General features: G+C 54.0%; 57 protein-coding genes (2 of these 57 only partly in view). 38 read left to right on the top strand and 19 right to left on the bottom strand.

Annotation, left to right across the window (positions count from 1 at the left end):
• A protein-coding gene (glnA, locus tag AAFJ72_RS12285; protein WP_432774179.1) for a type I glutamate--ammonia ligase crosses the window boundary here: on the top strand, nucleotides 1-576 show its end. It extends 759 nt beyond the left edge of the window; only the last 576 of its 1335 coding nucleotides appear in the window; the start codon falls outside the window, past its left edge; it ends in the stop codon at nucleotides 574-576.
• Nucleotides 577-721: 145 nt separating this feature from the next.
• Here the strand turns inward: glnA and AAFJ72_RS12280 are convergent, their stop codons facing one another.
• From AAFJ72_RS12280 to AAFJ72_RS12270, 3 genes are all read right to left on the bottom strand, one after another.
• A complete protein-coding gene (locus tag AAFJ72_RS12280; protein WP_432774178.1) occupies nucleotides 722-1360 on the bottom strand; it encodes a FusB/FusC family EF-G-binding protein in 639 nt (212 codons plus the stop codon).
• Nucleotides 1361-1527: 167 nt separating this feature from the next.
• Nucleotides 1528-1791 (bottom strand): CD3324 family protein, encoded by a 264-nt coding sequence (locus AAFJ72_RS12275; RefSeq protein ID WP_122903481.1) that lies wholly within the window; start codon nucleotides 1789-1791, stop codon nucleotides 1528-1530.
• Nucleotides 1792-2138: 347 nt separating this feature from the next.
• A complete protein-coding gene (locus AAFJ72_RS12270; RefSeq protein WP_432774177.1) occupies nucleotides 2139-2705 on the bottom strand; it encodes a DUF4269 domain-containing protein in 567 nt (188 codons plus the stop codon).
• A 127-nt stretch (nucleotides 2706-2832) separates the two neighbouring features.
• Here AAFJ72_RS12270 and AAFJ72_RS12265 point away from each other — a divergent pair, with 127 nt between their 5' ends.
• Nucleotides 2833-3318 carry a DUF456 domain-containing protein gene (locus tag AAFJ72_RS12265; RefSeq protein WP_432774176.1) on the top strand — a complete coding sequence of 162 codons (486 nt, stop codon included), beginning with the start codon at nucleotides 2833-2835 and terminating at the stop codon, nucleotides 3316-3318.
• 60 nt (nucleotides 3319-3378) lie between these two features.
• Here AAFJ72_RS12265 and lexA read toward each other — a convergent pair whose 3' ends face one another.
• Nucleotides 3379-4002, bottom strand: coding sequence for a transcriptional repressor LexA (gene lexA, locus AAFJ72_RS12260; RefSeq protein ID WP_122903483.1), 624 nt, complete (start codon nucleotides 4000-4002; stop codon nucleotides 3379-3381).
• A gap of 383 nt (nucleotides 4003-4385) precedes the next feature.
• Here lexA and AAFJ72_RS12255 point away from each other — a divergent pair, with 383 nt between their 5' ends.
• The 4 genes from AAFJ72_RS12255 (at nucleotide 4386) to AAFJ72_RS12240 (ending at nucleotide 7774) form a co-directional block, all read left to right on the top strand.
• On the top strand, nucleotides 4386-4733 hold the full coding sequence (locus AAFJ72_RS12255; protein ID WP_432774175.1) for a LysM peptidoglycan-binding domain-containing protein: 348 nt from the start codon (nucleotides 4386-4388) through the stop codon (nucleotides 4731-4733).
• Between the two features lie 91 nt (nucleotides 4734-4824).
• Nucleotides 4825-5022 carry a DUF896 domain-containing protein gene (locus tag AAFJ72_RS12250; RefSeq protein ID WP_122903485.1) on the top strand — a complete coding sequence of 66 codons (198 nt, stop codon included), beginning with the start codon at nucleotides 4825-4827 and terminating at the stop codon, nucleotides 5020-5022.
• A gap of 110 nt (nucleotides 5023-5132) precedes the next feature.
• On the top strand, nucleotides 5133-5489 hold the full coding sequence (gene crcB, locus AAFJ72_RS12245) for a fluoride efflux transporter CrcB (protein WP_432777187.1): 357 nt from the start codon (nucleotides 5133-5135) through the stop codon (nucleotides 5487-5489).
• A gap of 32 nt (nucleotides 5490-5521) precedes the next feature.
• Entirely contained in the window at nucleotides 5522-7774 is a 2253-nt protein-coding gene (locus AAFJ72_RS12240; RefSeq protein WP_432774174.1) for a HelD family protein, read from the top strand.
• Between the two features lie 59 nt (nucleotides 7775-7833).
• Here AAFJ72_RS12240 and AAFJ72_RS12235 read toward each other — a convergent pair whose 3' ends face one another.
• Entirely contained in the window at nucleotides 7834-8136 is a 303-nt protein-coding gene (locus tag AAFJ72_RS12235) for a HesB/IscA family protein (protein WP_432774173.1), read from the bottom strand.
• Between the two features lie 271 nt (nucleotides 8137-8407).
• On the opposite strand from AAFJ72_RS12235, the gene AAFJ72_RS12230 reads away from it, so the two are divergent.
• Nucleotides 8408-8608, top strand: a complete 201-nt coding sequence (locus AAFJ72_RS12230) for a hypothetical protein (protein WP_432774172.1) — start codon at nucleotides 8408-8410, stop codon at nucleotides 8606-8608.
• Nucleotides 8609-8640: 32 nt separating this feature from the next.
• Here the strand turns inward: AAFJ72_RS12230 and AAFJ72_RS12225 are convergent, their stop codons facing one another.
• The gene (locus tag AAFJ72_RS12225; protein ID WP_432774171.1) at nucleotides 8641-9375 is read right to left on the bottom strand and encodes an alpha/beta hydrolase; all 735 of its coding nucleotides are present in this window, start codon (nucleotides 9373-9375) and stop codon (nucleotides 8641-8643) included.
• A gap of 332 nt (nucleotides 9376-9707) precedes the next feature.
• Here AAFJ72_RS12225 and pdhA point away from each other — a divergent pair, with 332 nt between their 5' ends.
• The 5 genes from pdhA (at nucleotide 9708) to AAFJ72_RS12200 (ending at nucleotide 14979) form a co-directional block, all read left to right on the top strand.
• Nucleotides 9708-10793 carry a pyruvate dehydrogenase (acetyl-transferring) E1 component subunit alpha gene (gene pdhA / locus AAFJ72_RS12220; RefSeq protein WP_432774170.1) on the top strand — a complete coding sequence of 362 codons (1086 nt, stop codon included), beginning with the start codon at nucleotides 9708-9710 and terminating at the stop codon, nucleotides 10791-10793.
• Between the two features lie 3 nt (nucleotides 10794-10796).
• Complete coding sequence (locus tag AAFJ72_RS12215; protein WP_122903491.1) at nucleotides 10797-11777, top strand: alpha-ketoacid dehydrogenase subunit beta; 981 nt, start codon at nucleotides 10797-10799, stop codon at nucleotides 11775-11777.
• Between the two features lie 102 nt (nucleotides 11778-11879).
• Nucleotides 11880-13271: a dihydrolipoamide acetyltransferase family protein gene (locus AAFJ72_RS12210; protein WP_432774169.1), complete on the top strand. Its 1392-nt coding sequence runs from the start codon at nucleotides 11880-11882 to the stop codon at nucleotides 13269-13271.
• 6 nt (nucleotides 13272-13277) lie between these two features.
• Nucleotides 13278-14687, top strand: a complete 1410-nt coding sequence (lpdA, locus tag AAFJ72_RS12205; protein ID WP_122903493.1) for a dihydrolipoyl dehydrogenase — start codon at nucleotides 13278-13280, stop codon at nucleotides 14685-14687.
• 130 nt (nucleotides 14688-14817) lie between these two features.
• Nucleotides 14818-14979, top strand: coding sequence for an aspartyl-phosphate phosphatase Spo0E family protein (locus AAFJ72_RS12200; protein ID WP_432774168.1), 162 nt, complete (start codon nucleotides 14818-14820; stop codon nucleotides 14977-14979).
• Nucleotides 14980-15005: 26 nt separating this feature from the next.
• On the opposite strand, the gene AAFJ72_RS12195 is transcribed toward AAFJ72_RS12200, so the two are convergent.
• Both AAFJ72_RS12195 and AAFJ72_RS12190 read right to left on the bottom strand, forming a co-directional pair.
• Nucleotides 15006-15728, bottom strand: a complete 723-nt coding sequence (locus AAFJ72_RS12195) for a hypothetical protein (RefSeq protein ID WP_432774167.1) — start codon at nucleotides 15726-15728, stop codon at nucleotides 15006-15008.
• A gap of 128 nt (nucleotides 15729-15856) precedes the next feature.
• Nucleotides 15857-16006, bottom strand: coding sequence for a small acid-soluble spore protein P (locus tag AAFJ72_RS12190; protein WP_122903496.1), 150 nt, complete (start codon nucleotides 16004-16006; stop codon nucleotides 15857-15859).
• 200 nt (nucleotides 16007-16206) lie between these two features.
• On the opposite strand from AAFJ72_RS12190, the gene AAFJ72_RS12185 reads away from it, so the two are divergent.
• Nucleotides 16207-17064: a hypothetical protein gene (locus AAFJ72_RS12185; RefSeq protein WP_432774166.1), complete on the top strand. Its 858-nt coding sequence runs from the start codon at nucleotides 16207-16209 to the stop codon at nucleotides 17062-17064.
• 32 nt (nucleotides 17065-17096) lie between these two features.
• On the top strand, nucleotides 17097-18668 hold the full coding sequence (locus AAFJ72_RS12180) for an ABC-F family ATP-binding cassette domain-containing protein (protein ID WP_122903498.1): 1572 nt from the start codon (nucleotides 17097-17099) through the stop codon (nucleotides 18666-18668).
• Between the two features lie 101 nt (nucleotides 18669-18769).
• Here AAFJ72_RS12180 and AAFJ72_RS12175 read toward each other — a convergent pair whose 3' ends face one another.
• Nucleotides 18770-19834, bottom strand: a complete 1065-nt coding sequence (locus AAFJ72_RS12175; protein ID WP_432774165.1) for a phosphodiester glycosidase family protein — start codon at nucleotides 19832-19834, stop codon at nucleotides 18770-18772.
• A gap of 124 nt (nucleotides 19835-19958) precedes the next feature.
• Here AAFJ72_RS12175 and AAFJ72_RS12170 point away from each other — a divergent pair, with 124 nt between their 5' ends.
• The 3 genes from AAFJ72_RS12170 (at nucleotide 19959) to AAFJ72_RS12160 (ending at nucleotide 21728) form a co-directional block, all read left to right on the top strand.
• Nucleotides 19959-20105, top strand: a complete 147-nt coding sequence (locus tag AAFJ72_RS12170) for a hypothetical protein (protein WP_170163363.1) — start codon at nucleotides 19959-19961, stop codon at nucleotides 20103-20105.
• A gap of 159 nt (nucleotides 20106-20264) precedes the next feature.
• Entirely contained in the window at nucleotides 20265-21536 is a 1272-nt protein-coding gene (locus AAFJ72_RS12165) for a DEAD/DEAH box helicase (RefSeq protein ID WP_432774164.1), read from the top strand.
• A gap of 36 nt (nucleotides 21537-21572) precedes the next feature.
• Complete coding sequence (locus AAFJ72_RS12160) at nucleotides 21573-21728, top strand: hypothetical protein (protein ID WP_432774163.1); 156 nt, start codon at nucleotides 21573-21575, stop codon at nucleotides 21726-21728.
• A 56-nt stretch (nucleotides 21729-21784) separates the two neighbouring features.
• Here the strand turns inward: AAFJ72_RS12160 and AAFJ72_RS12155 are convergent, their stop codons facing one another.
• Complete coding sequence (locus AAFJ72_RS12155) at nucleotides 21785-23272, bottom strand: amino acid permease (protein ID WP_432774162.1); 1488 nt, start codon at nucleotides 23270-23272, stop codon at nucleotides 21785-21787.
• Nucleotides 23273-23498: 226 nt separating this feature from the next.
• Nucleotides 23499-24350, bottom strand: a complete 852-nt coding sequence (locus AAFJ72_RS12150; RefSeq protein ID WP_432774161.1) for a serine/threonine protein kinase — start codon at nucleotides 24348-24350, stop codon at nucleotides 23499-23501.
• A gap of 110 nt (nucleotides 24351-24460) precedes the next feature.
• On the opposite strand from AAFJ72_RS12150, the gene AAFJ72_RS12145 reads away from it, so the two are divergent.
• Nucleotides 24461-25579, top strand: a complete 1119-nt coding sequence (locus AAFJ72_RS12145) for a DUF3900 domain-containing protein (RefSeq protein WP_432774160.1) — start codon at nucleotides 24461-24463, stop codon at nucleotides 25577-25579.
• Nucleotides 25580-25600: 21 nt separating this feature from the next.
• Complete coding sequence (locus AAFJ72_RS12140; protein WP_432774159.1) at nucleotides 25601-26191, top strand: DUF1444 family protein; 591 nt, start codon at nucleotides 25601-25603, stop codon at nucleotides 26189-26191.
• A gap of 63 nt (nucleotides 26192-26254) precedes the next feature.
• Here AAFJ72_RS12140 and AAFJ72_RS12135 read toward each other — a convergent pair whose 3' ends face one another.
• From AAFJ72_RS12135 to AAFJ72_RS12125, 3 genes are all read right to left on the bottom strand, one after another.
• On the bottom strand, nucleotides 26255-27193 hold the full coding sequence (locus AAFJ72_RS12135) for a hypothetical protein (RefSeq protein WP_432774158.1): 939 nt from the start codon (nucleotides 27191-27193) through the stop codon (nucleotides 26255-26257).
• 19 nt (nucleotides 27194-27212) lie between these two features.
• Nucleotides 27213-28268 (bottom strand): DUF2515 family protein, encoded by a 1056-nt coding sequence (locus tag AAFJ72_RS12130; RefSeq protein ID WP_432774157.1) that lies wholly within the window; start codon nucleotides 28266-28268, stop codon nucleotides 27213-27215.
• A gap of 123 nt (nucleotides 28269-28391) precedes the next feature.
• Nucleotides 28392-28532, bottom strand: a complete 141-nt coding sequence (locus tag AAFJ72_RS12125; RefSeq protein WP_170163365.1) for a hypothetical protein — start codon at nucleotides 28530-28532, stop codon at nucleotides 28392-28394.
• 102 nt (nucleotides 28533-28634) lie between these two features.
• On the opposite strand from AAFJ72_RS12125, the gene AAFJ72_RS12120 reads away from it, so the two are divergent.
• A complete protein-coding gene (locus AAFJ72_RS12120; RefSeq protein WP_122903507.1) occupies nucleotides 28635-28943 on the top strand; it encodes an iron-sulfur cluster biosynthesis family protein in 309 nt (102 codons plus the stop codon).
• Between the two features lie 43 nt (nucleotides 28944-28986).
• Here the strand turns inward: AAFJ72_RS12120 and AAFJ72_RS12115 are convergent, their stop codons facing one another.
• A complete protein-coding gene (locus AAFJ72_RS12115; RefSeq protein WP_122903508.1) occupies nucleotides 28987-29298 on the bottom strand; it encodes a YfhH family protein in 312 nt (103 codons plus the stop codon).
• A gap of 98 nt (nucleotides 29299-29396) precedes the next feature.
• Between AAFJ72_RS12115 and AAFJ72_RS12110 the strand changes: the two genes are divergently transcribed.
• Nucleotides 29397-30161: an SDR family NAD(P)-dependent oxidoreductase gene (locus tag AAFJ72_RS12110; protein WP_122903509.1), complete on the top strand. Its 765-nt coding sequence runs from the start codon at nucleotides 29397-29399 to the stop codon at nucleotides 30159-30161.
• Between the two features lie 350 nt (nucleotides 30162-30511).
• On the opposite strand, the gene AAFJ72_RS12105 is transcribed toward AAFJ72_RS12110, so the two are convergent.
• On the bottom strand, nucleotides 30512-31135 hold the full coding sequence (locus AAFJ72_RS12105) for a cell wall hydrolase (protein WP_432777186.1): 624 nt from the start codon (nucleotides 31133-31135) through the stop codon (nucleotides 30512-30514).
• A 246-nt stretch (nucleotides 31136-31381) separates the two neighbouring features.
• Nucleotides 31382-32086, bottom strand: coding sequence for a peptidylprolyl isomerase (locus tag AAFJ72_RS12100; protein WP_432774156.1), 705 nt, complete (start codon nucleotides 32084-32086; stop codon nucleotides 31382-31384).
• Nucleotides 32087-32220: 134 nt separating this feature from the next.
• On the opposite strand from AAFJ72_RS12100, the gene AAFJ72_RS12095 reads away from it, so the two are divergent.
• The 8 genes from AAFJ72_RS12095 (at nucleotide 32221) to AAFJ72_RS12060 (ending at nucleotide 39776) form a co-directional block, all read left to right on the top strand.
• Complete coding sequence (locus AAFJ72_RS12095) at nucleotides 32221-33369, top strand: trans-sulfuration enzyme family protein (RefSeq protein ID WP_211338273.1); 1149 nt, start codon at nucleotides 32221-32223, stop codon at nucleotides 33367-33369.
• A gap of 134 nt (nucleotides 33370-33503) precedes the next feature.
• On the top strand, nucleotides 33504-34067 hold the full coding sequence (locus AAFJ72_RS12090; protein ID WP_122906240.1) for an RNA polymerase sigma factor: 564 nt from the start codon (nucleotides 33504-33506) through the stop codon (nucleotides 34065-34067).
• Nucleotides 34064-35140, top strand: a complete 1077-nt coding sequence (locus AAFJ72_RS12085; RefSeq protein WP_122906241.1) for a TolB family protein — start codon at nucleotides 34064-34066, stop codon at nucleotides 35138-35140. The genes AAFJ72_RS12090 and AAFJ72_RS12085 overlap by 4 nt, the downstream gene beginning before the upstream one ends.
• 17 nt (nucleotides 35141-35157) lie before the next feature.
• Nucleotides 35158-37395 carry a hypothetical protein gene (locus AAFJ72_RS12080; RefSeq protein WP_432774155.1) on the top strand — a complete coding sequence of 746 codons (2238 nt, stop codon included), beginning with the start codon at nucleotides 35158-35160 and terminating at the stop codon, nucleotides 37393-37395.
• Complete coding sequence (locus AAFJ72_RS12075; RefSeq protein ID WP_432774154.1) at nucleotides 37389-38321, top strand: ABC transporter ATP-binding protein; 933 nt, start codon at nucleotides 37389-37391, stop codon at nucleotides 38319-38321. Before AAFJ72_RS12080 ends, AAFJ72_RS12075 begins: the two co-directional genes overlap by 7 nt.
• On the top strand, nucleotides 38318-39184 hold the full coding sequence (locus AAFJ72_RS12070) for an ABC transporter permease (RefSeq protein ID WP_432774153.1): 867 nt from the start codon (nucleotides 38318-38320) through the stop codon (nucleotides 39182-39184). The genes AAFJ72_RS12075 and AAFJ72_RS12070 overlap by 4 nt, the downstream gene beginning before the upstream one ends.
• A gap of 30 nt (nucleotides 39185-39214) precedes the next feature.
• Nucleotides 39215-39388, top strand: coding sequence for a hypothetical protein (locus tag AAFJ72_RS12065; protein ID WP_170163475.1), 174 nt, complete (start codon nucleotides 39215-39217; stop codon nucleotides 39386-39388).
• An 82-nt stretch (nucleotides 39389-39470) separates the two neighbouring features.
• Nucleotides 39471-39776: a DUF1292 domain-containing protein gene (locus tag AAFJ72_RS12060; RefSeq protein ID WP_122906245.1), complete on the top strand. Its 306-nt coding sequence runs from the start codon at nucleotides 39471-39473 to the stop codon at nucleotides 39774-39776.
• 94 nt (nucleotides 39777-39870) lie between these two features.
• Here AAFJ72_RS12060 and AAFJ72_RS12055 read toward each other — a convergent pair whose 3' ends face one another.
• Nucleotides 39871-40248, bottom strand: a complete 378-nt coding sequence (locus AAFJ72_RS12055; RefSeq protein ID WP_122906246.1) for a general stress protein — start codon at nucleotides 40246-40248, stop codon at nucleotides 39871-39873.
• A gap of 537 nt (nucleotides 40249-40785) precedes the next feature.
• Here AAFJ72_RS12055 and AAFJ72_RS12050 point away from each other — a divergent pair.
• The 7 genes from AAFJ72_RS12050 to AAFJ72_RS12020 all read left to right on the top strand — a co-directional run bounded on the left by AAFJ72_RS12050 (nucleotide 40786) and on the right by AAFJ72_RS12020 (nucleotide 52175).
• The gene (locus AAFJ72_RS12050) at nucleotides 40786-42729 is read left to right on the top strand and encodes a DNA gyrase/topoisomerase IV subunit B (protein ID WP_432777185.1); all 1944 of its coding nucleotides are present in this window, start codon (nucleotides 40786-40788) and stop codon (nucleotides 42727-42729) included.
• A gap of 2 nt (nucleotides 42730-42731) precedes the next feature.
• The gene (parC, locus tag AAFJ72_RS12045) at nucleotides 42732-45281 is read left to right on the top strand and encodes a DNA topoisomerase IV subunit A (protein WP_432774152.1); all 2550 of its coding nucleotides are present in this window, start codon (nucleotides 42732-42734) and stop codon (nucleotides 45279-45281) included.
• Between the two features lie 6 nt (nucleotides 45282-45287).
• Entirely contained in the window at nucleotides 45288-45614 is a 327-nt protein-coding gene (locus tag AAFJ72_RS12040) for a hypothetical protein (protein WP_432774151.1), read from the top strand.
• Between the two features lie 278 nt (nucleotides 45615-45892).
• Nucleotides 45893-46933, top strand: coding sequence for a Gfo/Idh/MocA family protein (locus tag AAFJ72_RS12035; protein ID WP_432774150.1), 1041 nt, complete (start codon nucleotides 45893-45895; stop codon nucleotides 46931-46933).
• 46 nt (nucleotides 46934-46979) lie between these two features.
• A complete protein-coding gene (locus AAFJ72_RS12030) occupies nucleotides 46980-47192 on the top strand; it encodes a hypothetical protein (RefSeq protein ID WP_122906251.1) in 213 nt (70 codons plus the stop codon).
• Between the two features lie 164 nt (nucleotides 47193-47356).
• Nucleotides 47357-49765, top strand: coding sequence for an AAA family ATPase (locus tag AAFJ72_RS12025; RefSeq protein WP_432774149.1), 2409 nt, complete (start codon nucleotides 47357-47359; stop codon nucleotides 49763-49765).
• A gap of 145 nt (nucleotides 49766-49910) precedes the next feature.
• Nucleotides 49911-52175 (top strand): S8 family serine peptidase, encoded by a 2265-nt coding sequence (locus AAFJ72_RS12020; RefSeq protein WP_432777184.1) that lies wholly within the window; start codon nucleotides 49911-49913, stop codon nucleotides 52173-52175.
• Between the two features lie 86 nt (nucleotides 52176-52261).
• Here the strand turns inward: AAFJ72_RS12020 and AAFJ72_RS12015 are convergent, their stop codons facing one another.
• Nucleotides 52262-53926 (bottom strand): PucR family transcriptional regulator, encoded by a 1665-nt coding sequence (locus tag AAFJ72_RS12015; protein WP_432774148.1) that lies wholly within the window; start codon nucleotides 53924-53926, stop codon nucleotides 52262-52264.
• Between the two features lie 165 nt (nucleotides 53927-54091).
• Here AAFJ72_RS12015 and AAFJ72_RS12010 point away from each other — a divergent pair, with 165 nt between their 5' ends.
• Both AAFJ72_RS12010 and AAFJ72_RS12005 read left to right on the top strand, forming a co-directional pair.
• Nucleotides 54092-55600 (top strand): CoA-acylating methylmalonate-semialdehyde dehydrogenase, encoded by a 1509-nt coding sequence (locus AAFJ72_RS12010; protein WP_432774147.1) that lies wholly within the window; start codon nucleotides 54092-54094, stop codon nucleotides 55598-55600.
• Nucleotides 55601-55614: 14 nt separating this feature from the next.
• Nucleotides 55615-56244, top strand: partial view of an aspartate aminotransferase family protein gene (locus tag AAFJ72_RS12005; protein ID WP_432774146.1) — the 5' portion only. Its footprint extends 735 nt past the window's final position; 630 of the gene's 1365 nt are visible here — the first part of the coding sequence; the start codon lies at nucleotides 55615-55617; the stop codon falls past the right edge of the window.

Genomic DNA, 56244 nt, shown 5'->3' with positions numbered 1-56244 from the left:
AACCAAAATGCCTTCTACGACGAGACAGACGAAATGGGCCTGAGCCAAACAGCGAAGCATTACCTTGCAGGTATTTTGCAGCACGCTCGCGGCTTCACCGCGATCACGAACCCGCTCGTGAACTCCTACAAACGTCTGGTACCTGGCTATGAAGCTCCTTGCTACGTGGCATGGTCGGCGAAAAACCGCTCTCCATTGATCCGTATCCCTGCCTCCCGCGGTATGGGAACCCGTATCGAAGTGCGCAGCCCAGACCCAGCTACAAACCCGTATCTCGCTTTGGCTGTCATGCTGAAAGCAGGTCTGGACGGCATCAAAAACAAACTGGCTGTGCCGCCAGCGGTCGACCGCAACATCTACGTCATGACCGAAGAAGAGCGCGAAGCAAACGGCATCAGCAACCTGCCAGCTACGCTCAAAGAAGCAATCGAGTGCCTGAAAGCCGATCCGGTGATTTGCGAAGCGCTGGGTGAGCACGCGCTGATTCACTTCATCGAAGCAAAAGAAATCGAGTGGGATATGTTCCGCACTCGCGTCCACGACTGGGAGCGCGAGCAGTACATGAGCACTTACTAATAAGTGAAACCCCTTGTGCCTGTTGGTGCGAGGGGTTTTGCTTTTGTGGGTGTTTACAGCATACGAAAACGACTCCTTGTTCAAGCACGGAAAACAAGGAGCCGCGATCATTTTGTACGCTCGACTGCGTTCCTGCTGCTCATGCTCATTTAACCATGAGCGCAAGAAAATCGTGCAGTTTTTCCAGTGAGCGGATATTTTGATTACAGGTGATGCTGTCCTGACACAAATAGTTGCCTTTTTTCAAATACGTGCCGTCGTTGGAACTCCGCGCTTCCAGGACGAACATGCCGATTTCCGTAATTTTGTTGCAGATGGCACAAATCCCTTTTTGCGGCAGCGGGGTAAAAACGCCGTGAATGCCGATCAGCTTGTCGCCGTAGTTGGCGATGACATATTTTTTGTCTGACCCGCAGTCGAACCAGCTGACATACGTAGTTTCCGCATACGGAATCTCCGCCGTCGCAGGTGGCTTGAGCTTCTTGACTTTCGGGAACATTTTTTTGATGGCTTGCTCTGTCAACGCCGGGAACGGGATGATATACGGAGACAGCCGCAGCAGAAACTGTTTGGCTTCATTTTTTTCCTTGATGACAGAAAGCGACGCAAGCAGTTGCTTTTGTTCCTCTGTCAGCTCAGGGTAGAGCTGAAATACGGATTCCTGGGCGATTTCCTTGCGGGCCCGGATCACGTTTGGATCTGTGCTGCCCGCATAAGCATTCAACAGGCTCTGGACCTGTGCCTTGATAAAGTGGTAGTGATGGGGGAAAATAAAGGGTTCCATCTCGTCTGGTTCCTCCTTGCTGTGTACTCCGCTGATTGTCTGGAGTCGTAGTCTGTATCTACTACTCTAAAAGGAGCGGAGTGCGGAGGAAAGGGAGAGAACGATTGTAAAAAGAACTCGGCATATAAAAAGCACTGACCGTCTCGTGGACGCGCCAGTGCTTGTGTCTATTTCGCGTATACAATCTTTTTGATCGTTTCCGGCGAGAGAAAATACTGCGTGGCCAGCTGTTGAATGGAAACGCCTTCGCGAAAAGCGCTGCGGATGGCGTTGTTCCGTTCGTCCAGCTGTTTGCGAAAGCCAGTCCGGGTTCCCCATTTGTGATGGGACGTTTTTGGCTTTGGAATGTATAAAAGTTCTCCCTGCACGTACTTCTGGATTTCTGCGATCAAAGTTTCTGGCAGCATGCTCGCTGCGTTTACATATTTCATTTCCGCTCGCTCCTTATTTTTTTGAAGTGAAAAATAAGGGGCAAAGCCAGGAAATAAGAAATGAGATACGTAAGAGAAGGCGATGAATTGTCTAAACGACTGTCCACCTCATGCAAAGTATCGCCTTATTTCCGGGCTTTGCATGAGACGTTGCAGTATCTGGCAAACTGATTCCATTCACCAACCATACACCCCCTCGCTGGCGTTTGCTCTTATGCGGGCAACCAATTGCCCGCGCAGTCGTTTCCATTATAAATCATCCGTCTGCGATTTGCATCGCGTCTTTGGGGGATGAGTTCGTCAGTTTTTGCAGGACGCTCCGTGCTGTCCGATGCGACAGGTGGCCTTTATCTCCTTACCAGAGCGTGAAGCTGTTCGTCCGTCCACTTCTCCAATTCCAACAGCGCCTGGTATGGATCGTCTCCCGGGATGTGAAAATAAGAGGCGAAAGCTGGTTCCGTTTTCAAGCCGTTTTGCTTGAGCTGCCGTATGTCATGGAGGACGTTAGGGCCGCCGAGCAAAAGCAAACGGTGTTCGACGACCATATGCCGATACGCATTTTGCATTGTGACCGGACGAGGTTGGGCAAACAGCTCAAACCAGAAGCCGCAGGCAAAAAACGAAATCAGGCAGGTAGGCACGCCCTGCACGAGCAGACGAGCTTCCTTGTAGCCTTCATACGCCGCATATGAAGCGCGAACGATGGCAGCAAATCGGTCGAGATCGTAGCTTTCGCAAATGATGTCCAGGTCGCTGTCGGCGATGTCGATGTCAAGAGGGATCGTGCCCGCAAGCACAGGATCAAATTCTTTCAGTCGCTGCATGATGGCGGATTGCTCGATCGCCTGTTTCGCGGCTTTTTGCTTGCTTGTCCCATTTTGCAGGTAAGAGAGGTCGCGCCAGTTCCGCTTCATGAAAAACCTCCGTTTTGCTATCTTTTGTGCTGGTGCTCCTCCCAAACGATTTCACAGCTTCCTGAGAGAAGAGTGCAACTTGAATCGGCTGTTTCTCGTATACCTATGTGAGAGGAGTGCTTCACAGATGGATATTGTACTTTGGATATTGGTGTTGTTGCTTTTTGCACTGAGTATCGCCGGCATCTTTTTGCCAGTATTGCCCGATACGATTTTACTGTGGGCAGGCTTTTTGCTCTATCACTTTTTCATCGCCGATCCGGGAGCGGGGTTGCCAGCGTCTTTCTGGTGGGGGATGGTCGTGCTCAGTATTTTGCTGTACGGGGCGGATCTGTTGACCAACATGTTCTTCGTGAAAAAATACGGCGGTTCCAAATGGTCTTCGGTGGCTGCGGCCGTAGGGATTTTTCTCGGAATCTTCGTGTTCCCGCCTCTCGGGATGCTGATATTGCCGTTTGTGCTTGTGGTGCTGGTGGAGCTGCTCGTGCAAAAGCAACCGATGGAAAAAGCGCTCAAAGCGGGCTTCGGCTCGCTGGTCGGCTTTCTGGGCAGCGCGGTAGTAAAAGTGGTGTTGCAGGTGGGTATGATCGTCTGGTTTTTTCTTGCCAGGTAGAATAGAGACGAAAAAGGACAGCGGGGGCTGTCCTTTTTTCATGCGCATATGCGGAAACCATTAGTGGATGAGGCGATAGACGCCAATGACTTTTCCGAGAATGGTGACGTTGTCCAAAATGATCGGCTCCATCGTTGCATTTTCCGGCTGGAGACGGAAGTGGTCTTTCTCCTTGAAAAAGCGTTTTACTGTCGCTTCGTCTTCATCGGTCATGGCGACGACGATATCCCCGTTGTTGGCGACGTTCTGCTGGCGCACGATCACGTAGTCGCCGTCCAGGATGCCGGCCTCGATCATGCTGTTCCCGGAAATACGCAGCATGTACACCTTGTCAGAAGTCACGATATTTTCTGGAAGCGGGAAATACTCTTCCACATCCTCAATCGCGGTGATCGGTTGTCCCGCAGTTACTTTACCGATGACAGGGACGCGGACGACAGCGTCTTCGAAGTTGTCCTGGAAGCGGTCTTCCTCAGAAAGTAGTTCAATGGCGCGGGGTTTGGTAGGGTCGCGGCGGATCAGCCCTTTCTTTTCGAGGCGCGCCAGATGGCCGTGCACGGTAGAGCTGGAGGCAAGTCCGACAGCTTCGCCGATCTCGCGGACGGATGGCGGGTAGCCTTTTTCCCGAACTTCCTTGCGAATGAATTCAATAATGGCTTGTTGCCTGCTGGATAGTTTTGACATAGAGAGACACCCCTGATTTCTCGAACAAGTTTTCCAATATTATACCATGGGATCTTGCGTTCGACAAACATAAGTTCGATCCGGAGGCGAACAGGATTTTTTGACCGGGTAAATGGATTCGATTTGCGCCCTTCCCGGAATCAGCCTTTAAGTCGATAGGGGATGGGTTGACAGGGGATGAGGGCTAATGCATGCAGGTCAAAGCAGCAGAGCCGGGCAATAGGCAGCGGCGCCGCCGGCTTTCTCCCGAACTGAAACGGATGCGTAGAGCAGCCGCACACATTTTTGCAGGAGTGTCTGTTTTTTTCTTGACATGAACATATGTTCTCATTTAAGATGGGGTTACGAAAACATAGAACGTATGTTTGCAGGGGGTTATTACGATGAAAGTCATGTCTAGCCATAACCGTTTTGAGAAAAAGCAGCCTCGCCGCGTCCGTCTTGGCATCACGAGGGGACAAGCTATTTTGTTTTTGATTGCGTCCTCTCTCTTTTTTTACCTGTTGACCGAACTGGTGTTTGCCTCTGCGTCCCAAGCAGAGCCGCCAGCGCCAAAAGGAAAAGAAGTGACCGTTCGTTCCGGCGACAGTCTCTGGACGATCGCTGTGCGTCATCAACCGTCGGAACAGGTGGATGTGCGTGATCTGGTTCAGGACATCAAAATCGCGAACGACCTCGACAGCAATCTGATCTATCCGGGGCAGACCTTGTTCATCCCGGAAGCGGACTGATTCGGCACTTGTCTGTCGGCAGCTATCTTGCCAGTTCCGACTGATATGATATAATAAAGCGGCATTACTACTGAGTGGGAGGAACCGGAAAGTGGTATCTGACGCGGAAATTAAAAGAATCAATGAACTGGCCAAAAAATCGCGCGAAGTGGGCTTGACCGACGAGGAAAAGCAAGAGCAAAAAGCGCTGCGCCAAAAGTACATCGATGCGGTTAAAATGTCGCTTCGAGCGAATCTGGATTCCATCCGCTATGTGGAAGATCTTGAGGATCATCGTCCAAAACACTAAACTTGTTTGTGCTGATACGGCAGACATCCTTGCTTGACGCTCGGGTGTCTTTTTGTTCCTTATGGCAGTCTGCCTGTTTGGCGAGCGAGGAGGGGAAACTGTTGGCTTGGGTGGCTGTAGCAGTTGGAGGAGCAGTCGGTTCGTTGCTTCGTTATGGGCTGGCGCAGGTGGCAAATCTGCCAGGCTGGCCTGTCGGCACATGGCTGGCGAATGTCATCGGTTCGTTTGCAATCGGCGTTTTGTTTGTGATAGGCAAGGAGCGGGGAGGATTCTCGCCTGAACTGTATCTGTTGTTTACCACGGGAATGCTGGGTGGATTCACGACGTTTTCCACGTTCTCGCTGGAAGTGGTTTCCTTCTGGGGAGAGGGGCAATGGCTGCGCGGTCTCGCTTACGCCCTGCTCAGTATTGGGATAGGTCTTTTCTCTTGCGCGGCGGGAATCTGGCTCGCCAGACAAATGCAATAACAACAGGATAAATGACGAGAGGGGGGATGGGTGTGAGTACCCAGCACCGCGATTACGAGGCAGAACAGAACAAGCTGAACGAGACGATTGCATTGATCGATGAGGAGATCGTGCGACTGCGCGAAGAGATTCGGGATGCGACCGATGATTACGTGAAACAGGTCGTAAACGCAAGCAAGGCAAAAGATTTGCGCTACCTGCAAGATCACGGACGGGCCAAGCCGTACTTTGGCAGGGTCGATTTTCTCAAGGACGAGGTGTACGAGCTGGATCAGGTGTACATCGGAAAAAGAGGGATTGTACGCAGCGATACGTTCGATTCCGTCGTCGTGGATTGGCGGGCGCCCATTGCCAGTCTCTATTATTCCGGAGAGAGCAAGGATGCGTTTTACCGGATGGGTCGCGAAATCGTGCGCGGCGAGGTGAGATTAAAGCGCAACTTTGCGATTGAGGACGGGAAAATCGTCGGGATCTACGATGGCGCTGTAAAAGAGACGATCAACCGCGAGATGGGACACCCGGATGAGTTTTTGCAGGAAGGCTTTATCGACGAGTTCTTGAACGCCAATCTGAATATGACGAATGACAGCCGCTTGAAAGATATTGTCGCGACGATTCAGTCAGAGCAAAATGACATTATCCGCGCGGAAAAAGATCGGCCGACCGTCGTACAAGGGGTTGCGGGGAGCGGAAAGACGACAATCGCGCTGCATCGGCTGTCGTACCTGATCTACAACTACCAGGATACGATGATGTCGAAAAAATTTATGGTGTTTGCTCCGAACCGGATGTTTCTGACGTACATATCAGAGGTGCTTCCCGAGCTTGGCGTCGACGATGTGCAGCAATCGACGTTCGTAGACTGGGCGGCGCGTCTTGTAAAGCCGCTCATGCCCAAAGGCTGGCGGATCGTGAGTCCGGACAAACCGCTGCAACTGTTTTTTGAGGAAGGACAGGACGAGCGGGAGCGGGAAATCACCCGGCATCGGCTGCGCTTCAAAGGCTCGCTTGCGTGTCGGGAAGCCATGGAACAGTATATACGCTACGTGATCGAGACGCGGATTCCGTTCAAGAAACTGCGCTTTCTATACAGCAAGACGAAACAGGTCTTCTCCATTCCGGTTGAGACGATTCGCCAGTTATTTCTGGAACAGTTCGGCGCCCTGCCGTATCATCGTCGTGTCGATGCGTTGCGCAAGCATTTGAAGCAGGAGATGAACAAGCAGCTATACTCCCATTTGCGCGAACGAAAAGTCGACCTCGACAAGCAAGGGTTGGCGAAGTTTGAGAAAATGCTGGAGCAAATTTTGGATACGTATCTCGGCACCTTTCCGCGACTGGACATTTTCGAGTCGTACCGCGAACTGATTGCGGATGAAAAACTGTTGCGCAAGCTCGCCCCAGCGGACATTCCAGACGAGGTGATCCGCGACGTGAGCGAGTCATCGGCGGCATTGTTTGCGCAGGAGCGGCTGGAAGCGGAGGATATTGCGCCGCTCTTGTATTTGCAGCATATGATCGAAGGAATGAACAAGGCCGAGCACTTTGACCATACTGTCGTGGATGAAGCGCAAGATTTGAGCGCACTGGAGATTGCCGTGATTGCGCTCGCGACGAAACGCCATTCGCTGACGATTGTCGGCGATATTGCCCAAGGCATCCACAGCTACCGCGGCATTCACGCCTGGGAGGAACTGACAGAAGGCATTTTTCAGCAGATTCGTCCCGCCTATTATACGCTGGCGCAAAGCTATCGTTCGACGGTTGAAATCATGCTGTGCGCCAACGAAGTGCTGCGTCAGATTGAACTGCCGGAAACGGTCTTGGCAAAACCAGTCCTGCGCCATGGGGAAAAGCCGATCATGGTCGAGGCCGATTCGCCTGCGAAGCTATGGGAGGATGTCAGCCTGCGGGTTGCCGCTTTGCAAAAAGAAGGCATGCAAACGATTGCAATCGTCACCAAGACGATTCAGGCGAGCAAAAAGGCGCATAAAGCACTTGTGAGGAGGATGCCCGAGTTGACACTGCTCGGCAGCAAAGACAGCCAGTTCCCAGGTGGCGTAATCGTCATGCCTGCCTATTTGACGAAGGGCTTGCAGTTTGATGCGGTCATTTTGGTCGATGTGGATGCGTACGAAAAAAACGAATGGGACGCGAAGCTGCTCTATGTGGCTATGACCCGGCCTGTGCACCGCCTCGTGATGGCGCGGGTGTCCGGCAAGCAGGCACCGCTGTTGGCTGCACTTTCACCGGAACGATACACCCAGCTTGAAGCTGGCAAATAGCAAAATCCCCTCTGGCTGATCGGGCAGCAGAGGGGATTTTTGTACGATTCACCAGACGATTAATGGTCGCCTGTGTTTCCTTTGGACGGGTTGGTAATCACAAAGCCTTCTTGCGGCAGGTACAGGTAATCGATGATGACGCCATCCAGCAATGGCTCGTCTTTTTTCACGACGACATCAATTCCCTTGTCAGTGGAGACGACTTCATCCTCTTCAGTCGGTTTGTCCAGTGCCAGGCCGTAGTGCGCATGATCGCCGTGCGCGTGGGTGATATAGACACGCAGTTTCAGCTCTTTGTCTTCTTCCTGCTCCATGATTGGGGTCAGTTGCTTGGCTGCATTGCGGGTAATCTTTACCTTCATCGGTCAAGTCTCCTAACTGTATGTAAGTGAGTTGCCCCTCCATCTTAGCAAAGAGAGAATGGCTGACGCAATGTGGAAAGTGTTCCTAAAAGCAGGGGTGCCAGGCGAACAGGAAATACAAGAACATCTGTTTGTCTGTAAGGGAAAGTGAGTCTGTTCGTGAGGGAAAAGTGGCGCTTGCGGGCTGGGCGGGGGTTTTCTCCTTTACTCGCGTGTATTTCCCATCTTGCAAAGAAATACTATAGCCATTGACTCCTGAGGAAAAAGAGGGATGAAGATGATAACTGCAAAAGAGCGTGAGCGGCTGCAAAACCAGATGAAGCGCGACGAGAGCAAGATCGTCAACATCGTCCTGCAAAATGCGCAGCAGGTTGCAGGTGAAATTGAAAAGGCCACCCACCAAGGCATTTACATGACGGATGGCCGTTACTACGGATACGAGGATATTAAGGAAATCAACGGAGCCCTCTAGTGAAAAAGCGCAAGGACTGCCGAGCCAGCAGACTACAGGCGTGACGGCGGGAAAAAGTAACGCAAGGCATCCGGAAGCTCTTTTTGCCACAAGCCCCAGACGTGGTTGCCCGGCTTCTCGGAATAGGACAAGGTGGCCTGTTTGGCTGTGAACAGCTTTTTCGCTTCCCGGTTCCATTCCACGAAATCAAATGTCCCGATATGTGTCTCCACTGCTGTTTCATCCAGCCCCACGACCATCCAGATGCGCAGCCAGGAGAGGCTTTCGCTGCTTTGGATGGCGTCGAGCGTCGGCTGGAAAAAGGCTCCCGACAGCGCAAGCACCTGCGAGAACAGCTCAGGATGGTCCAGGGCAAGATGCAGGGACACAGTTCCCCCGAGTGAGTCGCCTGCGAGCACACGGGAAGCTTTGTCGCGCCTTACGGGATAGCGATCCTCGATGTACGGCAGCAATTCTTCGCAAAAAAAGCGTTTATACGCTGCGTTTCTTGTTCCAACGGGCGAATATTCACTCGTCCGCTTGCCCCGGTCCACCGAAACACCGACGACAAGAAACGGCTCGATTCCTTCTTCGAGAATCAGTTGATTGGCAATTGTGGCGATGCGGCCCATCGTAAAAAAGTCATTTCCGTCCTGACAGTATACGACAGGATAGGACAGAAGCTCGTTATAGCCCGGCGGGAGGTACACTTTGACCGAGCGGGGAGTGTCCACATGGATGCTCGGCACTTCTTCTTTGACAATCGTTCGTTTTACATATTCAGACATCGAATTACACTCCTGTTTACTCAAATGTAAAACTAAGCCTTGAAAAAAACTGATACAGATTTTATAGTAAATGATAACAGAGAGGAAATAAACCCTGTAATATCAATACTATAACACGTTGAACAGATAATTTTTCTGCAGTATAACAGGGTAGTGCAGGCGGCGCTGTAAGCCTTTTCTTGCACGAGACAACTTTTTCTTCTTTTTTCATTAAGTTGGGGACACTTCCGACATCCTTCGCTCATGCCGCCATCATGAAGCATCTGCTCGATGGATGCGTGAGAACGGACGGCTGGCAGGAAGCCCCTTATTCTAGTGACGAGGTGAATGAGATGAGCGTAACCACTGCTGTTGAACAAACAGAGAACAACGCCCCGCTGCAAATTCTTGCACCGGACGGTACGGTTGTTCGTCCTGACTTGATGCCTGAGCTCTCCGATGATGAGTTGCGTGAACTGATGCGTAAAATGGTCTTTACCCGTGTGTGGGACCAACGCGCCATCAGCCTGAACCGTCAAGGCCGTCTCGGCTTTTACGCGCCTGTAGCGGGTCAAGAAGCAAGCATGATCGGCTCCGAGGCAGCGCTTTCCAAAGAAGACTTCATCCTGCCAAGCTACCGCGACATTCCGCAAATGGTATGGCACGGATTCCCAATGTACAAAGCTTTCCTCTACTCCCGTGGACACATCGAAGGCGGACGTATTCCGGAAGGCGTAAACGTACTGATGCCACAGATCATCATCGCAGCGCAATGTACACAAGCGACAGGTGTTGCAATGGGCTACAAACTGCGCGGTGAAAAACGCGTGGCAATCAACTACTTTGGTGACGGAGCTACCTCCCAAGGGGACTTCTACGAGGGCATGAACTACGCAGGCGTTTACAAGCTGCCTGTGATCTTCTTCTCGCAAAACAACGGTTACGCGATCTCCCTGCCGTTCGAAAAGCAAACAGCTTCCGAGAACATCGCCGTAAAAGCAGTCGCTGCCGGTATCGCCAGCGAACGTGTTGACGGTATGGACATCCTCGCTGTTTACTACGCGGTGAAAAAAGCGAGAGAGCGCGGTTTGAACGGAGAAGGTGCGACACTGATCGAGGCACTGACCTACCGCTATGGTCCGCACACCATGGCTGGTGACGACCCAACCCGCTACCGTACCGGTGAAGAGCAAAGCGAGTGGGAACTGCGCGATCCACTGATCCGCTTCCGCAAATTCCTCGAAGGCAAAGGCCTCTGGAGCGAAAAAGACGAGGAAGCTGTTATTGAAGAAGCAAAAGCAGCTGTTGCGGACGCGATCAAAAAAGCGGACGAAACACCGAAAATGAAAGTGACAGAACTGATCGATGTAATGTTTGAGACACTGCCGCCTGCACTCGAAGAGCAAAAGGCAGAATTCCTGGCGAAGGAGTCGAAATAAGCCATGGCACAAATGACAATGGTTCAAGCCATTACGGATGCATTGCGCGTGGAATTGAAACGCGATGAAACCGTACTTGTCTTTGGGGAAGACGTAGGGAAAAACGGCGGGGTATTCCGTGCGACAGAAGGTTTGCAAGCGGAATTCGGCGAGCAGCGCGTATTCGATACGCCACTTGCCGAGTCCGGTATCGGTGGACTTGCTGTAGGCTTGTCCATCAACGGCTTCCGCCCGGTTGCGGAAATCCAGTTCTTCGGCTTCGTATTTGAAACATTCGATGCGATCGCTTCGCAAGCGACTCGTATGCGCTACCGTTCCGGCGGCCGCTTCACCAGCCCGGTAACATTCCGCTCCCCGTTCGGTGGCGGCGTGAAAACACCTGAGCTGCACGCTGACTCCCTGGAAGGCCTGATGCTGCAAACTCCGGGTCTGAAAGTGGTCATCCCTTCCAACCCGTACGATGCAAAAGGTCTGTTGATCTCCGCGATCCGCGACAACGATCCGGTCGTGTTCCTGGAGCACATGAAGCTGTACCGTTCCTTCCGTCAAGAAGTGCCAGAGGGCGAGTACACTATTCCGCTGGGTAAGGCAAACGTAGTAAAAGAAGGCAGCGATGTTACCATCATCACCTATGGTGCCATGGTGCATACCAGCCTGAAAGCTGCAGAAGAGATTGAAAAAGCGCGCGGCGCGAAGGTAGAAGTCATCGACCTGCGCACCATCAGCCCGCTCGATATTGACACCATCGTTGAATCCGTGAAGAAGACAAACCGTGCGATTGTCGTGCAGGAAGCGCAAAAAACTTCCGGTGTTGCTGCGGAAATCATCGCGCAAATCAACGAGCGCGCCATTCTCCACCTCGAAGCGCCTGTGCTGCGTATCGCTGCGCCGGATACAGTCTATCCGTTTGCACAAGCAGAGGACATCTGGCTGCCTGACGTGAAACGCGTGGTAGACGGACTCACGCAAGTGCTCGATTTCTAATCGGAAACAGACATAATGGCGGAAAAGTTGAAAGCTTTCCGCCTTCTTTCCGAAAATTGCAGGCTGTTCATTGAAGCGTAGTGTTTAAAAGGAGGAGATACTGTGAGTCGTTTTACATTCAGACTCCCGGAGCTCGGCGAAGGTATCCATGAAGGCGAAATCGTCAAATGGCACGTACAGCCCGGAGATTCCGTAGAAGAAGACCAAGTCATTATGGAAGTGCAAAATGACAAGGCGGTAGTTGAAGTTCCATCGCCTGTTACAGGAAAAGTTGTCGAACTGAAAGTGACAGAGGGAACCGTTTCGGTTGTCGGCGATCCTTTGATCGAGTTCGAAGTAGAAGGCGATATTCCAAACCTGCCAGACCACGGTCACGGCGATGCGGCTGCAGCTGCACCAGCACCTGCTGCTGACAAAATGGAGCCAGGCTGCGACATCGGCTCCCAGGTGAGCGCAAATGCAAACCAGGCACTGGAAACGCCAATGGCGCAGGCGACAGCGACCGCAGTTGCCGCACCAATCGACCGCAAGCACGTGCTGGCTACTCCTTCCGTGCGCAAATACGCGCGTGAAAAAGGCGTGCAGCTGACACTGGTACCTGGCACAGGCAAGCTCGGCCGCATCACTCGCGAAGACGTTGACCGCTTCCTGGCGGGCGGCGCTGTAGCATCCGCTCCAGCCGCACAGGCAGCAGAAACGGCGGCTCCAGCAGCAGAAGCTCCGGCAGCAGCTCCAACCGGTGTTGCCCAGGCAGCAGCTGCGCCAACCGTTCATTACAGCGCACAAGCTGGCGAACTGGAAGAGCGCGTACCGTTGAAAGGCATTCGCAAAGCAATTGCCAAAGCAATGGTAAAATCCGCGTACACAGCACCACACGTGACGATCTTCGACGAAGTGGACGTTACGGAACTGGTTGCCATGCGCAAAAACGCGAAGCCACTTGCGGAAGAGCGCGGCGTGAAGCTGACCTACCTGCCAATGATCGTAAAAGCGGTTGTAGCGGGTCTGAAAAAGTTCCCAGAGCTGAATGCTTCCATTGATGATGAAAAACAAGAAATCATCTACAAAAAATATTACAACATCGGAATCGCGACTTCGACAGAGGACGGTCTGCTCGTTCCAGTCATCAAAGCGGCTGACAGCAAGTCGATCTTCCAAATCGCTGGCGAGATCAGCGAGCTGGCGAAAAAATCCCGCGAGCGCAAAGCGACTGCCGATGAGCTGAAAGGCTCTACCTTCAGCATCACCAACATCGGTTCCGCTGGCGGCATGTTCTTCACGCCAATCATCAACTATCCAGAGGTTGCGATCTTGGGCGTAGGCCGCATCAGCGAAAAACCAGTGGTGAAAAACGGCGAAATCGTGGTTGGCCAAATGCTGCACCTGTCTTTGAGCTTTGACCACCGTTTGGTTGATGGCGAACCTGCACAGCGTTTCGTCAACTACGTGAAGCAGCTTCTGGAAAATCCGACGCTGCTCGTCATGGAGGGATAAGAGGCTATGGTAGTAGGTGAATTTACAACAGAAGTAGACGTGCTCGTCATCGGTGCGGGCCCAGGCGGATATGTGGCGGCGATTCGCGCCGCCCAACTGGGAAAAACCGTAGCCGTTGTGGAAAAAGCTGATCTGGGCGGCGTGTGCCTGAACGTAGGCTGCATCCCTTCCAAGGCGCTGATCCATGCGGCACACACGTATGAGCATGCACAACATACCGAGTCCATGGGGATCACCATGGAAAACGTCAGAGTGGATTTTGCCAAAGTCCAGGAATGGAAAAGCGGTATCGTGAAGCAGTTGACAGGTGGCGTAGCCTCCCTGTTCAAAGGCAACAAAATCCAGGTGATTCCGGGTGAAGCGCTGTTCGTCAGCGAAAACGAAGTGCGCGTGTTCCACGGCTATGACGTGAACCGCTATCGCTTCCAGCATTGCATTATCGCAACAGGTTCCCGCCCAATCGAATTGCCTGCCTTCCCGTTTGGCAAACGTGTTCTGTCCTCGACAGAAGCGCTGTCTTTGACCGAGCTGCCAAAGAGCCTGGTTGTCATCGGCGGCGGATATATCGGAATCGAGCTGGGAACTGTGTTCGCGAAGTTCGGTACCAAAGTAACGATTCTCGAAGGCTCCGATCAAATTTTGCCTGGCTTTGAGCCGGATATGCCGCGCCTTGTTGAGCGCAAGCTGAAAAAGCTTGGCGTGACCATCCATACCAAAGCGCTGGCCCAAGGCATGGAAGAGACCGAAAACGGTGTGATCGTGAAAGCAGAAGTCAAAGGCGAAGCGCAACAAATCGAGGCAGAATACGTGCTCGTTACCGTTGGCCGTCGTCCGAACACCGATGAGCTGGGCGTTCGGGACATCGGTATGAATCTGACGGATCGCGGCCTGATCGTCGTGGACAAGCAAGGCCGCACAAACATTCCGAACGTGTACGCGATCGGGGATGTCGTGCCAGGTCCTGCGTTGGCCCACAAAGCTTCCTACGAAGGGAAAGTGGCGGCTGAAGCGATTGCCGGCCACCCGGCAGAGGTTGACTACAAAGCGATTCCGGCGGTCGTATTCTGCGATCCGGAAATTGCAAGCGTAGGGATCAACGAACGAGAAGCAAAAGAAAAAGGCATTGATTATGTGGTGGGGCGCTTCCCGTTTGCAGCAAACGGCCGCGCTCTGTCTGTCAACGCTGGAGAGGGCTACGTGAAGCTGATTGCGGAAAAAGGCACCAACCTCGTTCTCGGCGCGCAAATCGTCGGTCCGGAAGCTTCCAACATCATCGCGGAAATCGGCCTGGCCATCGAAATGGGCGCTACGCTTGAGGACATCGAGCTGACCATCCACGCTCACCCGACACTGGGTGAAGTGACAATGGAAGCGGCTGAACTGGCACTGGGTCGTCCGATCCACGTGATGAAGTAATCGTTGCCTTATGGAAAAAGCCTTGTACCTTTACGGTAACAGGGCTTTTTTCTTCCACATCTTACCCTTTCCACCTGTTCTTCGATGATGTAAAATAGTGGGAGAATTACATGGGTGGAGGCTTGGCAGCATGGAAACGACGAGTAAGATGATTGATGCCTTGCGACAAAAGCTGGAACATGCAGCCAAAGCAGCAGGCTACAATTTTCTTGACCCAGAAATTGTGAAAATAAGTCAACAACTCGATAAACTGATTGTTGCGCATATGATGCATGAAAAACGCCCTTCGTAAAAGGGCGTTCGTTTTTGCGCGAAAACTCAGGAGAAAGAGTAAAGCAAGTGGGCATTCGTTCCCTGTTTGCGAAGACAAGGCTCCTGGGCATAATAATAGCTGGGATACAGGATTAACTGCTGCGCTTGCTCGTCCAGGTCACAACCTGAGTAGGTCAAGCGGCAAGTCTCTTCATCCAGGGAGAAGGCGGGAGAGATCGACTGCAGGTAGGAGAACAGGGCAGGGATGTCTTGCACCGCATAGTAAATGCGTTCTGCCTCCTTCACAAACTGCGGGGCGATACTCTCCCAGTTTTCTTCAAAAAACAGCTGCCAGTATGACGACACAAACAGGCTGAAGCGACCTTTTACATAATCAGAGTCTTCCTTTATGTCCAAATACACTTGCGGAATCTCGTGCTGCTGCATCCACTGGTCGAGCATTGGCGTCACACTGCGGACAAATTGCTCCGTTGGCAGCGTCACGAAGTATTCGTATTGATCGTCAACGCCCATCACCCCTTTGGTTTGGACGGGATCGAAGGAGTCGGGCAGGCCGTAGCGGAAGAGCGGGAGCATGTAATCCCATTCCTGCTTTAGCTGAGCCGATTCAAATTGTTCCAGTTTGTCTTCCGACCATGACAAGAAGCGTTCGGGGGGTGTTTGCTGAGCGAGCGTGTGCAGGCTGGCAGCCAGCTCGTACAAGGGAGAGACGCTGTAGCTGATCGCGTTCGTAAGCGGGCCGTTGCCCGGTAGTGGAATGGTAATCATATGGGCTAAACCTCCATCATGGATACTGCATCCATCATAGATCATCCCTGTGGGACAATTCAATCATTTTTGATGTAAGAAAAAGGAAAGCCCGAACAGATCAATCCGTTCGGACTTTTTCGTCAGAGTTACCCTTCCCGCGTTTTAATCGCACGGGAATGATTTTTTTGCTTCACCTTTTTGGAGCCTGCCAGCGGTTCTCCGGTTTGCTCTTGCGGCTTTGCTGCATTATTGTAAGTCTGATGCGGATTTTCATCGAGAATATGATCTTTTTCCATCAAATCATCTCCTTCTTTTCGTAGTTTGCCGCAATCTGATGGTGACGAATCGTAGGAAATGCTGGTATTCTATAAGGAAGCGTGTCTGCGATTAATAGAAATGGATCGGTTGTCAAAAGAGCAGGCAGGCTGTTTATGTCGTGTTCGATTGATAATGAAAACGAGAACCGCGCTTTTTACGGATCTGAAAGGAGCAGCCAATGCCACTGTTGATTGCGCCCGTGTTTAATTCGACGACAACACAGCCCATTCGGATCGAACTGCCAAATGGTTATTATCTGATCTCGGGGGCAGATCGGCCGTACGAGATCGCTTCCCGTTATTTGCGCAACGAAATGGATGAGAACAAACGCATTTTCGACTCCCGGGTAAGCCGCAACAGCCTGTTTCTGGTTGCGGAGCACGCGGAAATGAAAGTAACGGATGACCGCCCGTGGATCGAAGAAATCGAGAACAAGCTGAATTTATCCGCTTTGCATGGGACATGCTCGATCCCTTATGTTCTGACAATAACCGGAAACATGTGCGGCATCACGTATTTGAAGCGCTCCCTCGACGGAAGCAGGTTGGAGTTTGACGAATCGATCCAGAGCGTTTTCATGCGACTGATGGATCATCAGCTGCCTTCGCTCGCTTTTCGCCGCTATGCGCTGTCCCTGGAGAAAAAAAGCAACGAAGACCAGTTGCTCGATTTGTGGATTGCGCTGGAATCGCTGTTTGCTCCCGACGGAAAAAAGGGCGAAATCACCTATAAATTGCGGCTACGCATGGCGTATTATTTTGGAGAGTCGTATGCACAGCGGCAAAAAATTGCCGAGTTTGTCAAAAAATCGTACAATCATCGTTCCGAGATCGTGCATAGCGGAAAAGTGTTTGGCAGCAAGCTGACAGATGAAGTCAATACACTCCGCTTGCTGGCGAGAGCGACGATCTTGAATACCGCGATGCACGGCATCACCCTGCAGGAAATGCGCGTGAGGCTGGACGAGTTGATATTGACAGGCGAAACCTATACGCAACGGTATGCGCCGTCTTATTTTGAGCGGATTATTTTGTAGACTGCACAGAGGAAACAGGAGGAAAAGCTTGCATGAGTGTTTTGATTGTCGAAGATTTGTCCCATGGCTTTGGGGATCGCATTTTGTTTCGGGACGTGTCTTTTCGCCTGCAACCGAATGACCGCGTAGGTCTTGTCGGGGCGAACGGAACAGGCAAATCCACGATGATGAGCATTTTGACCGGGCAAAACATCCCGGACAAAGGCCGCATCGAATGGATGCCGAAAATCCAGTACGGGTACCTCGACCAGCACACGAAGCTGCAAGCGGGGAAAACGATTCGCGACGTACTCAAGGATGCGTTTTTGCCGCTCTTGGAGCAGGAGCAGGAACTGATGGCGATTGGCGAAAAAATGGCAGAAGCATCGCCGGAGGAACTGGAAGAACTGCTGGAGCGCATGGGCGAGATTCAGGACAAGCTGGAAACTAGCGGATTTTACCTGATCGATGCCAAGGTGGAGGAAATCGCGAACGCGCTTGGTCTGAGCGCGATTGGGCTGGATCGCGACGTCGCGTCCTTGTCCGGTGGTCAGCGCACGAAGGTTCTTTTGGCGAAGCTGCTGCTGGAGCAGCCGACCGTGTTGCTGTTGGATGAGCCGACGAACTACCTGGACGAGGAGCATATCGCCTGGCTGAAAAACTACTTGCGGGAATATCCGTACGCTTTCATCCTGATTTCCCACGACACGGCGTTCATGAACGAAGTCGTCAATGTCATTTACCATCTGGAGTTCACGAAGCTGAACCGTTACACGGGCAACTACGAATCGTTCCTGGCGCAGTCCGAGATGAAGCGCAACCAGCATATTGACGCATTTGAAAAGCAGCAGGAAGAAATCGCCCGCATGGAAGACTTTATCGCCCGCAACAAAGCCCGTGCCTCCACGACAGGCCGCGCGAAAAGCCGTCAAAAGCAGCTGGACAAAATGGAACGGATCGAAAAGCCGGAGACAGCGGCGAAGCCTTCGTTTATTTTCAAGGAAGCGCGCGCAAGCAGCCGCTTTGTCATTGAAGCGGAAGAGCTCGAAATCGGCTATACCCATCCGTTGCTGCCAAAGCTGAGCGTCAAGCTGGAGCGCGGCGAAAAGGTCGCTATCGTCGGAATGAACGGTGTCGGGAAATCCACTTTGCTGAAAACGCTGCTGGGGATCATTCCGCCGCTTGGAGGCAAGCTTGAGCGAGGAGACTTCCTGCACCCGGCCTACTTCGAGCAGGAAGTCAAGCCAAAGCCGATCACGGCACTGGAGGACGTCTGGAACGAGTTCCCGTCGATGAACAACCACGAGGTGCGCGGAGCGTTGGCGCGCTGCGGCCTGAAAAACGAGCACATTAACCGCAACCTGAACGCCCTGTCCGGGGGCGAGCAGGCGAAGGTACGGCTCTGCAAACTGTTGCAGCGCGAGAGCAACTGGCTTGTATTCGACGAGCCGACGAACCACCTGGACGTCGTGGCCAAGGAAGAATTGAAGCGTGCTTTAAAAGAGTTTAAGGGTACGGTTCTGCTCGTCTGCCACGAACCTGACTTTTACGAGGATTGGGTAACACAGACGTGGGATGTGGAGAAATGGAGTCTGGAACAAGCGAAAACTCCGATTAAACTGTAAAAAAACAGGCAGCCACAATCGTGTGAGCTGCCTGCTTTTTTTCAGAAACTCGTGGAAAACAATCAAGTGCCGGCTCATTTCCCGGCTCGCCCTGACGAGAGCTAAATCACCGCCCAGGCGTTCGGGAGGTAGCGGCCACGGTAATACGGGCAAGACGTTTTTGTAATCGCTTCGCCTTTGTACAGCATCATCGAGCTGGAGCCGCCGTCCATCGCCATCGCTGTGACGATCCCGCGCTCTTCCAGCAATTCTGCCAGATCGTTCATGCTCGCGCCAATGGAATGTCCGGGCTGGCGGCCGTCGATGACGACGAAGACGATGGTGCCGTCCGCTTTTTGCCCAATCGCTGTACGCGGCTGGATGCCCCAGCTTTTCGCAGGCTTGTCCTTGAACAGGTTTTTGCCGTTCACGATCAGCTGCGGGCGGAAGCTCATCGCATCGCGCACGCCCATTTTTACCAGCTGTTCGGCTGTATAGCTGCCGGTAATCAGCTTGCCGTCATAGGTGATGCCCAAGGCCGTTTCTCCGTTTTTCGGATTGTATCCCTGGAGAATTTTCCCGTCGTGGATCACCACGCCGTATGCTTTGGCCCCTTTTCCATAGCCATCCGGGTCATGGAAGCCGCTCGCGTTGACGATGCCGATCGCGTTTGTCTTTTTGACGAACTCATCGAGCAAATCGCCGCGGTCTTTGCGGTTGGTAACGACTAAACGTACCCGTTTTGGGTCGTTGATGTACATGATTTTTCCTTTAAAGTAATAATTGCCTTTGGAAACGTCGATTTCTTCCACCTCGATCAATTCTTTCGGCTTTTCTGGCAGTGTGTCGGCTATGGGCTGCTCCTGTGGCGATTCTTCCGGCTTGATTGGCCCATCCGGCTCGGAGTTGATGACCTCCGGGTTGCGTATTTGCTCCTTTAGGGCGTTGAGCTTTTCTTCCGGCAAAAACGTGTACGGTGCCCAGTAGTCATGCTGCGTCGTCAGGAGCGTGCCTGCCGCCCACTCGCGCAGCTCTTCGCCGCTTCTGGTAGCAAACAGGAAAATGATACCGAGCAGGGCAAGCGTCGTACATGTCAAGGCTGACATCAGCAGCAGGCGATTTACCCAGCGCCAACGTCTTTTGCGTGTGGAAAGCTTGTGTGATCGCGTGCGTGACAAGGTTTGCATGTATCCTCCCCAACCATCAAGAAAAATACTTTGTTCCTATTAAAAGGACGAATGATGGGGTAAAAAGTTTCAGCAAAATAATAAAGGATCACCAGGGTAAAAATAGGGGCAGGAGGTGAGGGCTGTGCGCGGCTATGATGAAGCATTTCAACAGGAAGTAGAGGAGTACCGGAACAATCCGAACAAAGGCACACGCAACCAGACGACAAGCCGGGATCGTCACGACCAGGCGGAAAAGCAGGAAACCCGCATGGACACAAACAACGGGTAAAGCACACCAGGCGATGTCCGAATACGGATTTCGCCTGTTTTTCCACATCCGGGACGGGAAGCCTGGGCAAGCGATCATTCGTGAGCCAGGCCCTCTGTTATACATGGGCAAAGTGTGGTAAGCTTACCCAATGTACGAATATACGCCAGGAGGGTTCTTGTGAGCACCACGTTTGCTGATTTACAAATTAGCGCGCCGCTTGTTGCGATTTTGCGCGAACGAAAAATGGAGACGCCGACCCCCGTGCAAGCGGAAGCAATTCCGTTGATTTTAGCCGGGCGGGATGCCCTGATCGAATCCCCGACAGGGACAGGCAAAACCTATGCCTATTTGTTGCCGCTACTGACGAAAATCGATCCGAATAAAAAAGACGTCCAGGCGCTCGTCCTGGCACCGACGCATGAACTCGTCGTGCAAATTGCGAAGGAAGCCGAAAAGCTGTTGCCGGGAGCCGATCATGCGGTTGTTCCGATCATCGGCGGCGTCGATGTCAAACGTCAGGTAGAGCGTTTGAAGAAAAAGCCTGTGCTCGTTGTCGCCACGCCGGGCCGTCTCTTGGAGTTGATCGAGCAGCGAAAGCTGAAGGTACACGAAGTCAAAACCGTAGTCGTGGACGAAGCGGACAGAATGCTCGATGCGGGTTTTGGCAAGCCGGTTCAGGAGGTTATGAAAAAAACGTTGCGGGATACGCAGCGGCTCCTGTTTTCCGCGACGATTTCCGAACAGATTGTCATGGCGGCCAAAGCGTTTACCAAGGATGCTGTGCTTGTACGGGCGCAAGCACCGGAAGGCGCGGCAGGCGTCGCCCATCTGTACCTCGTCTCTGAGCCGCGAAAAAAAGTCGACACGCTAAGACGCTTGCTTAGACTCGTCAACGTCCGTTCCTCGATTGTGTTTGTCAACCAGATTGAAAAAGTGGACGAGATTGTGGCCAAGCTGAACTACCATCATCTGGCCAGCCGACTGCTGCATCGCGATGCGTCCAAGGAAGAGCGGGCGCGGACGCTCCAGCAGTTTAGGGACGGCGTGTTCCCGGTATTGATTACGACAGATGTGTCCGCACGCGGCATTGACATACCGGAAGTGGAGTGCATTGTGCATTACGACCCGGCACCAGATGCAGATACGTACATTCACCGCAGCGGACGCACGGGCCGGATGGGACGCGCCGGACTTGTCTTTTCCATCATCAGTCCGCAAGAGCGGTTTATCATCCGCAAGTTCGCCAAACAGACAGGGCTTGCCATCGAAGAAAAAGTCATGTCGTACGGCGCGCTGGAAGATCCGGGAGCGGTGCAAAAGCCGACAGGCAAGCCATTCGCAAAAGGAAAACCGCAAGACCGCAAAGCCGAAGCGGGCAAGCCGGTTGCCGCGAAAAACAGTTCACCGAGAAGACACGTACATAAGAAGGGCGGCTTTGGAACAAAGTAGGACAAGAGGTACACATCTTGTCTGCAGGAGGTTCCCATGCGCAAAGATCGCTTGTATGAAGAGGATTTGCTTGTAAATGGCACGGTCGGCGGAGAGGTTTTGTCGAAGCAGGAGCGGCAGGTGCTTCGTCGCGAAGCAGGAAAATTGAAGGAAAAGATGGAAGCGGCCAAGCAGGAGCCGATTTCCGAGTAACCAAAACGAAAGAAAGAGCAGGACAGCCGCTTCAACCGCTGCCCTGCTCTTTTTGCCTAGTGCTCGTCTCGCGTGAGATTGCACTCTTGCAACGGGATCACCTTTGTCTTTTTCACGAATTTATAGCCAAGCCAGAGCAAAAGGAACAAGGGCAAGCCGATGTAGGAGACGAGGATGCCGTTCCAGTCGATGGTCTCGCCGGCAAAGGCGGTGTAGTTTTGCCCGACGATAATCACCATACAGAGAATAAAGGCGAACACGGGGCCAAACGGATACGCTTTTGCCCGATACGGCAGGTCGTTCAGATCGTGTCCTTGGGCGACATACGCCTTGCGGAAGCGGTAGTGGCAAATCGCAATGCCGACCCAGGCAATGAACCCGGACATGCCACTGGCGTTCAGCAGCCACATGTACACGACGCCGTCACCAAACAGGGAGGCCAGAAAAGCCAGCATCCCCACTGCGGTTGTCGCGTACAGTGCGCGGGTAGGAATGCCTCTGGCGTTGGTTTTGCGCAAAAACCTGGGCGCCTTGCCTTCCATGGCCAAAATCCACAGCATCCGCGCCGAGGCGTACATGCCGGAGTTTCCACAGGACAAAACAGACGTGAGGATCACGGCATTCATGACAGAGGCGGCGAACGCCAGCCCCGCTCTTTCATAGACGAGCGTAAATGGGCTTACCGCAATGTTTTCCAAATCACCGCTCATCAGGTTGGGGTCTGTATATGGAATCAGCAGGCCGATGACCGCGATGGACAAAATGTAAAACAGGAGAATGCGCCAAAAAACTTGCCGAATGGCTCGCGGCACGTTTACGCGCGGATTTTCGCTCTCGCCAGCCGCTACACCGACGAGTTCGGTCCCCTGAAACGAAAAGCCGGCAACCATGAACACGCCGATCATCGCCATAAAGCCGCCGTGAAACGGGGCGTCGCCGACCGTGAAGTTTCGGAAGCCGACCGCCTCGCCGCCCATGATGCCGACAATCATCATCAGCCCGATTGCGATAAAGCAGATGATCGCAATCACTTTGATGAGCGCAAACCAGTATTCCCCTTCGCCGTACGCTTTGACGGAGAGGAAGTTCAGCACAAACAAAAGAGCGAGAAACAACGAGCTCCACAGCAAGGAGGAGCTTTCCGGCAGCCAGAACTTCATGATGAGTGCGGCAGCAGAAATCTCCACGGCAATGGTCACTGCCCAGTTGTACCAGTAGTTCCAGCCAAGCGCAAAGCCAAGCGCCGGATCGACAAAGCGGGAAGCGTACGAGCTGAACGAGCCGGAAACGGGCAGGAACGTCGCCATCTCGCCCAGGCTTGTCATCAAAAAGTAAATCATGACGCAGATCAGGCCGTAAGCCACCAAGGCACCGCCAGGACCTGCGGAGTGGATCGTCGAGCCGCTGGCGAGAAACAAGCCTGTACCAATCGAGCCGCCGATGGCAATCATCGACATGTGCCTGGCGCGCAGCCCTCTTTTCAACTCGTACCGCTCTTTGCCCGGCTCTTTGTTCACGCTGGTGTGTAGTGGAATATGACTCAAGATGATGCCCCCTTTTTGTTACGAACGAAAATTTATAATATTCAGTTTACAAATTAGAATAGTTGATTTGCGGCAGAGAATCCATTCGACCGGGTGTCATAAAAAACGGAGCGATGATTATCCAACTTGTACAAAAAATCCCTTTTTTCATCGTGAAAGGGAAGCTGGCAAACGCATAAAAAAGCAGAGCAGCCATTATCGGGACGGTGCTCTGCTTTTCACGATGTCATGTTTGCCGGAGGCGGCGTTTCTTGTCACACTCGCAGCGGTGCAAGTACAGATCGAGCTCCTGCAGCCATTCGTGCACGCTGCCATAAGGCTCGTCCATCTGGAGCAGCTTGCGAATCATGCGGCGAATTTCCGGTGACAAGGAAAGCTCTTCCTCCCAACTGCGTTCCGGTTCGTCTTCCTTGGGCGTATAGCCGGAATAGAGCAGGAACAGGAAAAAGTGCCCAAGCGCGTACAGATCGCTGGCAGGCGACACTTCGCGCTTCAACTGCTTTTCCGATGGATAGGCGCAAAGCGAGTCGGTCGTGTATGTCGGCTTGTCTCCGATGAACCGCGCCAGTCCAAAGTCAATCAAATACGGCAGACCGTCCTGCCAAATGACGTTTGGAATGCGCACATCGCGGTGGATCAGCCCCTGGGCATGCAGAAGGGCAACGAGCTGGCCGATCTTTTGCATGTAGCCGGCGCACTCGTACTCGTTGACGACGATGCCGCGTTCGAACAGCAACTCCTCCAAAGTAGGCCCGGACAAATACGTCATCACGAGAAATGAGTCTTTGCGATGCGTAAAGGCGTCCAGGCAACGCGGAAATTGCGGATGGGACAAGGAGGTAAGCACCTTGCGCTCGTATGCTTGCATGGCTGCGCCTTTTGGCGTATGGCGCAGGCTTGGCTTGACCTGCTTGAGCACTACTTGTGCTCCTGTAGGCGTGTGGGTGGCGAGATAGGCGATTCCGTAGCTGCCCATCCCGAGTATGTGCTGAATGTGATAAGCGCCAATCGTCGTGCCCGGTCGATAGGGCTTGTCAAGGAAGGTGTTCGTCCACCATTTTTTTACATGCGTCCACATAGCTGCTTTCTCCTCCTGTTGTCATCTTACCACGAATGGAAAAAGCGTGACCTTTTTTCATGCAGGTTTGCTATAATCAGGGTCGGTACATGTAGACAGGAGCGACGAGTATGAATTTTATCATTGACTGGTTATCCTTTTATTTGATTGAACAGCCTGAGGAAGAGGACGGCATCAAGCAGGTGCGGATGACGCGCTACTTGAGCCATGATGAATATCAGCGCAGCGAGCTTCGCGACTTTTTGGACGGGGAGTTCGCCCGCATTGCCAAGCGCAAGGTCGAAATGAACCCGAAGACGGAAGGGACGCCGACAAAGCTCGGTCAATTCGTGGTGGAGCCTGGACATCCGCTCGACTCCAATCCGAACTACGCGCTGCTGAACCGCTTGCTCGCAGCCGAGACGCCTGGCGAGAGCAAGGAGCCGTGTCAGGAGCTGGTGCAGTCGTACTTGCGAACCTCACAGGTGCGGGGCGGTGTGCTGATTGTCGTGCGCACGCGGCTGGAGTTGCTTGATGAACGCTACGTGTTTATATTGAAATGCGATTTTGAACAGAAAACGGCAGTCATTACGGATGAAAAAAGCCTGATTTCCAATGTGCGCATGGCGATCAACGCGAAAAACATGAAGTCGCTGATGTATCCGTACATGATCGAATCCGGGATGAACGATCCGTATCATGTGAAAATTCACCAGTTTTCCCATGCGCGCTACTTCGAGGAATTTTTGCGCTTTATTGAATATCCGCAAACGGTGACGCAACTCGTCTCCGATGAGGTCATTTCCTTGGCGCGACAGCATATCGAGTACATGTATCCCGAGGAATCCGAAGAAAGGGTGCGGGAGGAAGAAGCGATCGAGCTGATCGCGGCAAGCCCGAAGCGGGAGCTGGCGGAGAAGTGGGAGCACGAGACGGTCATGGAAGCGATGCAGATCATTACAGACCGCCAGCCGGAAGTCGAACTGAAATTCAAACTCGATCACATGCAAATTCGCACGCTGCTCGCCGATTATGGGTCGAATTTGCACATTGCCAAGGTGAACGGGCGGTATTTGGTCGTCTTGGAAGGAGAGCAGCTCCAGTTTGAGCGGGGTGTGTCTCCGGTGGAGTTTGCGAAGCCAAAATCATTGGCCGAGGTCGTCAGGGAGATTGAGCAGCGTAGCAGCCACTACACCCAGCCAATGGTCAGCGTGCCAGGCGCAGCCGACGATACACCGCCTTGGGACTAAACGAAGAGGGGGACAACCGACATGCCGGAAAAAGGACTGACGCTGCTCGGACAGGAACAAAACGTGTACCCAGTCTTGCGCCATGCTTCCATCGCAGAAAAATTTCCCGGTCGCTTCGTCGTCAGGGACCATACAGCCGATACGCGGGTGCTGTACGCACTGGACCGTGGGGAAGGCTATGTGTTGATTGAAACAGGCATGCTCGCGCAGGCAGGCTGGACAGCCGAACAGCTCCACCAGTACGCGATGGAAAATTTGCAAAAGCTGCCGTACACAGTAAAAACGCAGGAAGTGGCGGGCAACCGGATTCATTTTATCAGCCCGCCGGACGGCTATGCGGCGAGCCGGATTCTTCTCGACTCGCTGCTTCGCCAGTTTGATCGGGAAAAACGGGGCGACTCGCTCGGCGTGGCCATTCCGCACCAGGATGTGCTGATTGTGGCGGACATGACAGGGGAAGTCGGCGCCAACCTGCTCGCCCGCCTGACCTACGATTTTGCCTCCAAAGGTCAGGTGCCGATTGCTGTCCTGCCGTTTTTTTGGGAGGATGGAGAGCTGACGCCGTTTCTTGTCGTCTCGCATGACGGAAGCAACAAGCCCAAACACAAGTAAAAGCGCGGGAGTTGCTCTCGCGCCTTTTTTTACGTTACCGCAAGCTTCGTGTGCCGCTTTGATCTACTCGCCAAGCAACAACTCCACAAACCGCCCTGCCTCGTGAATCAGCCAATAGGGCTGTCGCGTTCCGCATATGTACAAATCTGTCGCAGCATGAAGCATATTGTGCACGCGCCGCTCATCCCCCATCATGCGCGCGCACACACCCATGACCATCCACGGATACATGTCGCCAGTCTCAAACGCATCGAAGCGAGGAAAGGCTTTCGTAATCCGCTCATAGAGCAGGGAGGCGACTTTCGGCTCGCACAAGCTGTACACAATCGGAAACGCCTGGGAAGTCACATCCGGGTACCATTTTCGCCAGCGCGGATGCGAGCGGTCGTACATTGCGTACGAGCGGCGCAGGCGGCTATACATTCTGGAAATTCCTGCCTTGCAGGCGGCGGCGCGCACAGAAGCCTCCTGAGCCAGCCGCGCATTGCCGAACACGACAAACAAGTCGTGCGCATCATCCAGTCCTTTTGCGACCTCACAATTGTCCATCAAATACTTGACGCGAAACGAATGTTTGGCCCAGGTCAGGCCGTCTGCTTGCTGCAGCCGGGCAATCCCTTGCAGCAAGTACGCGAGCACGTCCTGATTGGCTGCGAGCCAGGAGCAATCGCCTGTGCTGCGGGTCCACTCCGCGACGAGCGAGAAAAAAGTCGCGTGGTAGCTGTCCTCGCTGTCGGCCGTTCCTGTATCCAGCTCCTTCCCGTCAATCAGGCGAAAATCGTTGATGTAGCCGTCTGTATTCAAGTGCTCTACATACCAATCCATGTAGGCGCGGACAGCCTCCCATTCCTGCAGCCGCACAAGCGAGATCAAGGCAAGATTCGTAAAATACGGATTGATTTGATCCCGGTCAGGCCCCAAGCGGAAAGCACCGCTCGGAAGCTGACAGGACAGAAGATACTCCCGTTGCCGGGTAAGCAGGCCGCTGCGGGCGTCAAACATAGAGGGCTGCCCTCCATTCTCAGGTGATCGCTGTCACCAATTTTACGCCGTATTCCATCCAGTGCAAAGCCCGCACGTACGACGCGGTATCAACCGCCGGCAGATCAGCCGTTTTTTCTACTTCCTGGTGCCATTTGCCGTCCCGGAACCAGTCTGTGCCATCGGCAGGGGCGTGCTCGACGTCCGCCCAGGCAGCCTGCAAGGAAGGACTGTACAGTTTTGGCTTTCCGGCAATCAACTGGTCGCCATCCAGTCGCAGTTCGTATCCCTTGCCCGCCTGATCGGGGTGGCGGTGCGGGGTGAACAGATGCGGCCAATAGTCCGCGCGCGAGCCGGTATGCGGAATACGCGTGCAAAACGTGCGTATTTTTTCCAGACGGTCGCAATCGGAGAACAAAAGCTGGTACAACGTCTTGCCGATCGCGATGCGCTGGACGAGATCGGGAAAATGGTGGACGTTCACTCCGGTGATGCTCAGTCTTTTGTCCGTTGGGTGCTCCTTGTACGGAAACACAATTTGATTGAGCGAAAAAAATGATTGGGCAAGAAACGCGTACGTGGAAAAAATGCGATTCATCGTAAACGGTTTATGTACAACTCGCTGCTCGATGTACTGCTGTTCGTTGACGATCAGGGCGCGAGTGAGCCGGGAGCTGTCGCCTGACGCGAGGAACTCCTGCCAGTACGGCTGCATGAACACAGAGACGCCAAGTGGCGCGAGCAGCGCAGTCAAATCCGCGCCACGCCGCTTCATCTCCGCATACAGGAGCAACTGCGGATAGGCATCGTGAAAAATCAGCCAGTTGCTTCGCTCCAGCATCCAGAAAAACGGCTCGATTTCCGCTTCGTCCAGGATGGCGGGCAGCCATTCGCCCTTCAAATCCGTCATATTCCAGCCGCCGTTGCGCGAGACGAGGTGGGCGAGCAGTGCCCAGTGAACCTCCTCGTGTTGGCGGTAAAAGTCGAGATACGCCTGGGTGCGGGTGACATTGTTGCGATTGGCGATGGCAGTTTGCCGCCTGATCTGTGCGACGAGCCCTTGTTTGTCGAGAGAGGCAGACGTAGTGATAGTCATGAATCGGACAGCTCCTTGCCGTTTTGCCGTTGCAATTGGCCAGCGAGGGGAAAGGAAGAAAGGGGTTCCAACTGTTTTCGAGGGTGAAAAAAGCAGGTCATCAACAGCGACCCGCTTTTTGGTTCAACCTATCATTTCCAGGACAAGAAGCCGCATCAGCAATTTTTCCTTGGCTTCTTCCCACGATTTGGCGAAAATGACCACATGTTCGGATTGAAACTGGGTTTCCGCGACAAATATGCCGTCTTGTTCGTAAATGTTCATAGAAGATCGTCCTTTCCACTGCTTTCAAGCATTATATGCTATCATGAGAGAGTTGATGCATCCAAAAGTGGTGGAAAAAGCAAGCAGGAAGGTGGAAATTCGGTGAGGATCAAACTGACGAAGGAAGCCGTAGACCAGTTGCAAAAAGCAACTCGACCCGTACGGATCAGCGGCGAACTGGTGGGCGGTTGCGGAATGACGGTCGAATACGCGCTCTGGCTCGATGAGGCGACACCACAGGATCAAACGATACAGGTCGAAGGGTTGACGCTGTTGCTCGACCCGGAGACGATCGCGTACATCGGCTCGGAGACGCTGACGATTGACTACCGTCCGCAGCAAGGCTTTCGCCTGGTCACTCCCGAGCAAATTGTAGCTTACGGCCTGTCGCTCAAAGAGCGTTGGGGCTAATAAAAAAGAGATCAGCATGATTGACGCGCTGATCTCTTTTTTATTAGTCGTACCACAGTTCCAGCATGCCGACCGGAAAGCCGGTCTGCTCGTCCGAGTCAGGGAAGCGGCCCCAGGCAAACACGCCGTTGAAATAATCAATGGTAAACGGCTGATCGTAATTGGCGACACTGTACTTTCCGCCAATGCGAAATTCTCCCGTCCCCAAATAATACGACTTCGCCATGAAATACTTTTGCGTAATAATGGCAAGCTGTGACTCGTCACCCAGTTTCTTTTTCTCCTCGGCTTCCGCGAGCAGGCGTTCCATCTCCTCCTGCAGCTCAGCGAGAGTCATTTGGCTGTACAAACGCAACGGACTGCCCCCTTTCCATACAGGTATATTGTAACAAAAGACAGGGGAAAAGGCGATGGATGGAGAATGCTCTAAGGAGAATGGAGGCGAAGAACACAATGACACGATTTGACTTGACTGGGAAAAAAGCAATCATTACCGGAGCGGGCAGAGGCATCGGCAAAGCACTGGCTGTCGGTCTGGCAGAGGCAGGCGCACAAGTCGCCGTCGTCTCGCGAACCGAGTCAGACTTGCAGGAAGTCGTGCAGGCGATTGAGTCCAAAGGCGGAGTAGCCTGTCCAATCGCAGCGGATGTGACCGAAGCAGGGGCTGCGGAAAAAATCGTAGCCCAAGCCATGGAAGCGTTGGGCGGCTTGCATATCCTCGTGAACAACGCTGGCATGAACATTCGGAAAAAAGCCCATGAAGTGAGTGAGGAAGAGTGGGATCGCATCATGGATCTGAACCTGAAGGCGGCGTTTTTCTTGAGCCAGGCTGCCGCCAGGTCGATGTGCGAGCAGCGCTATGGACGGATCGTCAACATCGCATCTGTCGCAGGACTTGTGGCGCTCCGCACAGGTGTGGTCTATGGCGCGAGCAAGGCCGGTCTCATTCAGATGACGCGCGTGCTTGCGCTGGAGTGGAGCAAGTTTGGCGTCAATGTCAACGCAATTGCGCCGTGGTATTTCCGCACGCCGCTGACAGAAGCGCTGTTGAACGACGAGGTGTTTGTCCAGGAAGTGTTGCAGCGGACGCCGAGCGGACGAATTGGCGATGTGGAAGATTTGGTTGGCCCTGCGATTTTCCTCGCGTCCGATGCGGCTGCTTACATATCCGGTCAAACGATTGCAGTGGACGGCGGCATGTCCGTGTACGGCTTCTGATGATTTGCCATGAAAAAGAGGACAGCAACCATGGGTCGATCATTAGCAAAAAAAGTGGCATTCCCGAAGGGGAATGCCAAATTAATTGGGGGCGATTGAGAAAAGGAACGATTGGCGTAATAGACTGGATTGCTCTCACCCAATACAGTCCATGGACCAGCTACTGTTAGCGTAGGCATACGTAGATGGAAACGACGTTCGATCTGCCCATGCTTACGTTAAAGAAGTCATTCTGGGAAGAATATCGTACTTTTTCTCAATGCGTTGAAAAAGTGCTTACAAATACAAGATACCAGCCAAAAGTAAAAGCGGGATAAAATAAAAATAAATCATTATTAAATTTTTTTTGATTAGCGTGCAAACCGATGGTTGCCAATCACGACGGTCTGGGGTCTGGACCAGATCCATTTGGATGTAGCGGTATCAGGATTAAAGAAGTAGAGAGAACCTTTGCTCGGGTCCTTCCCATTTAGCGCATCCGCGACTGCTTTCCTGGCACTCTCATTGGTCCTGGTCGGCAGCTTGCCATTTCGCACTGGCGAAAACGCGTTGGGGGCGAAAATTACCTCCCGTACCGTATTTGGAAATTGTGAAGAAACTACCCGATTCAAAACGACAGCAGCAATCGCTACCTGTCCCTCATACGGTTCCCCACGGCCTTCCGCATAGACCAGCCGGGCAAGCAGTTCCATATCCCTGTCTGAAATTTTAACGTTTCCAAAGCGAATCACTTTGCGGTGAGCGTCCCGGCTGACCTGGACGGAATCGCGTTTTATTTGTTGGTTAGGGATAGTTGTTTTTGCTTCCTTTTTTTCAGCTTGTCCAGATGCAACGATGGCTTGCCCTGGAGCAGCTGCTGATTTGTTCAAATGAGGTGCCGTAGCGCTCGTCGGTGTGACGAACAGGCACAGAAGAAGCAAGGCAAAACTGTTGAGAAAGAAGAAAAAGCGCATTCGCGCTTCCCGTGTCTTCATCATAGTGAGAACCACTCCTTTTCGCTTTTTGCTTTTGATTGCGGAAGCGAATCGGGTCTTTTGAAAGTCTAGCGGTAAAGATTGCATAGCGCAAGAGGAAATTGGTTCCACAGAACTATTTACTAATTCAGATAATTGTGGAAGATAGAGTGCGGATCGCCAATAAAGCCTTGATTTTCCTGGGCGGACAAACACAAAACACCACTGCTTCGTACAGTGGTGTTTTAGTGTTCTGGTCAAAAAGTCTTACTTTTCTGTAATGGTTACGGTGTTGATTTTGATCGGTTGCTCCGGCACGCTCAGCTCGCCCGTTTGCGGATGCTTTTTCACTTTGGTGCTCGCAATTTTTTGCACGACATCCATGCCGCCTACGACTTTTCCGAAAATGGTGTATTTCGGTACGTTTTCCAAACCTTCCACATCTTTTCCGGAACCGATGAAAAATTGGCTGCCGTTCGTGTTTGGTCCGGCATTGGCCATCGCGACGACGCCGACCTCGTATTTGTGACCGTTTTTCAGCTCATCCTCGAACGTGTAGCCAGGGCCGCCAGTACCATTGCCGAGCGGATCGCCCGTCTGGATCATGAAATCTTTGATAACGCGGTGGAACGTAAGACCGTCGTAAAACTTGTCCTTGGCCAGGAAGACGAAGTTGTTTACAGTGATTGGCGCGTCTTTGGCAAACAGCTCAATCGTGATGTCTCCCATCGTGGTAGAGATTTTCGCCTGATAAGACTTGTTTTTGTCGATCTGCATGTCGGGAGCTTTCTCGTACTTTTTCTCGCCAGTAGGTCCTGGTGGCTGGGCTGGCTCTTTGGAATCAGGCTTTTCAGCTGGTGTAGTCGTCTGTGTGGGCTCTGTCGGAGCCGTTTCGTTGCTTGCACTGGAACAACCCGTAACCAAGGCGACTGCCATCAGACATGTGAGCAGGGTCATGAAATACTTCTTCATCTTTTGCACCTTCCTTTGTTCTTCCCTGTTGGGTAGTTCGGTTTCGAATTATAGCACAAATAGACTGGCAAATGCCAATCAGGTAGTCGGCCCAGCATCTGGCATGGTATGATGGTAGAAAAAGGGTGATCGATGTGAGCGAACGATTCGAAACGACTACGGTGCATATTGGACACAAGCCACTGAGTCGGGCAGCAAGCAAGTCTACTCCGATTTACCAAACTTCTGTTTTTGCCTTCGACAGCCTGGAGGAAGTCGAAAAATATTACGAGGGTGAAGGCGAATATTTGTACACGCGCGAGGGCAACCCGAATCAGGTCGAGCTTGCTTCCGCTGTTGCCCGTCTGGAGCAGGCGGAGGCGGGAGTCAGCGCCGCATCCGGCATGGGGGCGATCATGGCGGGCTTGCTATCGATTCTCTCCCCCGGCGATCATGTGCTCGCCTCTCACGAAATATACGGCGGCACTTACGCGTTGCTGCAAAAAGAACTGGCGCGTTTAGACATCGAGCTGGAGTGCATCGTGCTCGACTCCGGGACGAGCCTGGCAGATCACGTGCGGCCCACGACAAAATTGTTTTTTCTGGAAACGATCACCAATCCGCTGCTTACGGTAGTCGACCTGCCTTTCTGGATTCGCCAGGCAAAAGAGCTGGGGCTGTATGTCATGGTCGACAATACGTTTGCGACGCCATATCTCGTTCAGCCGATCACCTTTGGCGCGGACCTGGTCGTTCACAGCGGCACGAAATACATCGGCGGGCACAGCGACGTGACGTGCGGTGTTCTCGTCGGGAGCCGTCCGCTCATCGCACGCGCGACGGAAATCGTCGTCAACTATGGCGCTTCCCTCAGCCCGTTCGAGGCCTGGCTTGCGGCGCGCGGACTGAAGACGCTGGCAGTCCGAATGGAACGGCAATGTGACAATGCGAGCGAAGTGGCCCGTTTTTTGCAAAACCATCCTGCGATCAGCCGCGTCTACTACCCGAGCGAGGAGGCAACGGCGTTTTTCGCCAGACCGAAGCAAGGGGCGATGGTGTCATTTACGCTCAAGGATGAGCGCAAAATTTACGACTTTTACCGGGCGCTGGACTGGATCAAGTTCGTGCCGTCGCTGGCCGGAGTAGAGACGAGCGTGTCCCACCCGGTTACGACCTCGCATCGGGCTTTTTCCGAAGAACAGCGAAAAGCGGCAGGCATTACGATGGGACTGGTACGCATGTCTGTCGGGATCGAGGCAATTGACGACATCGTGAGCGAACTCGCCCGCGCTTTGGAAAATTAGTCAAAAAAAAGGAGTATACCCTTGTAACTTCTTTGAGGGCCGCCCGTATAACGTAGTAGGATGGGGCCGGGAGGATTGGCACTCCAATATCCCGGCTCAATAGCAACAAATTGAGAGAAACCGAGGAAACCACAATGGGAATGGCCATTAAGCGTTCCGCGCAACCATCGGACCCTGCGTCTGGAGACTATTACGAATCTCGTCCGTTTACAGAGCTGTACGACGAGTATTTTGATCGCGTGAACCGTTATTTGCGCTGCCGTGTCCAGAGTACGTGGGATGCCGATGATCTGACCACTGTGGTCTTTTTGAAAGCGCTGGAAAAATTCGATCAATATAGCAGAACAAGTCCGTTTGCTTCCTGGATATTCCGGATCGCACACAATACATATGTGGACTTTATGCGAAAAAACAGGGAGCTTCCCGTCGATCAGGAGGAATTTTTGGGAAGCGAGCCGGATGATACCTGGCAGCCGGAACGACAGGCGTTGACCAATGAGGAAATTCGTCTGCTTCGTGACCGGCTGGACTTGTTGTCGCAGGACCAGAAAGACGTCCTCATGCTTCGTTATTTTGCCGATCTGAAAATCAGTCAGGTCGCTGAAGTGCTTGGCAAGTCAGAATCTAGCATCAAAATGATCTCCTATCGGGGCTTACAAAAACTTCAGAAGATGTATGAAAGGGGGGACTCCGAATGAGCGAGAAGGAGAAATACCCCCAAGATCACACCGACGATCAGACTGTATCTCAACTCTTGACCCATTTGAAGCGAATGCGCCGTTCTGTCCCTGTCAATTATCAGTTGAAGGCTGATTTGAAAAAGCAGCTGCTGGAGCGAATGAAAGAACTGGAAGCACAAAAAGCGCAGGCTCCAACAGGGGGACAACCGCTGTGGAAATCACGCAAGCTGCTCTGGATCAGCTGTGCGGCGATGGTCGTCGCGCTGTCTGTCGGAGCTTTTCTGTGGTGGAGCGACGGTGCCGTGACGATAAACAGGCACGAGGTGCTTGCCTTGCCTGCCGAAGCATCCGTGGAGCAGGTGGATATTGACGGGGCAGCGACACAGATTGCCTACATTGCCCAGCAGTCGGAGCTCAGGACGATTCCGATTGATAGCGATACAAAGCCTGTCACTGTCAAATTGCCTCCGACAAACGGCAAGTACGTGGCTTTGGCCTGGTCCAATAAAGGGAATCAGATCGCGGTTGTCGAGCAGGCTGGACAGCTTTCCCGCCTGTGGATTGTCGAGATGCCAACGGCGTACAGCACGGGCAGCAGTCGCCTTTTAAAAGAAGAAGAAGGCGTTGCATACGGCTCCCCGAGCTGGTCACAGCATGACGATTCGATTGCCTATACCCGCTCGAAAGGCGGCAACGATGAAATCTGGGTCAGCAGCACCATCTCCTATCAGGAGTGGAAGCTGGCCGAGGGCTCGCAGCCTGAATGGTCGCCGGACGGACGCTTCCTGGCGTTTCGCAAGGCGGGAGCGGTGCAGGTCATGGAAATGCGAACGGGGCTGATCGCGATGCTGGGACAAGGGCAGTGGGCATCCTGGCGTTCAGAGCAGGAGCTGACCTACACGCAGCCGGACGGACAGCTCATGGAAGCCAACGTGGCAGACGAGCCTTTCGTGACAAAAGAGCTGCCACTGCGCAACCCGTATACAGCCGAGCTGATCCGCGGAAACTGGGCGGCAAACGGAAAGCAAATCCTGCTGGTCTTGCGTGAAAATCAGCCGCAGGAGCTGGTAATCTCACTGGCGTCACGATAACGAGCGGAGGAACAAGCATGAAATGGAAATGGGTGTTGGTCTTTGCCGTCGCCTGGTTCGGCTTTGGTTTTGCCGGACAGCCGGCGCAAGCGGAGAACAACATGAATATAGAAGTGAAATTGCCCATGGGAGGCATCAGCAAGTACGAATCATGGATACGGCTTGAGGTGACGATCACGAGCGAAGAAAACGATGTTGCGGGCTATGTGGAGCTGTCGCGCAGGGCACTGCCGAAAAATTTGCGGCAAGCGAACATGCGCCAGCCAGTCAAGCTGGAAAAAGGCAAGAGCACGACCCTGTTTTTTGACTTGCCGATGCAAATGCTCGTCCATGACTGGTACATTCACGTCACGCAAAACGGACAGGTTTTAAAGTCCGAAAAGCTGCGCATCCCTTTCCCGAAAGACGGGCAGACAATCGGTGTCGTGGATGAGGGCGGAAACACGTTTCACTTTCTCGCCGTGAACACCTCGCAATCGAAAATGAATCAACCGATTTCTGTGCATAACCTGACCCCGGACATGCTCCCGGACAAATCGTGGCTGTACGACAGTCTCGACGTGCTGGCGATCAGCAGCAAGCAGGGGGCGTTGATTGACGACGCGCAGCTTGCCGCGATCAAGGAATGGATCAAGCTCGGCGGTGTCGTCATCTTGTCGGCGGGGCCGGATCAGGATGCACTGGTGCAAAGGTTCAGGGACATTTTGCCAATCCAGACGGGGCAAAAAGGGAGCGTGCCGCTCGCGGAAGCACTGCGCGATTATGCGGGCGGCAAGCCAGCCTTTCCCGGCGAGCTGGGAGTGTACAACCGGAACCTGCCGCTATATGTAGCGAAGCAAAGCGGCAACGGCCTTTTTTTGTTCGTCAACTACGATGTGACAGCCGAGCCTTTGGCTTCCTGGCAGTACAACCCGCTGCTGTGGCAAAACGTCATGGCCCAGCAAGGCGTGACGACTGTTTTGGAAAACAAGCGCCATTACGACCCGCTGTCGCGCTCTTTTTTGGAGCTGAGCAAAAAAATTCCCGACGTGCAAACTCCGCCCCCTGTCTGGATGGTGGTCATGTGGGGCAGCTACGTGCTTCTGGTGGCGCCGCTTGCCTATTTGGTGCTGAAAAAAGTCGGCAGGCGGGAATGGGCGTGGGGCATCATTCCGGGGGCCGCGATTCTGATGGCTGTTGGCATTTTTGCCATCGGAAAGCCGCTGGTGGTGAAGACGAATGCCAGCTACAGCATTTCGGAAATCAGTATTTTGGATGAAAAATTGGCCAAGGCCCGAACGGCGTCCACCTTTTTGGCTGTCGACAAGGACGGGTATGACGTGATCGTCGAGCCATCCATTGTCGCTGTCCCTTTGTCGCAGGGACGAAGCGACTACGAACCGGAAGGACTGACAGACGGGTCACGCCTGTTGTCTTACCGGAATCTGCCGTACCTGACTCCGAGACAGGCCCTCGGCTTTGGCGTGCTGCAAAATATCGGCGCATTTGACGTGGATGTTCGTGTCGAAGAGAACCGACTGGTCGGCAAAGTGAAAAACAATACGGTCTACTCCTATGAGCAGACATTCATCGAAGTCGGCTTGCAGCGCATTTCGCTCGGAGCGCTGAAAAAAGGGGAAGAAAAGCAGATCGACAGTGTACTCGAATGGCTGTTTATGCCGCGGAATCTGGAGCAGGATTCGCCGGATTCGCCGGAAGAACGGCGCAAGCAATTGCAGGAGGGCGTCATTGGCTATGCACAGGGTGGACAGGTACGGCTGATCGGGATTACGACAGAGCCTGTTCCGCTGATGAAAATGCAGGAGCCGCATCAGGCTCATTACTGGAATGTCGTCAACCAGAACGTACAGCTCCAGCCGCAAGCGGACGGAAAGGTGATCCTCCCCTATGGATTGCTGAATGCGGTGCTGTCAGAAGCGAGCGGAGACTATGAAACGAACACAGGCTACCTCTGGCAGCTCGGAAAAGGCAGCATTACGTTCGAATTGGAGACGGACGCGACGAACCTGGAGTTGAAGCGGTTGCTCGTTCCGCTTGACCACAGCTCGTTCCGCCCTTTCCACATCGAATACTTCCACCAGAAGAGCGGGAAGTGGCGGACAGTGGATCGCGGAACAAAGCTGGTGCTGGCGCAAGAGCTTCACGATGCCCTTACAGCCAACCGCACGCTGTTGCTGCGTTTTACCAACAGCACAGCTACGCGCCTGACGCTGCCGACGCCGTTTTTCCAGGTTGAAGGGGTGAGAAAATGGTAATTGAAACCGTGCATCTGGGGAAGCGCTACGGCACCCTGCAAGCCTTGTCTGACTTGAACCTGTCGATTGCGCCGGGAAAAGTGTTCGGCTTCATTGGGCCAAACGGCGCTGGAAAATCGACGACGATGCTGATTTTGTCCACATTGCTTGAGCAAAGCGAAGGCGAGGCGTACGTCTGCGGCTATAACGTTCGCAAAGACCCGGCCAGCGTGCGCCAGTCGATCGGCTACATGCCCGACTTTTTTGGGGTGTACGATAATCTGACGGCGGTAGAATACCTGGAGTTTTACGCGGGCGCCTACAAAATTCCGGCACGCAAACGCCGGGCGCTCGTAGCCGATTTGCTGGAACTGGTGAACCTGGCGCACAAAGCGGATGCGTTTGTCGATTCCTTGTCGCGCGGGATGCAGCAGCGGCTGGGGCTGGCGAGATGCCTTGTCCACGATCCGGCGGTGCTGATTCTGGATGAGCCGGCGTCTGGTTTGGACCCGCGAGCGCGGATCGAACTGCGGGAGATTATCAAGCAGCTGAGGGAAATGGGCAAAACGATTCTCATCAGCTCGCACATTTTGCCTGAGCTGGCCGAACTGTGCGATGAGATCGGGGTGATCGAGCGCGGCAAATTGATCGCGTGCGGCTCTGTCCACGAAGTAAGCAGCAAAGAGACAGGCGGGAGCGTCATGCAGCTTCGGGCGCTGCGCAACCTCGACAAAGCGGCGCTGCTTTTGGAAAGCTCGCCGCATGTGAACCAGCTGGAGGAATACATGGGCGGCTTTCGCTTTCATTTTCAGGGCAGCGAGCAGGAAAAGGCCGATCTTTTGCAGGAGCTGATCGACGAGCGGGTGGCAGTCGTCTACTACGGTGACACGAAGAAAAATTTGGAGGATGTTTTCATGGCGATTACGGAAGGAGTCGGTATGGAGTGAACGGCTTCCTTTTCAATCCGATCCTCGTAAAAGAAATGCGCGAACGGTTTCGCTCCCGGAAAACGGTGTGCATCCTGGCGGTTTACCTGCTAGTCATGGGCGGGATTCCGCTTGGCTTTTTGCTGACCGACACCTTGCGGGCAGAAGCGCTCGGCGAAAACCGCAACCTGTTCCTCATTTCTGCAGCGATTCATTATGCGATGGTCTGCTTCGTCGCGCCTGCCCTGACAGCAGGGGCAATCAGCGGCGAGCGCGAACGGCAGACACTCCATATCCTGCTGACAACGCAGCTGTCGCCAACGACGATTGTCTGGAGCAAACTGATTACGTCGCTGGCCTTTTCGACCCTTTTGCTCGTTGCCTCCATGCCGCTGTACAGTATTGTCATGCTGTACGGAAGCGTGTCTCCCGAGCAGATGGGGCAGTTGATCCTGTTTCTTTTCGTCAATATTTTCTTTTTGGGCTCACTTGGGCTGTTTTGCTCCACCTGGATCAAGCGTACCTCGATCAGCACGATTACTTCGTACGGAATCGCATTCTTTTTTGTCGTCGGAACGGGGCTGTTGTTTTTCTTCATAGGCGAGTGGCTGCAGCAAAGCTACCCGGACATGTACCCGAATCAGGGCGTCTGGAATTTGCCGGAGTTGCAGGTGCTGGCGGGGATGAATCCGGTTATCGTTCTGTTTGGCATACTAGGTGAGACGCTGGAACTGTGCGAGCAGCACGCTTTTTCGCCGTGGCTGTTTTTTTCCTGCTTTTACGTCGTGCTGGCGTTGCTCTTGATGGTATGGAGCGCGTATTTGCTCAAACCGATCCGGCGAAGATGGTGGAGTTGGACGAAATGGTTTGTTCGTGTAAAATAAAGAGTGTGTGTCGAAAAGGGAGGTCTTTTTGTGAGCCAACGGGAAGAAGTGCAAGTGATTGATTTTGAAGAAATGCTCAGATCGATCGAGAGTCGTCTCGCTTCTGCGGGCATGTACGTGAAGCGCGAGGCGATCATTGCGATTCTGCAAGCAGAGGAAGCGTTTTTGCTGGAAAAAGGCGTGCTTCAAGAGTATAGCGAGTAATGCCATTCGCCTGTTTGCTTCTGCCGGAAAAAAACGGTATGATGGTGTAGAGAACCAATATCAGCATAAGGACGTGAACGCATTGACAGAAGATAACAAAGACCTCGAATTGGGCGATATCATTACGCTGGACGATGAAAACGGTGAACCGTTGGGTGATTTTGAAGTCGTGGCGATGTTCGACCTGAACGGGAAAGAATACGTTGCTCTGACAGAAGCGCTCGAAGACGAGGATGCCGAAGAAGAGCTGGATGAAGAGGTAGACATCTTCGTATTCCAGGTCGATGGCGGTGAAATGGTTCCATTGGAAGAAGACGAGGAAGACGCTGTATACGCAAAGCTGAACGAGGTTCTGGAAGGCATTGAACTGATCGACAAAGGCGAATAATCGGGTTGCCGCGTAGCTGCGGAATGCTCGTAAGCGTACGAAAGCCACTGCTTGGTTTAACAAAAACCGGGCAGCGGCTTTTTTGATGGGCCGATCAGTCATTCATTTTGATAATGTTGTCCTTCAAGTCGCGGACGACCAAAAGGCAGGTGTAGTCCGTTTCTTGCAGCTCCCTGACCAGTGCAGAGCTTTCATCCTTGGTCAGTCCGAGCTTTTCCAGCCGGGTGCGCAGTTCCTCGCCGCCGTTGTCGAAGAAATGGGCTTTGCTGTCGATGTCACCTACAGCACTTTCAAAATGCGTGCTGTATTTATAAAAATTGTCCCGTTGGTTCGAGTGGTTTTTATCGGGATTCCACTTCAATACCCAAATGTCATCCTTATGATACCCGGACGAGTTCAACGCCTGAATGTCCGAAACCAGCTCCTGGTCGTACCGATGAAACTTGACAAACGGCTTGGTCGCACTAATCAAAGTTATTCCCTCCTAGTCGCCTCAGGAATCGATGCCCTAATAGGTTGCCCGCTCTGGCGGCATAGATGAATGGAAATAGTTGCGTCCCGCGCAGTCAAAAATTCCTTATGGCGGGCAGGGATTTTCCGACACAAGCAAGAAATTAAGTTAAGAAGCGGCAGGCGAGACTGATCCGCTTTGACCTTGCTTCCGTGAAAAATGCTACACGATTGCTGAACCGTCATCTGCCTGGGCGATGTGGTTTTGCCTGACGCCAGTGGAACGAGGAATATTGTGCAGGATCGGCCATCTCGCTTCGGGCGGGGTGTTTTTTTTGCCCCATTTTGTGACTGGCGTTGAATACTATGGGAAGCATACGGTACAATAGCGATTAAGTGTTCGCTTTTTTTGTGAAATATTCCCTTTCGCACGGAATGGATGTTTTTCAAAGAGCAAGGCGATGACCTGTGCGTTTACCAAAACGAAGGGATGTTTTGGACGCTTTTTCGAAAAGTAGAGGGGAGAGCGCGATTGAAGGAAACAGATACACTACATACCATGACCTATACCGAGGAAGATATCCAGGTACTGGAGGGCCTGATTGCTGTCCGCAAGCGCCCCGGAATGTACATCGGCTCGACCGGAAGCAGAGGTTTGCACCATCTCCTGTGGGAAATCGTTGACAACGCCAAGGACGAGGCGTTGGCTGGCGCGAATGATACGATCATCGTCACGCTTTACAAAGATGGCAGCGTCAGCGTCGAGGACCACGGTCGGGGCATTCCGACAGGGATGCATAAAACGGGACGGCCCGTTCCCGAAGTCATCTTTACAACTCTCCACGCCGGAGGAAAATTCGGCGGCGGTGGCTATAAAAAAAGCGGTGGCTTGCACGGCGTAGGCTCCAGCGTCGTCGTGGCCCTTTCCAAATGGCTGGAAGTGGAGATTCACCGGGATGGCAAAATCCACAAGCAGCGTTTTGCCTACGTCGTCGACGAAAAAGGCATCGAACACGTTGGCAAGCCGATCACAGGACTCGAAGTGACAGGAACGACCAAAAGGACGGGGACGACGGTGCGCTTTTTGCCGGACGAGGCGGTCTTTGGCAACGCGCGCTTTGACTACGAAACGATTCGCGACCGTTTCCGGGAAACGGCGTTTTTGCTCAAAAAGCTGCGCATGGTGCTGATTGACGAGCGCGGTCCGGAGAAGAAGCAGGAAGAATTTTACTTCGAAGACGGGCTGAAGTCGTACGTCTCCTATTTGAATGAGGGCAAAAACACGCTGCACCCGATCGTCTATTTCGAAGGGGAAAAGGACAACGTATACGTCGAGCTGGCTTTTCAATACAATGACGGCTATACGGAGACGCTCGTGTCGTACGTCAACTCGATTGTGACGACGGACGGCGGTACACATGTAACCGGCTTCCGCAACGGAACGACCCGGATTTTCAACGAGTTTGCGCGGAAAAAAGGGTATTTGAAGGAGAAAGACCCCAACTTGACAGGAAATGACTTGCGCGAAGGTTTCCTTGGTGTGCTGTCCTTGCAAATGGCGGATGTCCAGTTTGAGTCGCAAACCAAGGACAAGCTGGGGAACGAAGAAGCGCGGACCATCGTCGAGCAAATCGTCTCCGAGAAGCTGGGCTTCTTCCTGGAGGAAAATCCGGAAATCGGCAAGCTTTTGATCGACAAGGCGTTGCGCTCTGCGGAAATTCGCGAGGAACTGCGCAAACAGCGGGAAGCGCTGCGCGGAGACAAAAAAGGCAAGGCGGCGAAAAAACGCAAATCGATCTCGGAAAAATTCACGCCGCCGCAATATCGCGATTCCAAACGCAACGAGCTGTTCCTCGTCGAGGGGGACTCTGCGGGTGGCTCTGCGAAGCAGGCGCGAAACTCCGAGTTCCAGGCGCTGTTCTCGCTGCGGGGAAAACCGTTGAATACGGAAAAGGCCAAGCTGTCGGAAGTGTTGGCGAACGAGGAGTTCCGCACGATTCTGGAAGTGCTGGAGACGGACATCGGGGAAGACTTCGACATCGAAAACTGTGCGTTTGACAAAGTCATCATCATGTCCGATGCGGACGTGGACGGCTCGCACATCCAGACGCTTTTGCTTACGTTTTTCTTCCGTTACATGCGCCCGATGATCGCAGCCGGACATCTGTACATTGCCCAGCCGCCTTTGTACCAGGTGAAAAAAATGGTAAAGGGCAAGCAGACGGAGTCGATCTACTGCTGGAGCGACCAGGAGCTGGAGCAGGCGTTAAAACGGGTTGGACGCGGCGCAGAGGTACAGCGCTACAAAGGTCTGGGTGAGATGAACGCCGATCAGCTGTGGGAGACTACCATGAACCCGGAGACGCGCAAACTCATTCGAGTCGAGCTGGAAGACCTCGCTCACTGTGAAAAGCTCGTGACGGTCTTGATGGGGGACAAAGTACCTCCGCGTCGCGAGTGGATCGAGAACCACGTTACTTTTGAAGTGGGAGAGGATGAATAAGCATGTTGTCCAATCAGATCATTAACCAGAGCTTCGCGGAAATCATGGGGAAGCGGTTCGGGGACTACGCCAATCTGGTTATCCTCTCCCGCGCGATCCCGGACGCCCGCGATGGCTTAAAGCCGGTGCAGCGCCGCATTTTGTACGCGATGTACCAGGAAGGCAATACGCACGACAAACCGTACCGCAAATCAGCGAAAACTGTCGGTTACGTGATGGGTACGTACCATCCGCACGGCGACTCGGCGATTTACGAGACGATGGTGCGCATGGCGCAATGGTGGAAAATGCGCCAGGTGCTCATTCAGGGGCACGGCAACTTCGGAAGTCTGGATGCCGACCCGCCAGCGGCGATGCGCTACACAGAGTCCAGGCTGTCCGCGCTGGCCGACGAGCTTTTGCGCGATATTGAAAAAGACACCGTCGTGTTCATCCCGAACTACGACAATTCGGCCCAGCAGCCGGCCGTTTTGCCGTCGCGTTTTCCAAACCTGCTGGTAAACGGTGCGTCCGGGATTGCCGTCGGCTTTGCCACCGATATTCCTACGCACAACCTGGGGGAAGTCATTGACGCGACGATCGCGCAAATGAAAAATCCGGACATCTCGCTCGACGAGCTGATGAAGTACGTCAAAGGCCCGGACTTTCCGACCGGGGGCATCGTCCAGGGGGTGTCGGGGATTCGCAAGGCGTTTGAGACAGGCCGCGGCCAGTTCATCATTCGCGCGAAGACCCACATGGAAGAGCCAAAGGGCGGGAAAGTGAAAAAGATCGTCATTTCGGAGATTCCTTACGAAGTGGTCAAGTCCAAGCTGGTCGCACAAATGGACGAGCTGGTCATGGACCGCAAAATCGAAGGCGCGCTGGCCGTCCGCGACGAGACAGGCCGCAAGGAAGCGGAAATGAACAAGGTCCGCATCGTCATCGACATTCGCAAGGAAGCAGATGAACGGGCGATTCTGAATTACCTGTACAAAAACACCGACTTGCAAATTTACTACAACTACAACATGAACGTGATCCACGAGGGAACCATCCGCCAGATGGGGCTCAAAGGGCTGCTCGGCGCGTATATCGACCACCAGAAGGAAGTCGTGACGAATCGTTGCCAGTACGATCTGGAGCGCAAGAGCAAACGCAAGCGCATCGTGGAGGGGCTGATTCGCGCCAAATCGATTTTGCGTGAAATCGTCGACACGATCATGGATTCCGAAGACCGGACCGATGCCAAGAAAAACATTATCGAGAAATACGGCTTTACAGACGAGCAGGCCGAAGCGATTTTAAGCATTCAGCTCGCCTCCCTGACCCGTCTTGATATTATCAAGCTGGAAAAGGAGCTTTCCACCCTGGCAAAAGAAATCGGGGAGCTCGAAGCGATTCTTGCCAGCGAGAAAAAGCTGATCCAGGTCATCACAGGCGAGCTGAACGAGATCAGGAAAAAGTACGCCGAAGCGCGGCTGACAGAAATCCAGGGGGAAATCGAGGAAATCAAGATCGATATTGCGATGCAAATCAATGCAGAAGATTGCATCGTTACCCTGACCAACGAAGGATACATCAAACGGACGAGTCCGCGCTCCTTCCGATCGGCGGGCGGGACCCTGGAGACGTGCGGAGTCAAGGACGGCGACAAGGTTCGCTACTTCGTGGAAACCAATACGTCCCATACGGCGCTCTTTTTCACGCAGGACGGGAAATATTTCGCCACGCTTGTCAATTCGTTCCCGGACGACAAGTGGAAAGACATCGGCTCCGCGCTGGTCAACATTATCCCGCTGGAAAAAAATCAGCGCATCGTCGGTTTTACAATCGTGGAGAACTTCAAGCAGCCGTTGTTTGTTTATCACGTCAGCAAAAACGGCCTGATGAAAAAGACGGCGCTGTCCGAGTACGAGACCAACCGTTCGAGCGCACTGGTGGCGGCCAAGCTGAAATCAGAAGATGATGAATTTGTCCATGTGTTTGTGGCAGGCGAGTCAGGCGGCATTTTGGGCGCGACCCGAGAAGGGATGGGCATTCGCTTCCCGAAAGCAGAAGTCAGCCCGACCGGCCGCGCTTCCAGCGGCGTCAAGGCGATTACGCTTGCGCCAGGTGATTCTGTCGTCACCATGCTGCCGATTGAAGAAGAGGACAGCCGAGTCTTTACCCTGTTGACGGTTGAAGGTGTGGTCAAACGGACCGCGATAGCAGCCATTCCGCTGCAAGGCCGGGCCGGAAAAGGCGTCCAGCTGATTCGCAAACGCAAAAACAATCCGCACCAACTTGCGGCAATGTTCATCGACGAAACCGTGTACGCGTGGACGGCGCAAAACGAATGGATGCTGGTCGACACGAGCCAGATCAACGTCAACGAACAGGGCGGAATTGGCCGCAGCCTCGTAGAAGGCGGCGTCAAATCCGTTGTGTTCGAAACCGTTTTGCCGACAGAAGAAGCAAAAGAAGAAGCAGCAAAAGGCTCTGGAGAGGGCGAATCCGCGAGAGCGCAACAGAAGGGGACAGCAGAGCCTCTCACTTTGTTCGATCTCGAACCTGGCGAAGAGAAGGAATGATGGAAAATGGCAACTCCGTTTGAAGCTTTTGTATCACCGTTGAGCTGGCAGCAGGTGTCGCTTTTGCTCGATACCGTTCAGTATTTTGAAGACGCGCCCAAGCTGCTCTCGCTTCCGCAGGAGGAAGGTCCAAGCGTCGCGGTTCCAGTGACAGCAGACACGCTGAAAAAGATGCTGGCGTGTCTGGATGAGAACGATGCTTTCCAGCGCAAGCCATTTGCGCTACGCTGGGAAGGCGGCGAGGATGGAGACAGCGGCCACCTCATCGTGGTACTGCCGAATGACGAAACCGTGAGACAGCCTGCCGTCCTGTCGGCATTTTCCCCTGTCTAGGCAGGCAATATCCTGCCAAATGGCACGAAAAAACGCTTTGGCTGATGCCCAGGCACTTGTACGCTCTTTTGTACGGGTGGCTGGCTGTGCTAAAGCGTTTTTTTTGCGTTCTGGACAAGCTGATGTGGATTCGCAACGAGCGAAGTTTTCGAACAAAGGTAATATCTGTATAATAAGAATATTGGGAAAACCATTATCAAAAAAGCTGGACAACCTGTGGCTTCACTCTTGCATCTGCCAAAAGTCGGACAGGAACCAGGAAAAGGAGAGAGGATACAGTGACACTGAAAGTTGGCATTATCGGTTGCGGTTCTATCGCTACTCATCGTCATGCACCAGAGTACAGCAGCAATCCTTACACGCAAATTCACCTCGTCTACGATCCGAATCCCGATCGCGCGCAAAAACTGGCGGACCAGTACGGCGGACAAGTAGCGGAGAGCTGGGAGGAAGTCGTCCAACATCCAGAGATCACAGCCATCAGCGACTGCTCGACAAACGAGATGCATCACATCATCACCTCGCAGGCGCTGCTCGCGGGCAAGCATGTGTTGTGCGAAAAGCCGATGGCGACGACCATCGAGGGGGCAGAGACGATTCTCGCGGCGGCACGCACTTCGGGGAAAATTTTGATGATCGACCACAACCAGCGCCTCGTACCCGCCCATCAAAAGGCGCGGCAGCTGATTGAGGCAGGCGAGCTGGGAAAAATTCTTTCGTTCAAGACGAACTTCGGGCATAAAGGACCGGAGTATTGGAGCGCGAATCGGACAAAAGGCACGTGGTTTTTCAAAAAATCGCGCTCGGCGCTCGGAGTGGCAGGCGATTTGGGCATTCATAAGGTGGATCTGTTGCGCTATTTGCTGCAGGACGAGATCGTGCAGGTCAGCGCATTTGCAGACGTTCTGGACAAAAAAGACGAACACGGCCAGCCTATCGAGGTGTGCGACCATATGGTATGTCTTTTGAAAACGAGGTCAGGCGCAGTCGGGACGGCGTCCTTTAGCTGGAGCTACTACGGCGATGAGGACAACAGCACCATTCTGTACGGCGAGCGCGGTATCATGAAAATATTTGCCGACCCACAAAAAGACATCGAGATTGTGAGCGCTGGCGGCGAGCGAGTAGTATACAAGATCGGCGCGATGCAGACGAATGACGCGCAGACGAAAAGTGGCGTCATTGATGCGTTTGTCGAGGCGATCCGCACCGGAACGGCTCCGGCTGTGACAGGAGAAGACGGGCTGCAGGCGCTGCGCATTATCGAAGCGGCAATGGAGTCCGCTGCGACAGGCAAACGCGTCGAGCTTTTTGCCTGACGGCAGCATGACGAAAGAAAGCGTTGGTCACACTAAAAGGGGAGGTGTGACCACTGTGGAAGGAAACATTCACGTCAACGGCAAGGACTACCAGTGCGAATGCACGTACGATGGCGATTCGCAGTACAACGTACAGGTGCGCAAAGGCAAAAAGGTGGTTGCGAACTATAAAATTTCGGCAGGCTCGGAGGGCGAAGTGCTGGAGTCTGCCCGCGCCCATTTTGCCGCAGATGTGGAATTGGGAAATGTACAAGGGTAACACGCAAGCAAGACCGCAGTCCGGGACAAAAGGGGCTGCGGTTTTTTGCTTGCCATGCAGGAAACAAAGGCGCGAGACGGCAAGTGTGCCCTGTGTCCTTTTCTTCCGGCGGCAAATGTGCTACAACATAGAATGACACGTAGGAGCGAAAGGAACAAAAAAGCATGCAACAACAATACGAGCGAGATCGACAGCAAGCCAAAGCGGGCGCACAGGTCGATCGTGCACACATTCAAGCATACACAGAGGCCGAATGTTTGGCCCTTTTGCAAAAAATAGAAGAGGCACGCAGCGACAGTCCGGACGAGCAGCTTGACCGGACAGAAGCGGCGGTCCTGACCAGACTGTCTGCTTTGCGCATGACGAAAAAAGGCGGCTATGCGCTGGCGCAGGAGTGGCTGGAACGGGCATTGACGCTGCATCCGGACGATCCCTATGCACTGGAGGTTCGGCTTCGGCTCGCTTTTTCCCAACTGCGCAGCCATGAGCTTGAAACGGCGTTTCCAACCGTGCGCGAGACGGATAATGTCGTCGCGAAAAGACGGGCCGTTGAGGTCGTGCAGGAAAAGGCAACACATGCGCAGGCGGAAATCGAACAGTGGCAGGCAATTGCCAAAGATGCGCTGCAGACGGCAATAAAGCTGGGGGACGAACGGGCGAGGGCAACAGCGACAGGTATGGTCGAGCTGTATGACAGGCGGCAAAAGCTGCTGTCCGAGCTGCTGGAGCGCGTCCAGGCGTACGGGGCATCGCTTTCTGGCGTCTTTTTCTCGGCAGAGCTATTGACCCAACTGCAAGAGACGATTCGCGCCCTGAACGGACAGGCAGAGGAAAAAGAGCAGTTGTTGCCGGAGGAAGAAACGGATGTGGCCAGCAAAGCTCCCGAAGCAAAGCGGCATGGCGAACTGTCCGCGCTGGAGCAGTTGGAGAGCCTGATCGGTCTTCGCGACATCAAGCAGCGCGTGCGCCAGCTGGCCCAGTTTTTGCAATACCGCAAACTGCGCGAGGAAAAAGGCTGGCACATGCACGATCAACTGCCGCTTCACCTCGTGCTGATGGGCAATCCGGGTACGGGCAAGACGACGCTGGCCCGTTTGATCGCTCGCCTGTACCACGAGCTGGGGCTGCTTGCCAACGGGCAGTTGGTGGAAGTGGACCGCTCCCATCTGGTGGGCGGTTACGTCGGGCAGACGGAGCAGCGGGTCATGGAGGCGATCAAGCAGGCGGACGGCGGTGTGCTGTTCATTGACGAAGCGTACAGCTTGAAGCGGCCGGACAGCTCGGGCAGCGACTACGGCCAAAATGCGATTGACACGCTGGTGGCGGCGATGACAAGTGGCGAGTACGCCGGGCGGTTTGTGGTGATACTCGCAGGCTATCCGGAAGAAATGCGGCAGTTTTTGTACGCCAATCCGGGCTTGTACAGCCGCTTTCCACAGGCCGGACACTTTGTATTGCCGGACTACGACGCGGACGAGCTGGTGCAGATTGCGGACGCGGTAGCAGCGCGAAACGACTTTACGCTGACGGAGGCTGCCAAGGCGGCTTTGCGGGAGCGCATCGAAAAAGCGCAGGTGGACGATACGTTCGGCAATGCCCGCACCGTCACCAATCTGGTGCTGGACGCGATTTTCGCCAAAGGGCGGGCGACCGCAGGCAAAGCGCTGCAATGGGACGACTTCACCATTTTGCGGCCGGAGGATGTCAGCGAGGCACCGCAGCCGACTGCGGAATCGTCCGCCGAAGCGACGCTGCAATCGTTGATCGGGCTGGAAGCGGTGAAAGCCGAGCTGAAAAAAATCGCCGCCTATGTCGCCGTGCAGCAGGAGCGGGCGGCAAGAGGCTTGCCCAGGAACGCGATTGAGCTGCATGCGGTGTTTACAGGCAATCCGGGCACGGGCAAAACGACGGTAGCGAAGCTCTATGCGCAGATGCTGCAGGAGGTCGGCTATTTGAAGCGCGGACACCTCGTCACGGCAAGCCGGGCGGATCTGGTCGCAGGCTTCGTCGGGCAGACGGCGGCGCTCACTCGCAGGAAAGTGCGCGAGGCGTTGGGGGGTGTGCTGTTTATTGATGAAGCGTACGCTCTGCTCGGACCAAGCCAGCAAGACTTCGGCCAGGAGGCGATCCACACGCTCGTCGAGGAAATGACGCGACACGCGGAAAACCTGGTCGTGGTGCTGGCAGGCTACCCTGGGGAAATGAACGGGCTGCTCCTGAGCAATCCGGGACTTTTGTCGCGATTTAAAAAGTACATCCACTTCCCCGACTACTCGGTGGCAGAGCTTGTGCAAATTTTGCAGCAGGCTGCCGACAAGGCGGGCTATGTGATCGAGGAAAGCGCCGTGGCGGCGATTGTGCAACGTCTGGAACAAGCCTCCAAGGAGCAGCGGCTGCATGGAAACGGGCGGTTCAGCTACAATCTTTTGCAGGAGGCGATCCAGAACCAGGCGTTGCGCATCACGGGCGTTTCCCGCGAGAACTGGGACGATGAACTGCTCGCGACGCTTTTGTGGAGCGACTTTCAGCCTCTTTTCACATGGGAAGCCGAAGAAAACGGGACAAAAGTCTAGTTTTTGTCCCGGACAACGGTCTTCCTACTCTTTTGACAATTCACCCTTTCCCGTATAATGGAAGAACAAGGACATGAGGGGGAAGGGTGTTTTTTCTTTGCAAAAAAAATGGCAAGCAACCTTAAGTACGACTATCGCTTTGGGCATGCTGTTGGCAAGCGTGCCGGCCGAGGCCAGTCAGCCGGGAGAGCGACGGGGAAATATCGAGATCGAAGCGCAGGAAGAGCTGGCGCTTGAGAAAACATCGTCCAGACCAAGCGCCAGTGACCTCGTCGTCATTCAGTTGTCCGGTCCGGTGCGCGAGCAATGGAAGGACGAACTGGAAGACATGGGGGTCAAGCTCGGCGATTACATACCGGATTACGCCTTTTTGGCCAAGCTGCCTTCCGCGGAAGAGCGAAAAGAAATCGAGCAGCTTTCTTTTGTGAAAAAAGTGATTCCGTATCATCCGCAGGCCAAACTGGCACCGCAGTTGCGTTCCACGCTGGGAAAAAACAAGCCGGTAGAAGTGGCGGTGATCGGCTTCGACCAAAAAGTGGACATGCTGCGAACCGTCAGCCGCCTGGCAGACGAGGCGAATATCAAGGAGATCGAGTCGCCGGAGATCGCTCCGCACATTTCGATTGTCACGATGGACGAAGAGGCGATTGGACAAGTCATCGAGTCGGAGGATGTCATCGCGATCATCCCTGTCCCGGAAAATCAGTTGCACAATGACATCGCGGCAACGATTGTTCACGCGGACGAGCTGGCATCTACAGGTTACACAGGCAAGGGACAGATCGTCGGCGTGGCTGATACGGGTCTGGATACAGGCGATGTAAAGTCGATCCACCCGGATTTTCAAGGCCAGGTCAATAGCTTGTACGCCATGGGCAGACAAAACGATGCGAGCGACCGGCACGGGCATGGCACGCATGTAGCGGGCGCGGTTCTTGGCACAGGCCAGGCATCGAATGGGCAGTACAAGGGAATGGCTCCAGATGCGAAGCTCGTCTTTCACTCGATTGAAGATCGCAGCGGCAAGCTGGTCACTGATGTCGAGACGATTTTGCAGGAAGCGTACGAGGACGGAGCCCGGATTCATTCCGATTCATGGGGAGCCGATGACAACGGGGCCTACAGTTTAAGCTCGTTTCTTTTCGACCGCTTCCTGTGGGAGCATCCGGACATGACTGCGCTGGTCGCAGCCGGAAACGCTGGTTGGACAGGCTATCAGAGCGTCGGGAGTCCGGCGACCGCCAAAAACGTGATCGCCGTTGGCGCAACGGAAAACGTCCGTCCGAACCTTGGCAGCCACTCCGACAACAAAGACGAGGTGTGGACAGACAGCAGTCGCGGGCTGACGGAGGACGGACGCTTGAAGCCGGACATTGTTGCACCGGGAACGTCGATTTTGTCGACCCGCTCGTCGCTTGCTCCGAGCAAAAATTTTGACAAGCGCTTCAACGACTACTACGCCTATATGAGCGGTACGAGCCTCGCCACACCGATTCTTGCAGGCGGTGTCGCGCAAATCCGGCAGTTTTTGGACGAGCAGGGGGAGAAGGAGCCGAGCGGCGCGCTGCTCAAGGCGATACTTTTGACGAGTGCAGATGATCTGGGCGAAGACATGCGCAAGCAAGGCTTCGGACGGGCCAATCTGGCGCGGGCGATCCAGACGAGCTACAAGGACGTCAAGGACGGGCTGCGCACGCGGGAAAAGGCAGAGTACGCGGTAAAAGTGACAGACAGCTCGCAGCCGCTCGCGATCACGCTTGCCTGGACGGACTATCCCGCATCGTTTGCCGCCCGGCGCACGCTCGTCAACGACCTGAATCTGAAGGTCACGACCCCGAGCGGCGAGCGTCTGAACGGAAACGACTTTTTCGAAGCGCCGTACGACGACCAGGTAGACAACCTGAACAACGTCGAGCAGATTTGGATTGTGGAGCCGGAAAAAGGGACGTATACCGTTACAGTGGAAGGCTACAACATTCCAAAAGGGCCGCAGCCGTACGCCATCGCCACGACAGGAACATGGGCGAAGGTCAAGGATGAAGAGGAGAAGGAGGACGGCAAGGACGACGATAACGGTCAGGAGGACAGCGAACCTTACGAGGTCAGAAACGAACTGAAAAAAGGGACGCTGAACAAAAAGACTCCTTACAGGGAGTACGTCATCCGCACCTTTGTAGCGGGCGAGCTGAGCTTGTCGCTGGAGTGGGATGAAGACGCCGACCTCCAGATGTACGTGTACGACAACAACGGGAAGGAGCTGGCTGCCGCGACGGGGACAGACAATCCCGAAACGTTGAAGATGAAGCTGCCAAAATCCGGTCTGTACAAGATACGGCTGGAGCTTGCGGACGGCAAGGAAGCGAAGTATCGTCTGGACCTCCGCTACCCAGGCAAAACGAAAAAGCGGTAGTCCGGCAGGACGGTTGTACGGATCAAACAAAAGACACAGTCTTTGCTTTTGTGCAAGCGAAAGGCTGTGTCTTTTTGTGTCCGGTTTCAGATGAGGGGCGGGCTTTCCAGCATCGTGGCGCCGTCCTCTTCTTTTTGCAGCCATTCCCGCGCACGCAGGGCGATCTCCAGGCAGATGCGGCGCTCAGGGGAGGTATAGTCGTCGCCGATCAGTTCCGCGATTTTTTCCAGACGGTGATAGAGCGTCTGCCGATGGATGAACAATCGCTCGGCAGCCTCCTGCTTGGACAGGTTGGCATCGAGGTAGACGCGCAGCGTGTGCACGAGGGCAGAACCATGCTTTTCGTCGTGGGCAAGCAGCGGGCCAAGGTAATCGGTAATAAAGCTCGCAAGCACAGGCTCGGTCGGGATGTGAAACAGCAGGCGAAACAGGCCAAGGTCCGCAAAAAACGGACTGGTGGCTTCGCGCTGGAAAGCGAGTGCCTGCTCGGCTTCCGCGAGGTGTCTTCCGGCGTCAGACAATCGTTTGCCCACACGCCCGATTCCGCACGAAATCCGGGCCTCTGCTCCGAGTATCTGTCCGGCAATCCGCTTCATCTCCGCCCACGCCTTTTCCAGTGTGCGCCGAGCGTTCGCTGTTGTCTTCTGGTCGATGAGCAAAATGTAAAAGCGATTGCCCGTGCAGCGGATGAACGGCCGGAATCCTTGTCGCGTCAGCAGCGAGCGGAAAATGGCCGTCAAATCGTGCGGCGGGAGAGCGTCATCTGACAGGTCGGTGTTTTTTTCACAGGAGATGATGAGCGTGTAGTAGGCAGGTGTCTTGCTGCTGCCGGACAGACCGAGTAGCGTACGCATATGCTCTTCCGGCATCGCGCGATTGGCGATCAGCTCGTCGAACAGGCGGTTTTCCATGGCGCGGGTTTGTTCCTCTGCAAACATTTTCCGCATGAAAAACTGGGCCATCGCCGAGACGGTATTGTCCAGGGTCAACAGCAAATACTCGTCCGCCTCCCGCTCGTACAAGATCAACCCGACGTAAGCGAGCAGATGGCCCATTGCCATGACAGGCTGATAGATCAACTGCTTCGTCGCAGAAAGCGGGTGAAAGCGGACGCTGGCATCGCTCGTGTCGGCCTGCACAAAATGGGTGCGCAGCAGCTCGGTCAACTCCTGCTGGACCGCATGCGGCAGGGCCGGGACGTACTGGGCAGCGGCGTCTGGCGAGTAAAACAGCACCTGCGTCTTTACCGCTGACTGGAAATGCTGGAGCAGCTTGGGGATGCCCGCAGCCTGCAGACTGAGCTGTTGCAGGCCGCGAGAGTACATTTCGAGCGCTCGCAGTGCCTGCATTTGCCGATTGATGAGGTGCTCGTGCAAATCTTGCGTAATATCGACGAAGCGCACAGGCTGGTGAAACACAATGAGCGGAAATTCGTGATGGTTGGCCATCTCCAGCATGTCTTGAGGGATCGACGGGATGTACGCGCCCAACTCCACGCACAGTCCCGACGCCTTGCGCCGGATCAGCTCGGCCAAATAGGCGAGCCGCTTTTCTTTTGCCTCCCCGAAGCCGAGTCCGGTAGAGAGAATCAGTTCGCCGCCATTCAAAAATCGTCCCGTATCGGCAGTCTCCAGGACGTGGACCCAGCGCACAGGCCGGGACAGACCATGCTGCCCTGCCACGATCTCGGCATGCTGAAACAAAGGACGCTTGATCGCCTCCGCAACGGTCAGTCGCCAGTCATTGCTCATAGGCTTCTCCTCTCTCTGCCCGTTTCCCTATGTGCTTTGCAGCCGGGCAATTGACATCATGTATGATGAATGTTAGCGAATGATTGACATTTTGTCTAGTGATGGCGCGTTTTATTTTTGGATAAAATGGAATTGTCAAACAAAAGATGGCGAGGAGTTGAAAGGATGAACACAGCCGCTGCTGGTACTCCATTGAAAAATTACATCGGGGGACAATGGGTGGAATCGCAGGCAGCCCGCTTTGAGGACGTGCCGAACCCGGCGACAGGCGAACTGCTGTCCCGCGTGCCGCTGTCGACGAGAGAAGATGTGGACAAGGCCGTTGCTGCTGCCAAAGAAGCTTTTGCCGGATGGAGCGCAACTCCGGTCGTGGAGCGGGCTCGCATCATGTTTCGTTTTCACAGTCTATTGATGAAGCACGAGGACGAACTGGCCCGGATGATTACGCTGGAGAACGGGAAAAATCTGCCGGAGGCGCAGGCAGAGCTTTTGCGCGGGCTGGAAATGGTCGAATTTGCGTGCGGGATGCCAACGCTGTTAATGGGCGAAACGCTGCCAAATATCGCGGCCAATATCGACAGCCAGGTAATTCGCTTTCCGCTGGGCGTCGTGGCCGGGATTACTCCGTTCAATTTCCCTGTGATGGTTCCGATGTGGATGTATCCGATCGCCATAACAGCGGGAAATACGTTCGTCCTCAAGCCTTCGGAACGCACGCCGCTGTCCTGCATTCGCATTGCGGAGCTGCTGAAGGAAGCGGGCTTGCCGGACGGAGTATTCAACGTCGTGCATGGGGCACACGATGTCGTCAACGGGCTGTTGGAGCACCCGGATGTGAAGGCGATCTCCTTTGTCGGCTCGCAGCCAGTGGCCGAGTACGTGTACAAGACCGCCGCCGCTCACGGCAAACGGGTGCAGGCGCTGGCTGGCGCGAAAAACCACCATCTGGTCATGCCCGACACCGACCTCAAGCGGGCAGCCAAAACGATTGTCAGTTCCGCGTTCGGCTGTGCGGGCGAGCGCTGCATGGCAGCGAGCGCGGTCGTCGCTGTCGAGGAAATCGCTGACGAGCTGGTGGCGCACCTGATCGAAGAATCGAACGCGTTGACGATGGGCAACGGGCTTGAGGCTGGGGTCGATCTCGGTCCGGTGATCCGCGATTCGCATTTGGCCAAGGTGCACGGCTACATTGAAAAAGGGCTCGCAGCCGGTGCAACGCTCGTGCGCGACGGACGAGAGGATGCGAAACAGCACGAAAAAGGCTACTTCCTTGGGCCGACGATTTTTGACCAGGCCGATGCGGAAATGGTGATCGTGCGCGACGAAATTTTCGCTCCTGTACTCAGTGTGATGCGCGTGAAAAATTTTGAAGAAGGACTGGAAACGATTAGCCGCTCCCGCTTTGGCAACGGGGCGACGATTTATACCAACAACGGAAAATGGGGCAGGGAGTTCGTGCAGCGCGTTGAGGCCGGGATGGTCGGCGTCAATGTGGGCGTGCCTGCGCCAATGGGCTTTTTCGCCTTCTCGGGCTGGAAGGAATCGTTTTACGGCGACCTGCACGCCAACGGCAAGGATGGCGTCATGTTTTTCACGAAGAAAAAGACAGTTACCTCCAGATGGTTTGAAGATGGCGATACGAGCATCGGCTCGCAAAACGTGTTCGTGAAATAAAGGAGGCGTAGGCGATGGAGCAAGATCAACTGTTGCATGAGTACGACAAGGAAAGCTTGCTTGCGGCAGACCGCGAGCACATGTGGCACCATATGTCGCCCTATAATCCGAATCCGATGATTGTGACGGGTGCCCAAGGCTCCTGGGTCACGGATATTGACGGCAACCGCTACCTGGACGGCATGGCTGGTTTGTGGTGCGTCAACGTCGGGTACGGACGGCAGGAGCTGGCAGATGCCGCCTACGAGCAGTTGAAGCAGCTCGCGTACTTTCCCCTGACGCAAAGTCACGTGCCGGCCATTCGTCTTGCAGAAAAAGTGAGCGAGTGGCTGGGTGAGGAGTATCGCGTCTTTTTCTCCAACAGCGGATCAGAGGCGAACGAGGTCGCGTTCAAAATCGCCCGCCAGTACCATCACCAAAACGGCGAGCCGGGCCGCTACAAATTCATCTCCCGGCACCGCGCCTACCACGGCAACACGATGGGAGCGCTCGCCGCGACGGGCCAAGCTGTGCGCAAGGAAAAGTACGAGCCGCTTGCGCCAGGGTTTTTGCATGTGCCGCCGCCGTACTGCTACCGCTGTCCGGCGGGGAAATCGTACGGCAAATGCAACCTGGAATGCGCCGGGTACTTCGATCAGGTCATC

Origin of the sequence: Brevibacillus gelatini (assembly GCF_050920745.1) — a bacterium.
GTDB classification, from domain to species: domain Bacteria; phylum Bacillota; class Bacilli; order Brevibacillales; family Brevibacillaceae; genus Brevibacillus; species Brevibacillus gelatini.
The sequence above is the reverse complement of the archived record's forward strand: the minus strand, read 5'-3'. Positions and strand labels throughout refer to the sequence as shown.

Bases quoted from the DNA above. Each gene is read 5' to 3' on its own strand.
- AAFJ72_RS12100 (WP_432774156.1), bottom strand. From the start codon at position 32,086: ATGAAGAAGTATTTCATGACCCTGCTCACATGTCTGATGGCAGTCGCC.
- AAFJ72_RS12255 (WP_432774175.1), top strand. From the start codon at position 4,386: ATGAAAGTCATGTCTAGCCATAACCGTTTTGAGAAAAAGCAGCCTCGC.
- pdhA (WP_432774170.1), top strand. From the start codon at position 9,708: ATGAGCGTAACCACTGCTGTTGAACAAACAGAGAACAACGCCCCGCTG.
- AAFJ72_RS12275 (WP_122903481.1), bottom strand. From the start codon at position 1,791: ATGAAATATGTAAACGCAGCGAGCATGCTGCCAGAAACTTTGATCGCA.
- lexA (WP_122903483.1), bottom strand. From the start codon at position 4,002: ATGTCAAAACTATCCAGCAGGCAACAAGCCATTATTGAATTCATTCGC.
- AAFJ72_RS12105 (WP_432777186.1), bottom strand. From the start codon at position 31,135: ATGAAGACACGGGAAGCGCGAATGCGCTTTTTCTTCTTTCTCAACAGT.
- AAFJ72_RS12130 (WP_432774157.1), bottom strand. From the start codon at position 28,268: ATGACTATCACTACGTCTGCCTCTCTCGACAAACAAGGGCTCGTCGCA.
- AAFJ72_RS12135 (WP_432774158.1), bottom strand. From the start codon at position 27,193: ATGTTTGACGCCCGCAGCGGCCTGCTTACCCGGCAACGGGAGTATCTT.
- lpdA (WP_122903493.1), top strand. From the start codon at position 13,278: ATGGTAGTAGGTGAATTTACAACAGAAGTAGACGTGCTCGTCATCGGT.
- AAFJ72_RS12025 (WP_432774149.1), top strand. From the start codon at position 47,357: ATGCAACAACAATACGAGCGAGATCGACAGCAAGCCAAAGCGGGCGCA.
- AAFJ72_RS12195 (WP_432774167.1), bottom strand. From the start codon at position 15,728: ATGATTACCATTCCACTACCGGGCAACGGCCCGCTTACGAACGCGATC.
- AAFJ72_RS12160 (WP_432774163.1), top strand. From the start codon at position 21,573: ATGCGCAAAGATCGCTTGTATGAAGAGGATTTGCTTGTAAATGGCACG.
- AAFJ72_RS12110 (WP_122903509.1), top strand. From the start codon at position 29,397: ATGACACGATTTGACTTGACTGGGAAAAAAGCAATCATTACCGGAGCG.
- AAFJ72_RS12145 (WP_432774160.1), top strand. From the start codon at position 24,461: ATGAATTTTATCATTGACTGGTTATCCTTTTATTTGATTGAACAGCCT.
- AAFJ72_RS12180 (WP_122903498.1), top strand. From the start codon at position 17,097: ATGAGTGTTTTGATTGTCGAAGATTTGTCCCATGGCTTTGGGGATCGC.
- AAFJ72_RS12075 (WP_432774154.1), top strand. From the start codon at position 37,389: ATGGTAATTGAAACCGTGCATCTGGGGAAGCGCTACGGCACCCTGCAA.
- AAFJ72_RS12270 (WP_432774177.1), bottom strand. From the start codon at position 2,705: ATGAAGCGGAACTGGCGCGACCTCTCTTACCTGCAAAATGGGACAAGC.
- AAFJ72_RS12140 (WP_432774159.1), top strand. From the start codon at position 25,601: ATGCCGGAAAAAGGACTGACGCTGCTCGGACAGGAACAAAACGTGTAC.
- AAFJ72_RS12230 (WP_432774172.1), top strand. From the start codon at position 8,408: ATGAAGATGATAACTGCAAAAGAGCGTGAGCGGCTGCAAAACCAGATG.
- AAFJ72_RS12175 (WP_432774165.1), bottom strand. From the start codon at position 19,834: ATGCAAACCTTGTCACGCACGCGATCACACAAGCTTTCCACACGCAAA.
- AAFJ72_RS12235 (WP_432774173.1), bottom strand. From the start codon at position 8,136: ATGAAGGTAAAGATTACCCGCAATGCAGCCAAGCAACTGACCCCAATC.
- AAFJ72_RS12150 (WP_432774161.1), bottom strand. From the start codon at position 24,350: ATGTGGACGCATGTAAAAAAATGGTGGACGAACACCTTCCTTGACAAG.
- AAFJ72_RS12200 (WP_432774168.1), top strand. From the start codon at position 14,818: ATGGAAACGACGAGTAAGATGATTGATGCCTTGCGACAAAAGCTGGAA.
- AAFJ72_RS12125 (WP_170163365.1), bottom strand. From the start codon at position 28,532: ATGAACATTTACGAACAAGACGGCATATTTGTCGCGGAAACCCAGTTT.
- AAFJ72_RS12185 (WP_432774166.1), top strand. From the start codon at position 16,207: ATGCCACTGTTGATTGCGCCCGTGTTTAATTCGACGACAACACAGCCC.
- AAFJ72_RS12265 (WP_432774176.1), top strand. From the start codon at position 2,833: ATGGATATTGTACTTTGGATATTGGTGTTGTTGCTTTTTGCACTGAGT.
- parC (WP_432774152.1), top strand. From the start codon at position 42,732: ATGTTGTCCAATCAGATCATTAACCAGAGCTTCGCGGAAATCATGGGG.
- AAFJ72_RS12190 (WP_122903496.1), bottom strand. From the start codon at position 16,006: ATGGAAAAAGATCATATTCTCGATGAAAATCCGCATCAGACTTACAAT.
- AAFJ72_RS12225 (WP_432774171.1), bottom strand. From the start codon at position 9,375: ATGTCTGAATATGTAAAACGAACGATTGTCAAAGAAGAAGTGCCGAGC.
- AAFJ72_RS12015 (WP_432774148.1), bottom strand. From the start codon at position 53,926: ATGAGCAATGACTGGCGACTGACCGTTGCGGAGGCGATCAAGCGTCCT.
- AAFJ72_RS12010 (WP_432774147.1), top strand. From the start codon at position 54,092: ATGAACACAGCCGCTGCTGGTACTCCATTGAAAAATTACATCGGGGGA.
- AAFJ72_RS12280 (WP_432774178.1), bottom strand. From the start codon at position 1,360: ATGGAACCCTTTATTTTCCCCCATCACTACCACTTTATCAAGGCACAG.
- AAFJ72_RS12215 (WP_122903491.1), top strand. From the start codon at position 10,797: ATGGCACAAATGACAATGGTTCAAGCCATTACGGATGCATTGCGCGTG.
- AAFJ72_RS12040 (WP_432774151.1), top strand. From the start codon at position 45,288: ATGGCAACTCCGTTTGAAGCTTTTGTATCACCGTTGAGCTGGCAGCAG.
- AAFJ72_RS12085 (WP_122906241.1), top strand. From the start codon at position 34,064: ATGAGCGAGAAGGAGAAATACCCCCAAGATCACACCGACGATCAGACT.
- AAFJ72_RS12090 (WP_122906240.1), top strand. From the start codon at position 33,504: ATGGGAATGGCCATTAAGCGTTCCGCGCAACCATCGGACCCTGCGTCT.
- AAFJ72_RS12020 (WP_432777184.1), top strand. From the start codon at position 49,911: ATGCTGTTGGCAAGCGTGCCGGCCGAGGCCAGTCAGCCGGGAGAGCGA.
- AAFJ72_RS12050 (WP_432777185.1), top strand. From the start codon at position 40,786: ATGACCTATACCGAGGAAGATATCCAGGTACTGGAGGGCCTGATTGCT.
- AAFJ72_RS12080 (WP_432774155.1), top strand. From the start codon at position 35,158: ATGAAATGGAAATGGGTGTTGGTCTTTGCCGTCGCCTGGTTCGGCTTT.